The following is a 44485-nucleotide window of genomic DNA, read 5'->3' on the forward strand; positions in this document are numbered from 1 at the left end:
TGGCCCACGTGGAAGGGCCCGCGCCCGGCGCACGGCGGGAGCCCCGCCGCCGTGCGCCGCACAGCGCGTCCGGCCCGGGGCCGGGACGCGCCCCGCGGGAAGGCGCCGCGCCCGGCCGTCCGGGCGCGGCGTCAGGCGTTCGCCAGCGGCCCGCGGGCGAAACGTGCCCCGGGCGGCAGTTGGCGCAGGATCCTCCCGAGCGCCTGCTCGAAGTCGCCGGCGGTGACCCCCGACTCGTACGCCGCTCCGCCGAAGTGCAGCGTGAGTTGCAGGTCCACTCTCTCGGGTGAGCCGTCGGACAGTGCTTCACCGAGGCTCAACAGGCAGCTGAGCGTGGCGTGTTGGGCGTCGTCGTCGATGACGACGGGAAGCGGCAGGTCCCACTCCAGCACGCAGCCGGCCAGCGGGAGGCCGCCGTTGCCGTCCGATGCCCGCAGGGCGGCGAGGCTGCCGCCCGTGTACTCCGCACCCCTGATGCAGGTGGTGACGGTCCGTCCGTCCATCGCGAGGACGATCGCTTCCGCGCCCCGACGGTCCCGGTACCAACCGGTCCGGACTTCCGCCGAGTCAGAGACTTCCGATGACATGGCGCGGACTGTAGCGGTATGACTGGCTCCGTCGTACAGCCGGACACCCCCGCGGCCGGACTTCAGCCGATCTTGGTGCTGTTGCCCGGCTCGTTCCCGGATGCTCGTCCGTCGGCCCTGCCGCGCCGCTTCCGGCGGCGCTCGGCGCGCCTGACGTCCTCCGCTTCGCCCGGTGTCCTCCCGAAGAGGGCGCAGTCGGCGTGGGTGCAGGGGAGCGGCTCCCAGCGCGGCACCCACGCGCCGAGCACCTTGTGTCGTCTGATGACCGTACCGACGGGGCGGCGGCAGGCGGGGCAGGTGGGCTCCCGGCCGGCCTGCGGGCCACGGACGGTCCGGCGTCCTTCGTCGCCCATGCCTTCAGGGTAGGCCGGATCCCGCACCGCGACGACCGGTCGGCGCCCGGGGGCCGGCCGGACGCCCGCCCCGGCACCGACACGCCCGTCCACCGGTCCGGCCGGGACCACGGGCACCACGCCACCGCCGTCGCGGGCCGCGTCCCCCGGCGGCCCCGGGGACGAGGAGCGCGCACCGCCGGGGGTGGGGCGCCCCCGAGCCACCCGCCCCGCGGAGCCGCACCGCCGCCGGCCGGGGCAGCCGGCCTCGGGCTGTCCGAGGCGGCACCCTGGCCGGAAGGCGCACCCCGCGTCCGCGGCAGAGCCCGGCCGGCAGGCGTGCGCCCCGGCGGCCCGGCCGGGGGCACGCGGTGGGCTCTCAGCCCGTACGCCGGGTCACGAACTCCGCCAGCGACAGCAGGTCCCCCGCGGCCGCCAGGTCCGGCACGGCGAGGCTGAGCTGGTCCAGGGCACGCGCCATGCGGTCGCCCGCCTCCGTCTGCGCCCAGTCCCGGCCGCCCGCGCGCTCCACGGCGTCCGCCGCCCGCCGGACGTCCTTCTCCCCCGGCAGCGGCTCCCGGTAGAGGGCGGCGAGCTCCTCGCCGCCCGGCGTGCCGGAGGTCAGCGCCGCGACCACCGGCAGGGACTTCTTGTGCGCGGCGAGGTCAGCTCCCGCGGGCTTCCCGGTCAGCTCCGGGTCGCCCCAGATGCCGATCAGGTCGTCGATGAGCTGGAACGCGAGTCCCGCCTCGCGCCCGAAGGCGTCCATGGCCGCCACCTCCTCGGCGCCGGCCCCCGCGTACAGGGCGCCCACGGCGCAGGCGCAGCCGAGCAGGGCCCCCGTCTTGGCCTCCGCCATCCGCAGGCACTCGTCCAGGGACACGTCCGACGGGGCGCGGTCCTCGAAGGCGCAGTCGGCCTGCTGGCCCGCGCACAGCTCGATCACGCACGTGGCGAGCCGCGCCGAGGCGGCGCCGGCCTGGGCGTGCCCGTCGTCGGCGAGGACCCGTAGGGCGAGCGCGAGCAGGGCGTCACCGGTGACCAGGGCGTCGGGGACGCCGAACACGGACCAGGCCGTGGCCCGGTTCCTGCGGGTGGGGTCCTCGTCGACGATGTCGTCGTGGAGGAGCGTGAAGTTGTGCGCCAGTTCGACGGCGGCGGCCGCCCGCACCGCGTCGGCCGGGTCCCCGCCGAGAGCGCCGGTCGCCGCCAGCACGAGGGCGGGCCGGATCGCCTTGCCCGCCCGGCCGTCGGCCGGTGAGCCGTCCGCGCGCTCCCATCCGAAGTGGTAGGCGGCGACGCGCCGCAGCGGCCCCGGCAGCGAGTCGACTGCGGTGCGCAGCACGGGGTCGACGGCGGTGCGGGTGCGGTCGAGGAGCGCCGCCGCGTCCGGGCCGTCTTCGCCGTCCCGCCGTGCCCCGGTCCTGTCCGGACTGGTCATCGTCACGGTCTCCTCCTCCGGCTCGTGTCCTCCCCTCGGGCTTCCCCCCTGCCGTGGCTCATACGCACCGGTCGGGTACGCGGTCGGGCGCGGGCATGGGGCGGGCGGGGGCGCCGGTGCGGGTCGGTCCGCGGTCCGCGAGGTGGAGAACGTCGGCGCGGGTCGGCTCCGGCGTCGTTGCAGGAGGCCGCGGCCCGGTGCGTGGAGCCCCGGGCGCCGTCATCGCCGCCGTCATCGCCGCCGTCATCGCCGTCGCCGTCGCCGTCGCCGCCGTCGTCATCGTCATCGCCGTCGCCGCCGCCGTCGTCATCGTCATCGTCATCGTCATCGCCGTCGCCGCCGCCGCCGTCGTCATCGTCATCGTCATCGTCATCGAGGGCGGTGTCGGCGACGTACGCGCCGGCGGCGAGCACGTCGACGGCGGCCTCGTCGCCGTACGGTCCGGTGCCGGTCTTCCCGGCCTCGCCGTGGGCGGGCAGGTGGGCGCGGTCCTCGGGGTGCCGGCCCCGGCCCCGGTGCCGGTCCGGCCGGGCCGGAAGGTGCGCCGGGCGCAGCGGCCGGCGAACCCGGTGGGTGCCGTCTGGGCGTCGTGCCCGCGCGGGGTCGGTGCATGGGGGCAGCCGGCCTGCCGGAGGGATGATCTCAGCGGGTGCGTGAGGGCGCCGTCACCCGCACGAGTGGGACTACAGGACGAGGTGCCGGAGCAGCGGAGCCGCCTTCTCGAACGTCTGCGAGTGCCTCCGTGGTTCGCGGCGCGGGGCCGGACGCACGGCGCGAAGTGATCGCGATGTCCGGAATCTTTCGCACGGTCCGGGCGAACGGTTTTACGGAGGGCACCCTTCCGCCATGGCCACTCCCCTTTCCGCAGGCACCTTCCTGAAGGCACTTCGCACCGAGGGCCTGACGGTCGTCGAGATCGACGGCTGGCGGGCCCACAACCGGAACCACGTCGGCCCGTGGGGGCCGGTCCACGGCGTGATGATCCACCACACGGCGACCAGCGGCGCTGCGCGCACGGTGGAGGTCTGCCGCGACGGCCGACCGGACCTGCCGGGTCCGCTGTGCCACGGCGTCATCACCAAGGACGGCCGGATCCACGTGGTGGGCTACGGACGGGCCAACCACGCCGGACGCGGTGACGACGACGTCCTGCGGGCCGTGGTGGCGGAGCGGGGGCTGCCGCCGGTCAACGAGGCGAACACGGACGGCAACCCCCGCTTCTACGGGTTCGAGTGCGAGAACCTCGGGGACGGCGACGATCCGTGGCCGGCGGTCCAGCTGGACGCCGTCGCGCGGGCCGCCGCCGCCGTGTGCCGTCGGCACGGCTGGACGGCCCGCTCGGTCATCGGCCACCTGGAGTGGCAGCCGGGGAAGGTGGACCCGCGGGGCTTCACGATGGACGCGATGCGGGCGCGGGTGGCGGAACGCCTCAAGTGACCACGCGGTCCGTCCGGCCGCCGGTACGCGGGGGACAATGGGTGGATGGACGACGCCCGCAAGCCCCCGGCCCCCGGACCGCTCCGGGCGCTCGGGGCGCGGCTGCCCTCGCCCCTGCAGGAGGTGGAGGACGAGCGCTTCACCGCGCGCGGGCTACGGCTGCTGCTCAAGCGCGACGACCTGATCCACCCGGAGCTGGTGGGCAACAAGTGGCGCAAGCTGGCCCCGAACCTGGCGGCGCTGGCCGGACGGCCCCTGCTCACGTTCGGCGGCGCCTACTCCAACCACCTGCGGGCCGCGGCCGCCGCCGGACGCCTGCTCGGCGTGCCCACCGTCGGAGTCGTCCGGGGCGAGGAACTCGCGGACCGGCCGCTGAACCCGTCGCTGGCGCGGTGCGCGGCCGACGGGATGCGGCTGGTGTTCGTGGACCGGGCCACGTACCGGGCGAAGGACGACCCGGAGGTGCGGGAGCGGCTTCTGCGGGACGCGCCGGAGGGCACCGCGGTGGTGCCGGAGGGCGGCAGCAACGAGCTCGCGGTGCGCGGCTGCACGGAGCTCGGCCGGGAGCTGAGGGGCCGGGCGGACGTCGTCGCGGTGGCGTGCGGGACGGGCGGCACACTGGCGGGCCTGGCGGCCGGCCTCGGACCGCGTCGGCGGGCGCTGGGCTTCCCGGTGCTCAAGGGCGGTTTCCTGGGCGATGAGGTGCGGCGGCTCCAGGAGCGGGCCTTCGGGGGCCCGGCGGGCACGTGGAGCCTGGACGGCCGCTTCCATTTCGGCGGCTTCGGCCGTACGACGCCGGAGCTGGAGGCGTTCGCCGAGGACTTCGGAGCCCGGCATGGGCTCGCCATCGAGCGCATATATGTCGCCAAAATGCTGTACGGGCTGGTACGCCTCGCCCAGGAAGGCGCCTTCGCTCCCGGTACGGCACTGGCAGCGGTGGTGACGGGCAGCCCCGAGCCGGGCGCGGGGCCGGGCGGGCCGGAGCGTACGGGCGGGGAGGACGGTTCGACGGGGTGAGGTATGGGTACGTCAACCCTCCGTCGGATGCTCCGGATTGGACGCCGCAAACCCCTAGCCACGTTACGTATCCATATGCTTACCATGAGTGACAAGTGCTGGGCGCAGGGGCCCCGGCGACACGGCACCATGGATCGCGATAGCGTCACGGCGACTACGCACTCCTGCGTACCGCACGGTTCCGGGGAGATCTCGCTTCCCCCGGACCCCGAAAGAGTTTGTGCCACCTTGGAGGTGAGGGTGTCCCAGATCGCAGGCGAGCCCGGGACCCAGGACTTCGTGGAAGTCCGGCTGCCCGCTGCGGGTGCCTACCTGTCCGTGCTGCGTACGGCCACGGCCGGCCTCGCGGCGCGTTTGGACTTCACCCTCGACGAGATCGAGGACCTGCGCATCGCGGTCGACGAGGCCTGCGCGATCCTGTTGCAGCAGGCCGTGGCCGGCTCGGTGCTCAGCTGCGTGTTCCGGCTCATCGACGACTCGCTGGAGGTCACGGTGTCGGCGCCGACGACCGACGGGCGGGCGCCGGAACGGGACACGTTCGCGTGGACGGTCCTGTCGGCCCTGGCCGGCAAGGTGGACTCGTCGGTCGCCGAGGACAACACGGTATCGATCAGCCTGTACAAACAGCGCGGCGCGGGTCCCGGGCCGGCGTGAGGGACGGGGGCGGTCCGGTGCGGAACGAGGAGCGCGGCCCCAGGGCGCCCCGCGCGGCGGAGGGCGCCCCGGGCATCCCGGAGCAGCAGGCGCGGCCGCATCCGGAGGACGGTCTTGCGGAGGCGCCCCAGCGGGCGCGGGTGAAGCGGGCGGCGCAGATGAGTGAGAGCGGGAGCGGGCAGGGCCAGCGGCAGGGCGGCACCCGGGCGCAGCAGGCGGACGACCGCAGCAGTGCGCGGGCGATGTTCGTCGAGCTGCGGCAGTTGCCGGACGGCTCGCCGGAGCGGGCGGAGCTGCGCAACCAGCTGGTGCGCATGCACCTGCCGCTGGTCGAGCACCTCGCCCGCCGGTTCCGCAACCGGGGCGAGCCGCTGGACGACCTGACCCAGGTCGCCACGATCGGCCTGATCAAGTCGGTGGACCGGTTCGACCCGGAGCGCGGCGTGGAGTTCTCCACGTACGCGACGCCGACGGTGGTGGGCGAGATCAAGCGCCACTTCCGCGACAAGGGGTGGGCGGTGCGGGTGCCGCGCCGGCTGCAGGAACTGCGCCTGTCCCTGACGTCGGCGACGGCGGAGCTGTCGCAGCTGCACGGCCGCTCGCCCACCGTGCACGAGCTCGCGGAGAAGCTGGGGATCTCCGAGGAGGAGGTCCTGGAGGGTCTGGAGTCGGCGAACGCGTACTCGACGCTGTCCCTGGACGTCCCCGACACGGACGACGAGGCTCCGGCCGTCGCGGACACGCTCGGGGCGGAGGACGAGGCGCTGGAGGGCGTGGAGTACCGGGAGTCCCTCAAGCCGCTGCTGGAGGACCTGCCGCCGCGGGAGAAGCGCATCCTGCTGCTCCGCTTCTTCGGCAACATGACCCAGTCGCAGATCGCGCAGGAGGTCGGCATCTCCCAGATGCACGTCTCGCGGCTGCTGGCCCGCACGCTGGCCCAGCTCCGCGAGAGGCTGCTGGTGGAGGAGTGACGGGGGGCGGCAGCCGGCCCTCCCCGCCCGCCCCCGCCGCGCCGGGACCCCCGGCGGGGCGGGGCTCCTCAGGCGTCAGGCCCCGCCCGGCGGCGTGATGCCGAGGGCACGGCCGGTGGCCGGGTTCAGGAGGAGGGCGAGCGCCACGAGCGCCGCCGCTCCCAGCACCACCCCCGCCGGCACGGCGGCTCCCGTCGCCTGGATCAGCGTCCACGCCACCGGCAGCGCCATGATCTGCATGATGATCGCCGGTCCCCGGCTCCAGCGGCGCAGGAGCAGCAGTCCGCGCGCGGCGAGCAGCGGGATGAGGCCCAGCACGATCAGGGTGAGCCCGCCCGCCACGGACTGGGCGACCCCGTCGGGCCGCCCGGTCAGGGTGCTGACCAGGACGTACAGTCCGCCGGCGATGAAGGCGAGCGCCTCCAGGCCCGCCACGGCCGCGGCGGCCGTCACGGCGGTGGGACGCGACAGTGGCTGGGGGGCGGGGTTCGGCTCGGTGCTCACCCTTGCAGGGTAGCCCGGCGTCCGGGGGCCCCCTGGGCGCGGTACCCCGCGGTAGGTACCCTGGCGGGCATGCGTGCACTTCTCGTGGTCAACCCGGCAGCCACCACCACGAGTGCCCGCACCCGCGACGTGCTGATCCACGCGCTGGCCAGCGAGGTCAAACTGGAGGCGGTGACCACCGAGTACCGGGGGCACGCCCGGGACCTGGCCCGCCGGGCCGCCGAGTCCGAGGACGTCGACCTGGTCGTGGCCCTGGGCGGCGACGGCACCGTCAACGAGGTCGTGAACGGCCTGCTGCACGGGGGCCCCGACCCGGACCGGCTGCCGCGGCTGGCCGTCGTACCGGGCGGGTCGACGAACGTCTTCGCCCGCGCCCTCGGGCTGCCGAACGACGCGGTGGAGGCGACCGGCGCGATCCTCGACGCGCTGCGCGAGCGCCGCAGCCGCACCGTGGGGCTCGGCCTGGCGGGAGGCTCGCCCGGCAGCGAGGACGAAGGGGTGCCCGCCCGGTGGTTCACGTTCTGCGCCGGCCTCGGCTTCGACGCGGGTGTCGTGGGCCGGGTGGAGCGCCAGCGCGAACTGGGCAAGCGGTCGACGCACGCGCTGTACCTGCGCCAGGTGGCCCGCCAGCTCCTCGGCGACCCGCACCGCAGACGCGGCACGATCACTCTGGAGCGTCCGGGGCACGCCCCGGTCGACGACCTGGTCCTGTCGATTGTCTGCAACACCGCGCCCTGGACGTACCTCGGCAACCGCCCGGTGTACGCGGCGCCGGAGGCGTCGTTCGACACGGCGCTCGACGTGCTCGCGCTGAGCAGGCTGTCCGCGCCGGCGGTCGCCCGGTACGCGACGCAGCTGCTCACCTCGACGCCGGAGCGCGGGCCGCAGGGCAGGCACGCGGTGTCGCTGCATGACGAAACCGCGTTCACCTTGCATTCGAAGGTGCCACTGCCGTTCCAGATGGACGGAGACCACCTGGGGCTGCGCACGAGCGTGAAGTTCACAGGCGTTCGCCGTGCACTGGGTGTGATTGTGTGAGCGGAAGGGCCGTTGGCCCTTTATCTCGAACGTACGGACTGGGGTCCACCCCTAAGAAGTACGGCTGTGACGGAGCCGACACCGAGGAATCCAAAAAAACTTCTCGGAAGGGGTTGTATCCGCCGTCGAGGTTTGCGAGTCTCTACGTGGCGATCGGGACGGCCCGCAACACCGGCCTCCAGAGAGAGCCAGAACCCCTCCTCATCTCAGGACCCACTCCCAGACACTTCTGGTTGTCGGCCCTTCCCTTGCGGGGGGATTCGTGAAAGCGTTCACATTCACAAGCAACTTGCATGCAACACCAAGGAGAGGTAGCAGCCATGGACTGGCGTCACAACGCCGTTTGTCGTGAGGAAGACCCCGAGCTGTTCTTCCCCATCGGCAACACCGGTCCTGCGCTGCTGCAGATCGAGGAAGCCAAGGCCGTCTGCCGACGCTGCCCCGTGATGGAGCAGTGCCTGCAGTGGGCGCTTGAGACCGGTCAGGACTCCGGCGTCTGGGGTGGCCTCAGCGAGGACGAGCGCCGCGCGATGAAGCGCCGCGCCGCTCGCAACCGGGCCCGCAACGCGAGCGCCTGAGCACCGCCACCGCGCCTCCCGAACAGCAGCGCGCAGCAGTAACCCACAGCATTCGAGCCCCGGACCGCGACGAAACGGTCCGGGGCTCGCTGCTGTCACCGCCGGCTCCCGCACCTCACCTCTGGGGGCGCACGGGCACGTCGAGCACCACGCGCGTGCCGCCCTCGGCAGCCGGGCGCATGTCGAACGTGCCACCCAACTCCCCCTCCACCAGGGTGCGGACGATCTGCAGGCCGAGGTTGCCCGCGCGCTGCGGGTCGAAGCCCTCGGGCAGTCCGCGGCCGTTGTCCTGGACGGTGATGAGCAGCCGCGCGTCCGGGAGCCGGGTGTCCCCGCGCACCGCCGTGACGTCGACCGTGCCCTGCTCGCCGGGGGCGAAGGCGTGCTCCAGGGCGTTCTGCAGGATCTCGGTGAGGACCATCGACAGCGGCGTGGCGACCTCGGCGTCCAGGATGCCGAAGCGCCCGGTGCGCCGGCAGGCGACCTTGCCGGGTGAGATCTCCGCCACCATCGAGATGACGCGGTCCGCGATGTCGTCGAACTCCACGCGCTCGTCCAGGTTCTGGGACAGCGTCTCATGCACGATGGCGATGGAGCCGACGCGGCGCACGGCCTCGTTGAGGGCCTCCCGGCCGCGCTCGGAGTCCATGCGGCGGGCCTGGAGGCGCAGCAGGGCGGCCACCGTCTGGAGGTTGTTCTTCACCCGGTGGTGGATCTCCCGGATGGTGGCGTCCTTGGTGATCAACTCCCTTTCACGTCGGCGTAGTTCGGTGACGTCGCGGAGCAGGACGAGGGAGCCGATGCGGGTGCCCTTGGGGGCCAGCGGGATGACCCGCAGCTGGATGACGCCGCCGTTGCCCTCGACCTCCGTCTCGCGGGGGGCGTAGCCGCTGGCCAGTTTGACGAGGGCCTCGTCGACGGGGCCGCGGGAAGGCGCCAGCTCGGCGGTGGCCTGCCCGAGGTGCTGCCCCACGAGGTCGGCGGCGAGGCCGAGGCGGTGGTAGGCGGACAGGGCGTTCGGGGACGCGTACTGGACGACGCCGTCGGCGTCGAGCCTGATCAGGCCGTCGCCGGCACGCGGTGAGGCGTCCATGTCGACCTGCTCCTGGGGGAACGGGAAGGAGCCGACGGCGATCATCTGGGCGAGGTCGGAGGCCGACTGGAGGTAGGTGAGCTCCAGCCGGGAGGGGGTGCGGACGGTGAGCAGGTTCGTGTTGCGGGCGATCACGCCCAGGACGCGGCCCTCGCGGCGCACGGGGATCGACTCGACCCGTACGGGGACCTCCTCGCGCCACTCCGGGTCGCCTTCGCGTACGATGCGGCCTTCGTCCAGGGCGGCGTCCAGCAGTGGGCGGCGGCCGCGCGGCACCAGGTGGCCGACCATGTCGTCCTGGTAGGACGTGGGCCCGGTGTTGGGGCGCATCTGGGCGACGGAGACGTACCGCGTGCCGTCGCGGGTGGGTACCCACAGCACCAGGTCGGCGAAGGAGAGGTCGGAGAGCAGCTGCCACTCCGACACCAGCAGATGGAGCCATTCGAGGTCGGACTCGCTCAGGGCGGTGTGCTGGCGTACGAGATCGTTCATGGACGGCACGCTGCGAGCGTACCCGGGTGCGGGAACCTGGTGCTTTGCCGGTCCGTGGTGGAGGATGGACCAGGACGGGCACCGACGGATGGACAGCCCTCAGTGGTCTAGTCCACAATGTCGGGAGAACTGAAGACCTCCATCCTCCCCGCACAGGAGGGTGGACCGAGGGACCGGGCTCTCTGCCCTGACTGACCGGTTCCTCACCACGGCCGTGGGACCGCACACCCGACGGCCGGAGCAACTCCGGGCTGCGGTGCCGAATGCGGGTTGAGGGTCCCGCACCGGCGCCGCGGCCCGCGGGTCTTTCCGGGCCCCACGCCCCTGCGGGTCGCCGCACCCGTGGTCTTCTCGGCCGCCGCCCACCGCGGCGGGACCCCGCTGCCGCCGCGCCCCCTGTGGGCCGCGCCCCCGGGCGCCGCCCACCGCACCGCCGCCGCCCCCGCCCACCCCGTGACCGCCGCACTGCCCGCGGCACCCGGACAGTGCGGCCGGCACGACCGACCGGGCCCCCGCCCCGAGGCGGCCACCGAGCCGCCCGGCCCCCGCGCGGCCTCTGCCCGCCGGACCCTGCACCGGCACGTCCGCGGCCCCGCCCGGCCCCGGCCGCACCCGCCGCCACGGCCGCCCTCACCGCAGCGGTCCCCGTCGCAGCGGGCTTCGGCTCTGCGGGCCCCGCCCCCGCGGGCCGCCGTCTCAGCGGGTCTCCGTCACCTTCGCCAGGGCCCGGGGGGCGTCGGGGTCCTGGCCGCGGGCGACGGTGATCTCGTACGCGAGCATCTGGAGGGGCAGGATCTCCAGGACCGGCTGGAGTTCCTCGGGCAGTCCGTCCACCGGGAGCACGAAGCCCGCGGACGCCTCGCGCACCTGGGCCTGCGGGCCGACCACGAAGAGGTCGGCGCCCCGGGCCCGCAGCCGGTCCAGGACGGGCTGCAGGGCCTCCCCGCCGCGGCCCGCGGCCACCACCGCGATAACCGGGGAGACGTTGTCGACCATGGCCAGCGGGCCGTGCAGCAGGTCCGCGCCGGAGTACGACAGGGCCGGGATGTAGCTGGTCTCCATCAGCTTCAGCGCCGCCTCCTTCGCCGTCGGGTAGCCGTAGCCCCGCGAGGTCAGCACCATCCGCTGGGCGAAGCGGTAGCGCGCCGCGAGCGTGCGGACCTCGTCCCTGCGGGCCAGGATCTGGGCCGCCAGCTCCGGCAGGGCCTGCGCGTCCGCGCCGTCGCCGCCCCGCAGCCCCTCGACGAGGAGGTAGAGGGCGAGCAGCGAGGACGTGTAGGTCTTCGTCGCCGGAAGAGCCCGCTCGGGGCCGGCCAGGATGTCGATGTGGTGCTCCGTGACAGCCGCGAGAGGCGAGTCCGGGTTGTTGGTCACGGACAGGGTGATCGCCCCGGCCTCCCGCGCCGCCTGCGTGGAGGCGACCAGGTCCGGGGAGCCTCCCGACTGGCTGACCGTGATCACCAGGACGTCCGTGAGGTCCTGCTTCGCGCCGTAGGCCGTGGTCGTCGACATGGACGACAGCCCGCAGGGCAGCCCGGCCCGGATCTCCAGCAGGTACTTCGCGTACAGGGCGGCGTTGTCGGAGGTGCCCCGGGCGGTCAGCAGCACGAAGCGCGGCCGCCGCTCCGCGATGCGCCGCGCCGTCTCGCGGATCTCCGGTGCGGCCCGGTCCAGGATGCGGCGGAGCGCCGAGGGCTGCTCCGCGATCTCGGCGGCCATCAAGCGGCCCCGTTCCTCGTTCATGGGTCCCAGTCGACCAGTGATGACCGGGGTCCGCCAACCGCACGCTCTGCTAGATTGGACCCCAGATTGGTCTATACCACCAGAGCGACCGACCGACCACCACCACTCTCCAGATCGGCAGGCCCAGCGTGGAAGTTGTCATCGTCCCGGACGCCACGGCAGGCGGCGAGCTCATCGCGGGAGCCATCGCGGACCTCCTGCGCCGCAAGCCCGACGCGCTGCTCGGCGTGGCCACCGGCTCGACCCCGCTGCCCATCTACGACGCCCTCACCGCCCGGGTCCGCTCCGGCGCGGTCGACGTCTCCCGTGCCCGGATAGCCCAGCTGGACGAATACGTCGGGCTGCCGGCCGGGCACCCCGAGTCGTACCGCTCCACCGTGCTGCGGCAGGTCGTCGAGCCCCTGGGGCTCGCCCCCGACGCCTTCATGGGGCCCGACGGCTCCGCCGAGGACGTGCAGGCCGCGTGCGAGGCGTACGACAGGGCGCTGGCCGAGGCCGGCGGCGTGGACCTCCAGATCCTCGGGATCGGCACCGACGGGCACATCGGCTTCAACGAGCCCTGCTCGTCGCTCGCCTCCCGCACCCGCATCAAGACGCTGACCGAGCAGACCCGGATCGACAACGCCCGGTTCTTCGACGGGGACATCGGGCAGGTCCCCCACCACGTCATCACCCAGGGCATCGGCACCATCCTGGAGGCCCGGCACCTGGTGCTGCTGGCCACCGGGGAGGGCAAGGCGGAGGCCGTCGCGCAGACCGTGGAGGGCCCGGTGTCCGCGCTGGTCCCCGCCTCCGCGCTCCAACTGCACCCGCACGCCACGGTCGTCGTCGACGAGGCCGCCGCGTCGAAGCTGAAGCTCGCCGACTACTTCCGCCACACCTACGCGAACAAGCCCTCCTGGCAGGGCCTGTAGAGCAGGGCGGCACGACGCCGCGCAGCACGGGAGCCGGGCACCAGAAGGTGCCCGGCTCCCGTGCTTCGTGCGCGCTCAGCGGCCGGCGATGACCTCCGCCGCCGCCGTGCCGCACACCCGCGCCGCCCCGTGCGTCGCGATGTGCAGCGCCCCGCGCGGCGGAGCCTGGTTCAGGCCCATCTCCACCACGACCGTGCCGGGGCGGGCGGCGAGCAGCCCGTCCAGCGCCTCCCTCATCCAGGCGTGACGGTGCGCGTCGCGCACGACGGCCACGATCCGGCGCTCCCCCGCCGCCCGCAGCACGTCCTGAACAGCCGCCTCCGGGCCGTACGTCCCCGTCAGGGTGCCCGGCAGCAGCCGCTCCAGCTCGGCGCCGAGGCCCCACGGGGTCTCGTCGCCGACGGCGATGTTCGCGACCGGGGCGAAGGACGCCACGTAGGGCGCACCGGCTCCCGGCCCGGCCGGCTCGTACGGCTTCTCCCCCGGCGTGACCCGCAGGGCCCGCCGCGCCGCCACGAGGCCGATGTCGGTGCCGGGCGCGGTCCCCTCCTGCACCGCCGCGCCCGGCCCCGTCTGTGCCCCCCTCGCCCGGTGCGTCCTGGTCCAGGACGCCAGCTCGCGCACACGCGCGGCCGCGTCGGCCAGTCGCTCCTCGGGCAGGTCACCGCTCCGTACCGCGGCCACCAGCGCGTCGCGCAGGCGCAGTACGGTCTCCTCGTCGGCGAGGCCGCCGCCGACGCACAGGGCGTCGGCGCCCGCCGCGATCGCGAGGACGGAGCCGCGCTCGATCCCGTACGTGCCGGAGATGGCCTCCATCTCCATGCCGTCCGTGACGATGAGGCCGTCGAAGCCCAGCTCCCGGCGCAGCAGTCCGGTGAGGATCCGCGGGCTGAGGGTGGCGGGGCGGTCGGGGTCGAGCGCGGGCAGCAGGATATGCGCGCTCATCACCGATTTGGAACCCGCGGCGATGGCGGCGCGGAAAGGCACCAGCTCACGGGCGTGCAGTGTGTCCAGGTCCACATCGATGCGGGGGGTCGCGAGGTGCGAGTCCACGTTCGTGTCGCCGTGCCCGGGGAAGTGCTTGACGCAGGCGACGACGCCGGCGGCCTGGAGGCCCTCGACGTACGCCACGGTGTGCCGGGCGGCCAGCTCGGGGTCGGCGCCGAAGGACCGGACGCCGATGACCGGGTTGTCCGGGTCGGAGTTGACGTCGGCGGAGGGCGCCCAGTTGAAGTCGACGCCGCAGGCGGCGAGCCGGCGGCCCAGCTCGTGGGCCACGGCGCGGGTCAGCGCGGGGTCGTCGACGGTGCCGAGGGCGAGGTTGCCGGGGAACGAGGAACCCTCCCCGACCTCCAGGCGGGTGACGTCGCCGCCCTCCTCGTCGATGGCGACGAGGACGTCGTCGCGCTCGGCCCGCAGCCGGGCGGTGAGCGCGGCAAGCTGCTCGGGGGAGGTGATGTTGCGGCCGAAGAGGCCCACGGCGGCGAGGCCCTCGCCGACCCGGCGCAGCAGCCAGTCGGGCGGGGTGGTGCCGACGAATCCCGGCTGGAGGACGGTGAGGGCGTCCCGGGTGAGCGTGTCGGTGGCGCCGCGTGCGGGTGCAGTCATGGACGCGTTCATCCCTTCACTGCGCCGGCGGTCATGCCGCCGACGGCGCGTCGCTGGAGGAAGAGGAAGACGACGAGGACCGGCAGCGCGAAGAGCGTCGAGGCGGCCATGGTGGCGCCCCAGTCGTTGCCGAAGGCCGTCTGGAACTGGGTCAGCCACAGCGGAAGCGTCTGCGCCTCCTTGTCCTTGTTCAGGATCAGCACCATGGCGAACTCGTTCCAGGCGGTGATGAAGCCGAAGAGCGAGGTCGACATCAGGCCGGGCGCCAGCAGCGGGAAGATCACCTTGCGGAACGCCTGGCCACGGGTGCAGCCGTCGATCTGGGCGGCCTCCTCCAGCTCGACCGGGACGGCGGCGATGAAGCCGCGCAGGGTCCAGATGGTGAAGGGCAGGACCATGACGAAGTAGACGGCGGTCAGCAGCGGGATGCTGTTCAGCATGTCGCCGTCGCGGGCGATCATGTACATCACGATGACCATGACCTCCCAGGGGGCCATCTGCGCCATCATGACGGCGAGGACGAGCCCCTTGCGCCCGCGGAACTTCATGCGGGCGACGGCGAAGCTCGCGGCGAGCGCGACGACCAGCGCGAGGAGCACCGCACCGACGGTGACGGTGAGGCTGTTGGCCACGTACGTCCAGAACAGGTCCACGCCGGTCGCGGTGGGGTAGTTCTCGAACGTCGGGGTGAAGAAGAAGACCGGGTCCTTGGTGAGGATCTCCGACTGGGGCTTCAGCGAGGAGCTGAACATCCAGTACACGGGGAAGGCGAAGAGCGCGGCGAGGGCGAGGGCCGTCAGGTTCGCGAGGACGGTCCCAAGGCGCACCGGCTTGCGGCGCAGCTTCTGGGCGGGCGTGCCGGCGGCGGGGGTGCTGGTGGCGGTGCTCACTGCTCCTCCTCCTGCTTCAGGATCAGACGGAAGTAGAAGGACATGGCGGCGATCAGCATCACGATGGTGAGCACGGAGATGGCCGCGGCGAGGCCGTAGTGGGCCTGGCCCTGGCCCTCGATGTACGCGTACACGGGGAGGGTCTCGGAGCCGCGGTCGGGGCCGCCGAGGTTCATGGCGTACACCTGCGCGAACGCCTTGAAGACCCAGATGATCTCCAGGAACGTGGTGATCAGGAAGAACGGCTTCAGGTTCGGGAAGACCACGGACCAGAAGGTGCGCCAGCCGTTCGCGCCGTCCATCTTGGCGGCCTCGTACAGCTCAGTACCGACGGTGGTCAGGCCGGCGTACATGTTGAGCGCGACGAACGGGATGGAGCCCCACACCACCAGGGCGGTGACGATGGTGAGGGTGGAGAAGCCGGTCTCGAACCAGTTGTGCTGCTCGTAGCCGGCGAAGCCGAGCGTCCGCATCAGCCAGTTGACGACGCCGAACTGCTCGTCGAAGAGCCAGCGGAAGACGGTGACGGAGGCGACGATCGGCATGGCCCAGGCCAGCATCAGGGCGAGGGACAGCACCAGCCGCATCTTCTTGCCGAGCCGGTTCAGCAGCAGGCCGATCAGGGTGCCGATGCCCATGATCAGGACGACGTTGGCCGCGGTGAAGACGAGGCTGCGGACGACGACGGTCCAGAAGTCCGGGTCGCCGAGCAGCTCGGTGTAGTTCTCGAAGCCGATCCACTCCGGCTTCCGGGTGATCAGTTCCTTCCGGTTGACCTGCTGGAAGGAGAGGATCACGTTCCGGACGAGCGGATAGACCAGCAGGACGGCCATGGCCAGGACGGCCGGGGCGATCAGCAGGTACGGCAGCAGCCCGGAGGGCAGGGAGCGCCTGCCGCGGGAAGGCTGTCGGACGTCTTTCGCGTCCGTGGGCGGTGGCGGCGTCCCGCCCTGGGTCTGCGCCGCCCTCCCGGGCGCGTCCTGAGGAGCGGTGGTCGCCGCTCCCTGGGAGTCCACGGTCATGGTCTTCTTCCTCGCGGTTCTGGGGCTCCCGTGCCCGACGGGTACTGCCCTGGCCGGCGGCCGCCGTCGTCGTCGGGGCCGCCGGGGGCGGGCGGTCACTGCTGTGGCCCGGGGGCGCGGCCGGATCGGGGGCGGCCGCGCCCCCGGGGGCCGGGGTGGTGGTTACTGCTGGTTGATCCGCTCGGTGATCACCTTGTCGGCTTCCTCGCCGGCCTTCTTCGGGTCGGTGCCCTTCAGGACCTTGGTCATGTAGTCCTTGATCGGGTTGGGCGCGGTCTCGACGTTGGCCCAGCCGGGCGTGACCGGGGTGATCCTGCCGACGGGCGCGGCCTGGGCCATGGCCTCGGCGAAGGAGCCCGCCTCGGGCTTGAACTGCGCGGCGTCGTTGTTCGGGAGCAGGGCGCCGCCGGTGGCCTCGGCGTACTTGGCCATGTGCTCCTTGCCGGCGGCGAGGGCCAGCCACTCCTTGGCGAGGTCCTTGTTCGGGGAGCGCTCGGCGATGGCGAGGTTGGAGCCGCCGAAGAAGACGGAGCCGGGCTTGTCGGCGGTCTTGCCCGGGATCGGGAAGTAGCCGAAGTCAGCGGTCTTGCCGGCCTTCTTCAGGGCGTCGATGGCGCCGCCGGCCTCCCAGCCGAGGCCGATCCAGGACGCGACGCCGCCCTTGGGGACGATGTCGGTGGACTGCTGCGGGGTGGCCTCGTCCTTGTCCTGCGGAGCGGTCGAGTACGACTGGAGCTCCTTGTAGAAGTTCACGGCGGCGGCGGCCTCCGGGGTGGAGAGCGTGCCCTTCCACTTGTCGCCGTCCTTGACGGCGAGGTCGCCGCCCTCGTCCCACAGGAAGCCGGCGAAGACGTACCAGCTCTGGCCGGGCAGGTAGATCGGCTGGACGCCGGGGTCCGACTCCTTGATCTTCTTCAGGCCGGCGATCCACTCGTCACGCGTCTTCGGCGGGGTCACGCCGGCCTTGGCGAAGAGGGCCTTGTCGTAGATGACCACGCGGCTGGCGGCGTACCAGGGGGCGGAGTACAGCTTGCCGTCCAGCTCGCTGGAGGCCAGCATGCCCTTGTTCCAGCCGTCGTAGCCGAGCTTCGCCTTGTCCTCGGTGAGGTCGGCGAGGCCGCCCGTGACGGCGTAGCCGGCGGTCTGCGTGTTGCCGAGCTCCAGGACGTCCGGCGGGGTGTCCTCGGAGAGGGCCGTGGTGACCTTCTCCTGGATGCCGTTCCACTGCTGGACCTCGACCTTGACCTTGACGCCCTTGTGCTTGGCCTCGAAGTCCTTGTTGACTTCCTGGATCCAGGCGTCGGGAGCGGAGCCGTCCATGACCCAGACCGTGAGGGTCTTGTCGCCGCCGGCGTCGGTCGAGCCGCCCTTGCCGCTGTCGTCCTTGCCGCACGCCACGGCGCCGACCATCATGCCCGCGACGCCGATCGCCGCGATGAGCTTGCGCTTCACGTCAGACCCTCCTCAGGGATGCCTGCAACCCCCCACCCACCGCGGAGACACACGTACGACGCATGACGAGTAGTGCTGATGGGGCTGGGCCGGTCTTTATTGGTTTAGACCAGTAACCCGGAGCTTGGCCTAGACCTTTGGGGGTGTCAAGGGTGTATAAGAAGGGCTGTTGGGTCCGTTATCGGACCGACACCTGAGGAGGGGCGACGACCCGTGACCGGTCCGTGCCACCATGTGAGCCGCGACAGACGGAGGAGCCGGTGACGGCAGCAGTGCAGGAGTCGGGAAGGCAGGCCATGGCCACGCACAGTGGCGGTGCGGAGACCGAGAAGAGGACGGCCGAGGGGCCTGCTTCGTCTTCAGCGACCGCGCCGGAGAACGGCACGACGCCGCGCGCGGCGCGCGTGCCGAAGTACTACCGGCTCAAGCGCCACCTGCTGGAGATGACCGAGACGATGCCGCCGGGCACCCCCGTGCCGCCGGAGCGCACCCTCGCCGCCGAGTTCGACACCTCCCGGACCACCGTCCGGCAGGCCCTCCAGGAGCTGGTCGTCGAGGGCCGCCTCGAACGCATCCAGGGCAAGGGCACCTTCGTCGCCAAGCCCAAGGTGTCCCAGGCCCTCCAGCTCACCTCGTACACGGAGGACATGCGCGCCCAGGGCCTGGAGCCGACCTCGCAGCTGCTCGACATCGGCTACGTCACCGCCGACGACACCCTCGCCGGGCTGCTCGACATCCAGCCGGGCGGGCGGGTCCTGCGCATCGAGCGCCTGCGACTGGCCAGCGGCGAGCCGATGGCGATCGAGACCACCCACCTGTCGGCCAAGCGCTTCCCCGCCCTGCGGCGCTCCCTGGCGAAGTACACCTCCCTCTACACGGCGCTGGCCGAGGTCTACGACGTGCGGCTCGCGGAGGCGGAGGAGACCATCGAGACCTCCCTGGCGACCCCGCGGGAGGCGGGCCTGCTCGGCACGGACGTGGGCCTGCCGATGCTGATGCTCTCCCGGCACTCCGTGGACGCCCAGGGCAAGCCCGTCGAATGGGTGCGGTCCGTCTACCGCGGCGACCGCTACAAGTTCGTGGCGCGCCTCAAGCGCCCGGCGGACGACTGACCAGTCCGCGGGCGCGGAAGACCGACCGGCCCCGCTGGGGCGGGTGACCGGTCGGCGCATGCGGACGAGCGGCCGGTCGGGCACCGGCGACCTGAGGTGTCCGGCACCGGCGACCCGGCGGGTCCGGCACGGGCGACCAGCCCACCCGGCACACCCCGGCCACCGACCGTCCGGCACACGCGCACGAGCGGCCGGCCCGGCGCGCGGACGCCGTGCCCCGGGTGCCCCACCGGCGCCCGGGCCCGGCGGAACCACGCATGGTCACACCGTTATCACTCGACGGCTTCCCAGGAGCGGGCCGCCCCCGTACATTCGCCGCATCGCACGGCTGATCATGAGGGGACGGTGTGCAACCGTATGTCAGAAGTGAGACCGCGTCAGGACGAGCCACCCGTGGTCACCCCCGTCCGGGTGGTGATCGCCCTGTGCCTGGCGGCGCCGTTCGCGGCGATGCTGTGGGTGGGGTCGTACGCCCGCACGGAGCCGGTGCTCGCCGGCGTCCCGTTCTTCTACTGGTACCAGATGCTGTGGGTCGTGGTCTCCACCGCGCTCACGATGGTCGCCTACAAGCTGTGGCACCGGGACCAGCGGACGCGGGCCGCGCTCCGCGAGGGCGGTGACGGGCGGTGAAGGACGGTGTGAACGTCGTCGCCCTGGGCGTCTTCGTCTTCTTCTTCGTGCTGGTGACGGTCATGGGCTTCATGGCCGCGCGCTGGCGCAGGGCCGCCAACGAGAACACCCTCGACGAGTGGGGCCTCGGCGGGCGGTCGTTCGGGACCTGGGTCACCTGGTTCCTGCTCGGCGGCGACCTCTACACCGCTTACACCTTCGTCGCCGTGCCGGCCGCCGTCTACGCGGCAGGCGCGGCCGGCTTCTTCGCGGTGCCGTACACGATCCTCGTCTATCCGCTGATCTTCACGTTCCTGCCCCGCCTCTGGTCCGTGTCGCACAAGCACGGGTACGTGACCACCTCCGACTTCGTCCGGGGCCGCTGGGGATCCCGCGGCCTGTCCCTGGCGGTGGCCGTCACCGGCATCCTCGCCACGATGCCGTACATCGCCCTGCAACTCGTCGGCATCCAGGCGGTGCTGGACGTGATGGGCGTGGGTGGCGGCGAGTCGACGCACTGGTTCATCAAGGACCTGCCGCTGCTCATCGCCTTCGGGGTGCTCGCGGCCTACACGTACTCGTCCGGCCTGCGCGCCCCGGCGCTCATCGCCTTCGTGAAGGACGCCCTGATCTACCTCGTCATCGCGGTGGCGATCATCTACATCCCCATCAAGCTGGGCGGGTTCGACGAGGTCTTCGGCGCGGCGGCCGACAAGTACGCCGAGTCGGGCAAGGGCGGCCTGATCCCCGGTGAGGCGGGCCAGTGGACGTACGCCACGCTCGCGTTCGGCTCGGCGCTGGCGCTCTTCATGTACCCGCACTCGATCACGGCGACGCTGTCGTCCGGCAGCAGGGACGTGATCCGCCGCAACACCACGATCCTGCCGCTGTACTCGGTGATGCTGGGTCTGCTGGCGCTGCTGGGCTTCATGGCGATCGCCGCGGGGATCCAGGTGCAGAACGGCCAGCTGGCCATCCCGCAGCTGTTCGAGAACATGTTCCCCGACTGGTTCGCGGGCGTGGCGTTCGCCGCGATCGGCATCGGCGCGCTGGTGCCCGCCGCGATCATGTCGATCGCCGCCGCGAACCTCTTCACCCGCAACATCTACCGGGACTTCCTGAAGCCGGACGCCACACCGGAGCAGGAGACCAAGGTGTCCAAGCTGGTGTCGCTGCTGGTGAAGGTGGGCGCGCTGGCGTTCGTGCTGACGATGGACAAGACCGTCGCCATCAACTTCCAGCTGCTGGGCGGCATCTGGATCCTCCAGACCTTCCCCGCGCTGGTCGGCGGCCTGTTCACCCGCTGGTTCCACCGCTGGGCCCTGCTCGCGGGCTGGGCGGTCGGCATGGTGTACGGCACGTGGACCGCGTACAACGTGTCGAGTCCGACGCAGGCCCACTTCGCCGGCTCCTCGGCGGACATCCCCGGCATCGGGGAGATCGGCTACATCGGTCTGACGGCCTTCGTGCTGAACGTGGTGGTCACCGTGGCGATGACCTTCGTGTTCCGGGCGTTGAAGGCGCCGGAGGGCGTCGACGAGACGGCCGCGGCCGACTACACGGCCGACGCGGGCGACCCCGACGTGCGCCAGGACCTCGCGAAGGCGGGCGCCGGCCACTGAGCCCCGCACGGCACGACGGTCCGAGGGCCGCCGCACCCCCGGCGACGGGGCGGCGCGGCGGCCCTCCGCCGTGCGGGTCAGCGCACCCAGTTCTTGAGCTGCTCCGTCGGCAGCGTGATGCCCACCGGGTCCGGCAGCCGGACCTCCTTGCCGAACGGGACGGTGTGCGCGTTCTCGTAGCGGACTCCGTCCGGCTCGCTGAAGACGGTCACCTCGCACTTGTCCCGGTCGATCAGCAGGTAGAGGGGGATGCCGGTCTCTGCGTAGGCACGTGGCTTCTCCACACGGTCACGCTGGTCGGTGTCCGCGTCGTACGACGTCACTTCGACCGCCATGAGGACAGGGGTCGGGTCGGCCCACTCGCCCTGGCCGACGAAGGCACCGCTCGGGGCGAGCGAACCGTCCGGGCGGGCGCGGCCCAGCCGGTACTCCTGGATCCTGAGTCCCTGCTCGGCGTAGAGCCACAGTTCGGGGCGAGACTGCATGCAGAGGCGCGTCAGCCACTCGATGATCCGTCCGTGGTCCCCGTCGGGCACTGCCCTGCTCCTGATCCGGCCGTCGATGAGTTCGATGCGCATGTGCATGGGTCGGGACTTCCCGGCGAGTATGCGCGTGCTCTGGTCGAAGTCGTCGGGGCGGACATGGAAACGGTCCGTGATCTCCACCAGCTCGGCCTGCGTCATGGGGACCTCCTTCCCTTCTGAGACGACGATAGCGCCGAGCGGCGGCGCGGGCGGCGGTCGCTGCGGGCACACTGGCCCCATGGACTTCGCGATCAGGCCCGCCCGGCCGCACGAGTACGGGACCGTCGGTGAGATCAGCGCCCGCGCCTACCTCGACGGCGGGCTCCTCACGCATGGTGAGGAGGACGAGTACCTGGACGTGCTCCGGGACGTCGCGCGGCGCGCCCGCGAGGCCGAGGTGCTGGTCGCCGCCGACGCCGACGGCTCCGTGCTCGGCGGGGTGACGTTCACGACGGCCGGCGGGCCCTGGGCCGACATCGCGCGGCCCGGCGAGGGCGAGTTCCGGGTACTCGCCGTGGCGGCCGCCGCCCAGGGCCGCGGGGTCGGCGAGGCGCTCGTCCGGGCGTGCGCCGAGCGGGCCCGCGAGGAGGGGTGCGAGCGGCTGGTGCTGTCCGTGGTGCCGGAGGCGGCCGCGGCCCACCGGCTCTACCGGAGGCTGGGATTCACCCGGATGCCGCACCGGGACTGGGAGCCGGTCCCGGGGCTCCCGCTGCTCACCTACGAGCTGACTCTCTGACACGTAGCCACTACATGTGGGGGGTACCGCATCAGGCGCCCCCCACATGTATGCTCATCCTCGCTGTCGCTGCAGGGGAATCCGGTGCGAATCCGGAACTGTCCCGCAACGGTGTGAAGGGTGCCCATTCGTGCACCCGGCAGTCCGATGACCTGCCGACAGTGCGCCCGGACCGTCCGGCCCGGGTGCCCCAGACGTCCGGGCCTCGCGGAATGGGCCGGTGGACGCGGCGACGCACGCCCCGGGCCGGGGAGGTGCGGCCCGCTCCCCTGCTCCGCGGCGCCCCAGCCGAGCGAGGGAGAGCCCCACGTGACCATCGCGCCCGCGGATCCGGCCTCAGCGGCCCCTGCCGCCACCGACACCGACGCGCCCGGGACCGCGCTCCTGCGGACCCTGACCGACCTCACCGCGGACCTCCCCGACGCCGACCCCGGCCGGGTCGCCGCCGCCGCGCTGCGCGGCCGGCACGCCGGGTCGGACGAGGCGGAGCTGCGGGATCTCGCCACCGAGGCCGCCGCCGGCCTGATCTCCGAGGACCCGGTGTACTCCCGGCTCGCCGCCCGGCTGCTGGCGCGCACCATCGCCGAGGAGGCCGCGGGCCAGGGCGCGGTGTCCTTCACCGCGTCCGTCGCCGTCGGCCACCGCGAGGGGCTCGTCGCCGACCGCACCGCCGGCTTCGTGCGGCTCCACGGCGAGCGGCTGGACGCGGCGATCGACCCGGAAGGCGACGACCGCTTCGGCTACTTCGGTCTGCGCACCCTGTACTCCCGCTACCTGCTGCGCCACCCGATCACCCGCAGGGTCGTCGAGACCCCGCAGCAGTTCATGCTCCGCGGGGCCTGCGGGCTCGCCGAGGACGAGTCCGCCCGCGCCCTGGAGGAGGTGCGCGCGCTGTACGGGCTGATGAGCCGGCTCGACTACCTGCCGTCCTCCCCCACGCTGTTCAACTCCGGCACCCGCCACCCTCAGATGTCCTCCTGCTATCTGCTGGACTCCCCGCAGGACGAGCTGGACTCGATCTACGACCGCTACCACCAGGTGGCGCGGCTGTCGAAGCACGCCGGCGGCATCGGCCTGTCGTACTCCCGCATCCGCGCCCGCGGTTCGCTGATCCGCGGCACCAACGGGCACTCCAACGGGATCGTGCCGTTCCTGAAGACCCTCGACGCCTCCGTCGCCGCCGTCAACCAGGGCGGCCGCCGCAAGGGCGCCGCCGCCGTCTACCTGGAGACCTGGCACGCGGACATCGAGGAGTTCCTGGAGCTGCGCGACAACACCGGCGAGGACGCCCGGCGCACCCACAACCTGAACCTGGCGCACTGGATCCCCGACGAGTTCATGCGCCGCGTCAACGACGACGCCGAGTGGTCGCTGTTCTCCCCGTCGGACGTGCCGGAGCTGGTCGACCTGTGGGGCGAGGAGTTCGACGCCGCGTACCGGGCGGCCGAGGCGAAGGGCCTGGCCCGCAGGACGATCCCGGCCCGCGACCTGTACGGCCGCATGATGCGCACCCTCGCGCAGACCGGCAACGGCTGGATGACGTTCAAGGACGCCGCCAACCGCACCGCCAACCAGACCGCCGAGCCCGGTCACACCGTCCACTCCTCGAACCTGTGCACGGAGATCCTGGAGGTCACCGACGACGGCGAGACCGCCGTGTGCAACCTCGGTTCCGTCAACCTGGGCGCCTTCGTGGCCGACGGGGACATGGACTGGAAGCGGCTGGACGAGACCGTCCGCACCGCCGTCACCTTCCTGGACCGGGTCGTCGACATCAACTTCTACCCGACCGAGCAGGCCGGCCGCTCCAACGCCCGGTGGCGCCCGGTGGGCCTCGGCGCCATGGGCCTCCAGGACGTCTTCTTCAAGCTGCGGCTGCCCTTCGACTCGGCCGAGGCCCGCGCCCTGTCGACCCGGATCGCCGAACGGATCATGCTCGCCGCGTACGAGGCGTCCGCCGACCTCGCCGAGCGGCACGGCCCGCTGCCCGCCTGGGACAGGACCCGCACCGCCCGCGGTGTGCTGCACCCCGACCACTACGGCGTCGAGTTCACCTGGCCGGAGCGGTGGGCCGCGCTGCGCGAGCGCGTCGCCTCGACCGGCATGCGCAACTCGCTGCTGCTGGCCATCGCGCCGACCGCGACGATCGCCTCCATCGCCGGCGTGTACGAGTGCATCGAGCCGCAGGTGTCCAACCTGTTCAAGCGCGAGACGCTGTCCGGCGAGTTCCTCCAGGTGAACTCGTACCTGGTGGACGACCTGAAGAAGCTCGGCGTGTGGGACGCGCAGACCCGCGAGGCGCTGCGCGAGGCCAACGGCTCCGTACAGGGCTTCACCTGGGTGCCCGCCGACGTCCGGGCGCTGTACCGCACGGCGTGGGAGATCCCGCAGCGCGGCCTCATCGACATGGCGGCCGCCCGCACGCCGTTCCTGGACCAGTCGCAGTCGCTGAACCTGTTCCTGGAGACGCCGACCATCGGCAAGCTGTCGTCGATGTACGCGTACGCCTGGAAGCAGGGGCTGAAGACGACGTACTACCTGCGTTCGCGCCCGGCGACCCGCATCGCCCGCGCCGCGTCCGCCACCCCGATCCCCGTGCAGCAGGCCCCGGCCGACCCCGAGGCCGTCGCCTGCTCCCTTGAGAACCCCGAGTCCTGCGAGGCATGCCAGTGACCACAGAACGCACCCGGAACCTGCTCGACCCGGGCTTCGAGCTGACCCTGCGCCCCATGCGCTACCCGGACTTCTACGAGCGGTACCGGGACGCCATCAAGAACACCTGGACCGTCGAGGAGGTCGACCTCCACTCCGACGTCGCCGACCTGGCGAAGCTGACGCCGGGCGAGCAGCACCTCATCGGCCGCCTCGTCGCGTTCTTCGCGACGGGCGACTCGATCGTGGCGAACAACCTGGTGCTGACGCTCTACAAGCACATCAACTCGCCCGAGGCGCGCCTCTACCTCTCCCGGCAGCTGTTCGAGGAGGCCGTCCACGTCCAGTTCTACCTGACGCTCCTGGACACCTACCTGCCCGACCCGGACGAGCGTGCGGCGGCGTTCGCCGCGGTGGAGAGCATCCCGTCGATCCGCGAGAAGGCGCAGTTCTGCTTCCGGTGGATGGACTCGGTGGAGAAGCTGGACCGGCTGGAGACCAAGGCCGACCGCCGCCGCTTCCTGCTGAACCTGATCTGCTTCGCCGCGTGCATCGAGGGGCTGTTCTTCTACGGCGCCTTCGCCTACGTGTACTGGTTCCGCAGCCGCGGTCTGCTGCACGGCCTGGCGACCGGCACGAACTGGGTGTTCCGTGACGAGACCATGCACATGAGCTTCGCGTTCGAGGTGGTCGACACGGTCCGCAAGGAGGAGCCGGAGCTCTTCGACGACGCGCTCGGCCAGCAGGTCACGGACATGCTGAAGGAGGCCGTCGAGGCGGAGCTGCAGTTCGCCCGCGACCTGTGCGGCGACGGCCTGCCCGGCATGAACACCGCTTCGATGCGCCAGTACCTGGAGTGCGTCGCCGACCAGCGCCTCCAGCGCCTCGGCTTCGCCCCGGTGTACGGCTCGGAGAACCCGTTCGCGTTCATGGAGCTCCAGGGCGTGCAGGAGCTGACCAACTTCTTCGAGCGCCGCCCGTCCGCCTACCAGGTGGCCGTGGAGGGCTCGGTGGACCTGGACGAGGACTTCTGACCTTCGGTCGGCCGACCGGTGGACGGCCCGCGCTCCGGAGGGAGCGCGGGCCGTGCCGATGCCGGTGCCGGTGCCGGGGTGGTCAGATGCCGCAGGTCGGCGCGGACCAGAAGCGGCTGCTGCGGTGGTCGAGGTGGGTGTGGTCGTCGTGGCCGGGGTAGCCGGGGCCGAGGATGCCCGGGAAGCCGTGGTACCGGGCCCGCTTGGCGAGGGTGCACAGCGAGTGCGGGCCGGCGCCGAGATCGGCGGCGTCACCGTAGAGGTGGCGGCTGTTCGACGAGCCGCCCACGGCGCTGTTGCAGGCGTGGGAGCGGAAGCCGCTGGTGACCCGGATCGACTGGTCGCCGAGGGCGTGCCGGAGGGCCTCCAGCTTCCACATCGTGCGCAGGGCGTTGGCCTTGGCGGTCGCGGCGCTCACGGCGCCCCCGGACCAGGTGGAGTTGCACTGGTTCAGCTCGGCGTAGCTGAAGTGGGCCGGGGTGCAGTCGGCGTCCTGGAGGGCGTAGATCTTGCTGAAGGTCGCGGGGCCGGCGACGCCGTCGGCGGTGAGGCCGTAGGCGGCCTGGAAGCGCTTGACGGCGGCTGCGGTCGCGGGGCCGTACTGCCCGTCGATCGCCAGGACCCCGCCGTAGCCGGGATAGCCGGCGACGCGGATCTGGAGCTGGCTGACGTCCGAGCCGGACGAGCCCTCCCGCAGCGTGCGGGGCCAGGTGTAGCAGGTGTCCGCCTGGGCGGTGCCGGCGGTCGCGATGCTCCCGGCCAACCCGACAGTCGCGAGCATGACAAGCGAGAGCAGCAGTCGTGCGGTACGTCGCAGCATGGAGCCTCCCGATCGTGGAAGCGGTCCACCGCAGCGTGGCGGGTGGGTCGACGCGCGTCAACCGCGCCTCAGCCGACGCCGTTCGTCGGGCGGATGACCACCGGATGACGTCCCGGCCCCGGGCAGCCTGCGGGAAGGGCCCCGCTCGGCACGAGCGGGGCCCTTCTCCTGACGACGGGACGCCGTCCGGTCAGTCGTTGGACACCACCGGGTAGCGGGGCGTGCCCTCCGCCATCTGCTTCAGCGCGTCCTTGCGCTCCCGCTTCGACAGCCGGTCGATGTAGAGGTAGCCGTAGAGGTGGTCCGTCTCGTGCTGGAGGCAGCGGGCGAAGTAGCCCGTGCCGCGCACCTTGATCGGGTTGCCCTTGACGTCCTGGCCGGTGACCTCGGCGTAGTCGGGGCGGGCCAGCGAGGCGTACGCCGTCGGGACGGACAGGCAGCCCTCGTTGGAGTCGTCGAGGACCCGCTGCTCCGGAGCCAGCTCGACCAGCCGGGGGTTGCAGACGACGCCCACGTGCCGCACGCCCTCGTCGTCCGGGCAGTCGTAGACGAACACTTTCAGGTCGACGCCGATCTGGTTGGCGGCCAGACCCACGCCCTCCGCGGTGCGCTGGCTGGCGAACATGTCGTCGACGAGCTGCGCCAGGTCGTCGTCGAACTCGGTGACGTCCTTGCACTCCTTGTGGAGCACGGGGTTGCCGACCACGGTGATGGGCCGGGACGTGCCGCGCTCGCGGTGCGCCCGCTCACGCTCCTCGCAGTCCTCGGTGTCGACGACGTACCCCTCGTCGTCCACGGGCAGGGTGCTGGTGCCGCCCTGCTGATCGGTCTCCTGCTGCGCCATGTCGGTCGTCCGAGCCTTCCGTCGTCAGTCACCGGGTTTTCTGCCCGTACAGAGTACGGGGCGGCGGCGAGCTGCGGCGGCCGGAGCTCAGCAGACCTCTTCCAGATCCCGCCACTCGCGGCTGTCCGGACTGTCCGCGACCCAGCCGTCGAGCAGCCCCCGCACCAGACCGGCGGGCGCCGCGATGCCGCACTCGCGCCCGGCACCCACAGGTCGCCCGACGTGCGGTGCCCCAGCGGGCCGGGATGCCCTGGCTCGCTGTGGTCGTGCGGGTCGAGGTGCTCGCCCTCGCCCTCGGCGCTGGGCATCCGCGACTCGGAGCAGGAGCGGCACAGCAGCCGCACCGACGAGGACCAGTCCTCGGCCGCGAAGCCGGCGTCGGCGGCGAGCCTCTCCAGTGCGTCCCGGTCGGCCTCGGTGGCCGCCTCCAGCAGGACCACCCAGGTCGGCACGGGTGAGGGCGCCCACAGCTCGATCTCGTCGAACACCGGGTAGCTGTGGCCCGTGGACGTCGTGCGCTCACCGTTCGGGACGCCGTCGTGCAGGACGACCTCGCCCCAGCGCCGCCCGGACGACGGCAACGGGATCGACAGCACCTCCATGCGCGCCGGGTCGAGCCTGCGGCCCCAGACCACCTCGGCCTCGCCCTCGGGCGACAGCCGCACGGCGGCGCTGCCGAGCTCCATGCCGACGGGCTCGCCGCCCGGGGCGGTCCTGTCGGGCACCTTCAGCCCGTACGCCTGCCAGGCGCGGCGGGCGAGCGGCCAGTCCTGGAGGGCGGTGGCGGCGATGCCGACGTTCCACCAGTCGGGGGCGCCGGTCTCCCGGTCCAGCAGGGCGACGGCGCGCAGCCCCGCGGCCCTGGCCTGCTCCCAGTCGTGCCGGAACTTGTGCAGCAGGGCGAGGTTGAACCAGGACTCGGAGAGCCAGGGCTCAAGGTCCGCCGCACGGGTCAGCAGCGCGCCCGCGTCCTCGTACCGCCCGTCCCCGATCAGCGTGAACGCGCGGTCGGTGGCCTGCCGCCACGAGGCGGAGGGCCGATGCCGTACCTTCCCGAAGATCCTCACGATTCCCGCCTACCGGTCACTGAAGGTCTCTGCCCCCGGACACCCTCTTGCTGGCATCCAACCATGCCCGGTCGCACGCCCGCTCATTACCCATGGGTTACCCCGCAATCCGCCCGGTGACGCCGTCCGCGGAACCACTGCGGGCGCCTCCTCCCCTGCCGTCGCCGCCGGTGCCGCCCGCCGCACCGCCCCGGGCGAGGACCCGGGCGAGCGCCTCCACGACCGCGGGGTGGTGGTCCCGGGCCGTGTCCAGCCGGAGGCGTTCCAGGGCGCGGAAGGCTCCCTGGGCGCTTTCCCCGGAAAGGTCGTCGTACGCGTTGGCCGTGCGGACGATCCGCGCGGCGAGGGGCTGCTCGGCGTACGGGGTGGCCTGGCGCTCCACGACCACGGCGACGGCGGGGGGCACTCCCGTCCGGCGTACGACGGCCCCGCCGAGGAGCGCGATGCGGTGCTGCTCGGCCTCCGGCAGGAGGGCGGTGGCGCCCTGCGGCACGGGGTCGACGAGGGACAGCTGCCCGATGTCGTGCATGAGCGCCGCATACTCCAGCACGGTCAGGTCCTCACCGGACAGGCCCAGCTCGCGGCCGATGGCCCGGCTGAGCACGGCGACGCGGTGGGCGTGGCCCGGCCGTGTGTACCCGGCGACCTCGGTGGCCCGGGCCAGGGACGCGATGGTCTCGCGGTAGGTCCGGCGCACGGCGGCGTAGCGCCCGAAGGCGAGCTGCGTGACGAGCAGCGGCACGCACAGCAGGGGCAGCGCCCACAGCCCGGCGACGGCCACGGCGAGGGCCGCCACCGCGCCGGTGGCGCACACGGCCGACCCGATGCCGAGGAGCCCGCGCAGCTCGTCGCGGAGCAGCGACGGATACGGGTGGCCGGTGCGGGCACCCGCCAGGAAGGCGGCGAGGACGGCGTCGCACAGGGCGGTGAGCAGCAGCAGGAGCACCAGGAAGAGCACGTGCCCGGTGGGTCCGGGCAGTGCGCCGGAGGAAGCGGTCGGCTGGAAGCAGACGGCGGCGAACACGGTGGTCAGCACCCGCCGCGCGGCCTGGTCGGCGTAGCGCTGCCCGCGTCCGCACGCGACCTGCGGTACGGCCCCGGCCAGGACCCCCGCGGCGACCACGGTCACGGACTGGGCGACGCCGTGCCCGGGCAGCAGGGCGTACGCGAGCGCCCCTGCGGCGGCCAGGGGCGCCTGCTCGCGCCGGTGCGGCCCGTTCCGCGGCCGGGCCAGCTCGCCGATCGCCACCAGCATCCCGAACGCCAGCGCGGTTCCCGGCCGGGTCACGCCGTGCCACAACGTCCATCCGAGGCATCCCCCGCCGGCGAGCGCGGCTGCCCCGTGCACGGCGAACACCGGTCCCGCGGCGGTGCGCCTGTTCACTGCCGCTGTCCCGGTGCGGTCCGACCGGCCGCCGGCGCCGACGGCGGTGCGGCCGGTGAGGGAGCGGCCGGCGGAGGCGGGGGCGCGGGGCCGGAGGGGGGCGCGGCGCCGGACGGGGGCCGCGGCGGCGGGACGCTTCCGCGTGCGGGTTCGAAGGGGGAGCCGGGTTCGTCGGAGGTGACGGCGGTCTGCCAGCCGTGCCGGGCCAGCGCGTCCGCGAGGGCCCGCACCACGGCGGGGTCGAACTGGCTGCCCGCGCACCGCGCCAGCTCCTGCAGGGCCGCGGCGACGGGCCGGGACCTGCGGTACGAGCGCGTGGACGTCATGGCGTCGAAGGCGTCGGCGACGGCGACGACCCGTGCCAGCTCGGGGATCTCCGCGCCGCGCAGTCCGTAGGGGTAGCCGGTGCCGTCGAGCCGCTCGTGGTGGTGGAGGATCGCGGCGCGGGCCTCGCCGAGGAACCCGATGCCGCGCACCATCTCGTGCCCGTACTCGGGGTGCAGCTCGATGATCCTTCGCTCCTCCGGGGTCAGCGGCCCGTCCTTGCGCAGAATCCGTGTGGGGACGCCGAGCTTCCCCACGTCGTGCAGGGTGCCGGCGAAGCGGACCGTCTCCAGTCGGGCCTCGTCCATGCCGAGTTCACGCCCGATCAGCTCCGAGGCCCGGCCGACGCGTTCACTGTGCCCGCGCGTGTAGGTGTCCTTCAGGTCGACGGCCTGCACGAGGGCGCGGATGGTCGCCTGGTGGGCGGCGCGTTCCCGGTGGTACAGGGCGAACACCCAGCAGGAGACGGACATCGGCAGCAGCGCGAAGAGCGCGGCGGGCCAGCCGTACGGGCTGCGCCACAGCACCGCCGTCATGAGCCCGACGAGCCCATGTACGGCGTGCGGGGCGAGGGAGCGGACGAGCAGCCCGCGCCAGGCGTTCCGCACCGGCACGCGCTCGGCGGTGGCGAGGACGCCACCGTCCAGGGCGGCGAGTACCAGGCAGAAGCCGAGCACGGCACCGCCGGCGGGTACCAGCGCGTACGGCAGGTCGGGGGCGGGCCCGCCGCCGCCCAGGGCGGCGGGCCCGCCGAGCAGCGCGGCGGCCCGGGCGGCCGTCCAGGTGGCGAGCGCGAGCCGGGCGGCCCGCCACAGGCGCCGGGGCCGCGGGGCGTGGAGCTGCCCGACGGGCGAGACCAGTGCCCCCGGGACGGCGGTGAGCGCCGCGGCGGCCGGCGGCAGCAGCAGCGCGGCGGCCAGCAGGACGGCGAAGAACGTCCCCGCCCAGTGGGCGGACCTCTCGCACAGCGCGTACAGCGCGGCCAGCAGCGCCACGGCACCCCACGGGGTCCCGGAGCCCGCAGCGAACGCGGGCGCGGCGCAGGCGGCGGCACACGTCGCGGCCCCCGCGATGTACCAGCGCGCCGCCAGGGGAATGCCCGCCACCGCTCCTCCGCCTCCCGTCGGCCGGCCCGAGTGCCACCAGGCTGGCCAGGCTAACGAGCGGGTACTCCCCCGACGGCCGTACGGTGCCGATTAGCACCTTCGGGTGACGCGCGCCGGGCGGCCCGCCTCTCGGCCGTGCACACGGCGGGCCCGGGCCGGCACCCGGCGCGCCGCGTCGGGGACGTCTGCACCCGGCCGTCCGTGTCCCGGTGCCCGTCGGCGCGGACCACCGCCCTCCGCCGTGCCGGGAGGCTCCCGCGGGCCCCGGCCGTCCGTGTCCCGGTGCCCGTCGGCGCGGACCACCGCGCTCGCCGTGCCGGGAGGCTCCCACCGCGGGGACGGTGACACCGTCGGCACGCGGCGCCTGCCGGGGGCGGGCCGCCTGCGGGGCGCCGGCCGGGCCGGTGGGCGAAGCGGTCAGGCGCCCACCGCCGGGGCGGGCGCGGGACGCGCCCCGGGGCTCGCGGCCGGCGGGGCGGTGGGCGGCCGTGGGGCGGGCCGCGGCACGTACGCCTCCGGCCCCGCGCCGCTTCCCGTGTCCGCGGACGACAGCGGGGCGCCTCCGCGCCGTGTGCGCGGGAGGCGCCCCGTGGGCTGCCGGGTCGTGCGCGGGACTACTCCGGGGCCGCAGCCGGTACATCCTTCGGCGGGGCGGCGACGTCGTGGTCCGGTACGGTCTCGCCCGCGCGGATCAGCTCGATCCGGCCCATCACCTTGGCGCGCAGGTCGGTCGGCACGTCGTCGTGGCCGCAGCACCGCTTGACCAGCTTCTTCACGGCCTGCTCCAGCCCGTACTTCTCCAGGCAGGGGGAGCACTCCTCGAAGTGCGTCTCGAACTTCGTGCAGTCGCTGTCGGGCATCTCACGGTCGAGGAACTCGTAGAGATGGTCCAGGACCTCAGAGCAGTCCGTCTCGTGCGGCTCTCCGCAGCTCATGAGCCCGAGCCTTTCCGGTCGTTCATGGACTCTCCTGCGCCCGCGGGCACCAGCCCGCGGTCCCGGGCGTAGTCCTCGAGCATGCCGCGCAGCTGGCGGCGCCCGCGGTGGAGCCGGGACATCACGGTGCCGATGGGCGTACCCATGATGTCCGCGATCTCCTTGTACGCAAAGCCCTCGACGTCCGCGAGATAGACCGCTATGCGGAACTCCTCCGGGATCGCCTGGAGGGCTTCCTTCACGTCGGAGTCGGGAAGGTGGTCGAGCGCCTGGGACTCCGCGGACCGCAGACCGGTCGACATGTGCGACTCGGCGCGGGCCAGCTGCCAGTCCTCGATCTCCTCGGCCGCGCTGCGCTGCGGTTCGCGCTGCTTCTTGCGGTACGAGTTGATGAACGTGTTCGTGAGGATCCGGTACAGCCACGCCTTGAGGTTGGTGCCCTCGCGGAACTGGTGGAACGACCCGTACGCCTTCGCGAACGTCTCCTGCACCAGGTCCTCGGCGTCGGCCGGGTTCCGCGTCATCCGCAGGGCCGCCGAGTACATCTGGTCGAGGTAGCCGAGGGCGTCCCGCTCGAAGCGCGCGTTGCGCTCGCCGTCCGTCTCCTCGGGGCCGTTGGTCCCCGTGTCGGTCCCAGTGACCGGACCCACCTCCTCCAGCGCCGCGGCGAGACCGAGTCCGGACCCGCTCGAATCGGAGAATAGTCGACCATCGGTCGACCGTCCCTTCCGATGCGCCGCGTCCGCCGCGGGCGTCGCGGCGGCTCCCAGGGGTGCGCCGCCGACCGGGGCCGTGGAAGCCGCGGGCGCCGGCAGCACCGTCCAGTCGAGCTCCACGGCGCGTGACCGGTTCGGGCAGATGGTCGAACCCATGCGGCGGACTCCCTCTCCTGACTCTGATGTGACCGACGCTGGGTGCAACAGCGCCGCACCCCTGGTCATTCCCGGCCCACGGGGACGGCGTGTCAGGCGCCGGCCAGGTCTTCGTCAGACCTCGTCAGGCCCCGTACACGCGGTCGTCAGGGCTCGGCGGGCTTCGGCTTCATCCAGCAGGACGGCGGCGGCCCGCCCTGCGCCGCGCGCGCTCCCCGCCGGGCTCCACCGGCCGTCCACCGGCTCCCACCCGGTCGCCGCACCCCGTCCGGCCCGACCGCCGTACGTCCTCGACCCCCGGTCGCCGCCCCGCGTGCGCCCGGTCTTCGGTCCGCCTTCGCCGGGTGTTCCTCAGCTCTTCGCCGGGTCTTCGCTCCCTCGGGCGCGTCGGCCTGCGGGCGGTGCGTCGCGGAGCCCTCCCCGGACCCCGCCGCCGGCCTCCTGGTCAGAGTCGCAGGAGCCAGTCGGCGACAGCGCCCGTGAGGACCTCCAGGGCTTCCTCCTGGGTGATCGCGGCCCGCTTCGGTACGGCGAAGCCGTGGTCGGCCGACGGGACCGCCACCAGCTCGTGGTCACCGGCCGGGAACTCTTCCGGCTTGCCGAAGGGATCGTTGCCGCCCTGCACGACGAGCGCCGGCACGCCTGCGCCGAGCAGTTCGGCGGCGCGGGAGTTCTCGGGCCTGCCCGGCGGGTGCAGGGGGAACGACAGGGCCAGTACCGCGTGCGCGTCCAGGGCGTGCGCCGTGCGGCAGGCGACCCGCGCTCCTGCGCTGCGGCCTCCCGCGACGACGGGCAGGCCGGGGGCGCGCAGCGCGGGCCACAGCTCGCGCCAGGCGGTGTCCAGGGTGCGGGGCGCGGGTGCCAGCTTCCGGCCCGCCACCCGCCAGGGTTGCTCGACCAGGGCGACGGTCGCCCCGGCCTGCGGCAGGCGGGCGGCGAGGGCCTGCAGGTCGCGGGCCTCGACGCCGCCGCCGGCGCCGTGGCCGAGCGCGACGGTGAACCGGGCGCCGGCCCCGGCCTCGTACCAGGTGACGCGGGCGTCCCCGGCGCCGGTGGGAATGGTCTCGGTCGTGGTCACGGGCCCCATCCTCCACCCCCGGCCGCTCAGAACAGGGTGCCCACCTCCGGAGCGTCGAGCTCCGTCAGCAGCTCGGGCCCGTTGTTGCGGACGTTGCTGACCGCCGTGCTGACCGGGTAGGCCCGCATGAGGCCCTCCGGTGGCGGGACGAGCAGGGCGCGCAGTTCGCCGGTGTCCGTGCGGGCCGGGTCGAGCCAGGCGTCCCACCGGTCGGGCGGCAGCATCAGCGGCATCCGCGGGTGGATGTCGGCCAGCGAACGGGGGCCCTCGGCGGGGGCCACGCCGAGCGGGCCCCGCTCCGCCTCCGTGGTGATCACCGAGCACGTGGCCCGCCACGCCAACGGGTGGTCGGGCGGCAGGCCGGGATCACGCCAGAACTCGTACACCCCGGCCATCGCGAAGACCGACCCGTCGGCGGGCAGCACGAAGTACGGCTGCTTGCGGGGCCGCTTCTTCTTCCCCTCGACCTCAAGCTGCCGCTCGCCCTCGCCGGTCACCCACTCGTAGTAGCCGTCGGCGGGGATGATGCAGCGGCGTGCGGCGAAGGCGCGGCGGAAGGCGGGCTTCTCGTGGACGGTCTCGGCCCGGGCGTTGATCATCCGGGCGGCGCCCTCCGGGCTCTTGGCCCAGGAGGGGACCAGGCCCCACCGGAGAATGCGCAGCTGACGAACCGGACGCGGCGACTCCGCGTCTTTGAGGGGACGGTCGAGGACCGCGTACACCTCTTTGGTGGGGGCGACGTTCCAGTCGGGCTCCAGGGCCTCCTCGGGCTCCCACCTCCGTATCCCGAAGATGTCCACGAGGTCCTCGGGCTTTCGACTCGCCGCGTAACGTCCGCACATACTTGCCAACCCTGCCACGATCACCGCCGCACCGAGGAGCAGATCCGCACATGGCCGTCCCCGCAGACCCGTCGTCCGACGCCCTGTCGGCCGACGTCCTGTCCGAACTCCTCGGCACCCAGCCCTCCCCCGACCTGTGGCTGGTCGTCGTGACCGCGGTGGCCGCGCTCGTGGCGACGGCGCCACGGCCCCTGTGGCGACTGTCGCGGAACGCCGTGACCATCGCGCACGAGGGCGGCCACGGCCTGGTGGCGCTGTTGACGGGGCGGCGCCTGGAGGGCATACGGCTCCACTCGGACACCAGCGGCCTCACCGTGAGCCGGGGCAAGCCGACGGGCCTGGGCATGATCCTCACGGCGGCGGCCGGCTACACCGCGCCGCCCCTGCTGGGCCTGGGCGGGGCGGCGCTGCTGGCGACCGGCCGGATCACGCTGCTGCTGTGGGTGGCGACGGCCCTGCTGCTGGCGATGCTGCTGATGATCAGGAACGTGTACGGGGCGCTGACCGTGGTCCTCACGGGCGGGGCGTTCCTGCTGGTGTCGTGGCTGACGGGGCCGCAGGTGCAGGCGGGTTTCGCGTACACGGCGGTGTGGTTCCTGCTGCTGGGCGGGGTGCGCCCGGTGTTCGAGCTCCAGTCGCGCCGGCGGCACGGGGAGGCCGCGGACTCGGACGCCGACCAGCTCGCCCGGCTCACGAACGTGCCGGCGGCGCTCTGGCTGTTCCTCTTCCACGCCGTGTCCCTGTGCTCGCTGATCGGCGGGGGCCGCTGGCTGCTCGGTCTGTGACCTGGCGGGCCCACTAAAGTGAGGGGCATGACCGAAACCCCCGCGCACCCTGATCTCTGGCCCGCCCCGCACGCGAGCGGACCCGTCGACGCGACCGTCGCCGTGCCCGGTTCCAAGTCGGTCACCAACCGCGCTCTGGTGCTGGCCGCGCTCGCCTCCGAGCCGGGGTGGCTGCGCCGCCCGCTGCGCTCCCGGGACACCCTGCTGATGGCGGAGGCGCTGCGCGCCCTGGGCGTGGGCATCGAGGAGACGGTGTCCTCCAGCTCCTCCGCCGCGGGGGACCCCGACGGCACGGGCGAGGCGTGGCGGGTGATCCCCGCGGGGCTGCACGGCCCGGCGCAGGTGGACGTGGGCAACGCGGGGACCGTGATGCGGTTCCTGCCGCCGGTGGCGGCGCTGGCGGACGGGCCGGTCCGCTTCGACGGCGACCCGCGGTCGCACGAGCGGCCGCTGCACGGAGTGATCGACGCGCTGCGGGTACTGGGCGCCCGCATCGACGACGGCGGGCGCGGCTCCCTGCCGATGACCGTGCAGGGTGGCGGGGCGCTGGACGGCGGCAAGGTCGACATCGACGCCTCCTCGTCGTCGCAGTTCGTCAGCGCCCTGCTGCTGTCGGCGCCGCGCTTCAACCAGGGCGTCGAGGTGCGGCACACCGGTCCGCGGCTGCCGTCGATGCCGCACATCCGGATGACCGTCGACATGCTGCGCGCGGTGGGCGCGCAGGTCGACGAGCCGGAGACGGGCGGCGAGCCGAACGTGTGGCGGGTTTCGCCGTCGGCGCTGCTGGGCCGCGACCTGGTGATCGAGCCCGACCTGTCGAACGCCCAGCCGTTCCTGGCGGCGGCGCTGGTCACCGGCGGGCGGGTGACCGTCCCGGACTGGCCGTCGCGGACCACCCAGCCGGGGGACGCGCTGCGGGAGATCTTCACCGGGATGGGTGGCTCCTGCGAGCTGTCGGAGGCCGGTCTGACGTTCACCGGTTCGGGTCGTATCCGGGGTATCGACGTGGACCTCGGCGAGGTCGGCGAGCTGACGCCCGGCATCGCGGCGGTGGCCGCACTGGCGGACTCGCCGTCGACCCTGCGCGGGGTGGCGCACCTGAGGCTGCACGAGACGGACCGGCTGGCCGCGCTGACCAAGGAGATCAACGGGCTCGGCGGCGACGTCACCGAGACGGAGGACGGGCTGCACATCCGGCCGCGTCCGCTGCACGGCGGCGTCTTCCACACGTACCACGACCACCGCATGGCGACGGCGGGCGCGATCATCGGCCTCGCCGTGCCGGGGGTGGAGATCGAGGACGTGGCGACGACCGCCAAGACCCTGCCCGACTTCCCGCAGATGTGGACCGAGATGCTCGCGATCGAGGCCTGACCGACATGCGCCGCTACGGCAGGAACGCCGACGAGGACGACATCCGCGTCCGCCCCAACCGCAAGGGCAACCGCCCCCGTACCAGCATCCGCCCCAAGCACGAGGACGCCGCGGAGGGCATGGTGCTCACCGTGGACCGCGGCCGGCTGACGTGCCTGGTCGACGGCCGGGTGGTCATGGCGATGAAGGCGCGGGAGCTGGGCCGCAAGGCGGCGGTCGTGGGTGACCGGGTGGCGCTCGTCGGCGACCTGTCGGGGGAGAAGGACACGCTGGCCCGCATCGTGCGGATCGGGGAGCGGGCCTCGGTGCTGCGGCGCACGGCCGACGACGACGACCCGTACGAGCGGGTGGTCGTCGCCAACGCCGACCAGCTGGCCATCGTGACGGCCCTCGCGGACCCGGAGCCGCGGCCGCGGCTGATCGACCGCTGCCTGGTGGCGGCGTTCGACGGCGGCCTGGAGCCGCTGCTGGTCCTCACCAAGTCGGACCTGGCGCCCCCGTCGGCCCTGCTGGAACTGTACGGCGCACTGGACATCCCGTACGTGGTGACGAACCGCGAGGACCTGTACGACGGGCATGCGGCGGAGGTGGTGCGGGAGCACCTGGCGGGGCGGACGACGGCGTTCGTCGGGCACTCGGGCGTCGGCAAGACGACCCTGGTGAACGCCCTGGTGCCGGAGGACCGGCGGCGGGTGACCGGAGTCGTGAACGCCGTGACGGGCCGCGGCCGCCACACCACGACGTCGGCGCTGGCGCTTCCGCTGGCCGGCGACGGGGAGGGCTGGGTGATCGACACGCCCGGCGTCCGGTCCTTCGGCCTGAATCACGTGGACCCCGGCCGGGTCATCCACGCGTTCCCGGACCTGGAGCCGGGCACGGAGCGCTGCCCGCGCGCGTGCAGCCACGACGAGCAGGACTGCGCGCTGGACGCGTGGGTGGCGGAGGGGCACGCCGATCCGGCGCGGCTGTTCTCCCTGCGGCGGCTGCTGGCGACGCGGGAACGGCACGAGGGCGACTGATCCACCCGACGCGTCCGTCCTGGCGTCGTACAGGTGGGTGAGCGCACGGAGCGGGCGCGGCGCCCGTCGGCGACGCGCCACGGGCGATGGCGTGGCGGGTGGTGGCCGCGCGGCGCCTGGAGACCGATTCTCCCTTTCCCGTGTGCTGCGAGCTCTCGCACGGGTTCACCCGGCTGTGGCCGACGCTCGCCTCCGTGGCGTTCGCCCCCGGAAAGCTCCGGTCTGCTGACGCCGGCGCTGCGGCCGGGGGATGTGGGCCCGGCGTACCCGGTGTGGACGGGCGTCGGGGCCCCGGGCAGGGCGGTGCACGCGGTGGTGCTGTTCCCAGGTGACCTGGTGTCGGCGCGGAAGGTCCTGTCGATCAGCCTCGTGGTCGTCGGCGTCGTCGGCCTCCGGCTGCCGGGGCACTCCCGCTGACCCGCTGGTACCGCATGCCGACGCACCCGACGGCGACCCACGCCGCGAAGAGCGCGCCGGCGGTGGCGAGTCCGGCGGTGGTGCCGGTGACGCCCAGCACCAGCAGCACCGGGCAGAGGACCATGAGGAAGCGGGGCGCCGAAGTGACGGCGTCGACGCGCAGGAGCAGGCGCAGCAGTCCGGAGGACGGGGTCGGCGCCGGGGCCGGGGAGGGGTCCGCGGGGTCCACGCCGGCATTCTCCTCCCGGCCGCGGGGCCGCCCGCGGCCGGGGCTGCGTTTCCGTCAGGAACGCGGGGGCGGGGGCGTGTCGGGCCGGTGCGGTCCGTGGCGGGGCCCCCGATAGAGTCGGGCGCATGGCCGACTACCACGATGACCTGCGTTTCGCCCACGTTCTCGCGGACGCCGCGGACGCCGCCACGATGGACCGGTTCAAGGCGCTGGACCTCAAGGTCGAGACGAAGCCCGACATGACGCCGGTGAGCGAGGCGGACCGGGCCGCGGAGGAGGTGATCCGCAGTCACCTCCAGCGGGCGCGCCCCAGGGACGCGATCCTCGGCGAGGAGTACGGCGTGGAGGGCACGGGCCCGCGCCGCTGGGTGATCGACCCCATCGACGGCACGAAGAACTACGTGCGCGGGGTGCCCGTGTGGGCGACGCTGATCGCGCTGATGGAGGCCGGCGAGGACGGTACGTACGAACCCGTGGTCGGTGTCGTGTCGGCGCCCGCGCTGAACCGCCGCTGGTGGGCGGCCAAGGACCTCGGCGCGTACACCGGCCGGAACCTGACCTCCGCCTCGCGCATCCGGGTGTCGCAGGTGTCCCGGCTCGCGGACGCGTCGTTCGCGTACTCCTCGCTGAGCGGCTGGGAGGAGCGCGACCGGCTCGACGGCTTCCTCGACTTGACGCGGGCCTGCTGGCGCACCCGCGCGTACGGCGACTTCTGGCCGTACATGATGGTCGCGGAGGGAGCCGTGGACATCTGCGCCGAGCCGGAGCTGTCGCTGTGGGACATGGCCGCCAACGTCATCGTGGTGCAGGAGGCCGGCGGCACGTTCACCGGCCTGGACGGCAGGCCCGGCCCGCACAGCGGTGACGCGGCCGCGTCGAACGGACTCCTGCACGAGGACCTGCTGGGGTACCTGGCACCGAAGAAGGACTGACCGGCAACGGGGGGACGGCCTGGACGGCGGGCGACCGGCCCGCCCCGGGGAGACGGCCCGCCCATGAGGGGAGGCGGCCCCGGGGCCCACTGCTACCGGGAAGCGCGCCCGACCGCGCCGGGCGCCCGCGGCTCGGGGGAACGCGCCCGACCGCGCCCCGCGCCCGCCGCGGGGCCCGCGACGCGGGGCGCGCCCTCTTGTCGGGTTCCCTTCACCCTGTCACTCTGAGGATCCCCCCACTTGTGCACTTGTGAATCCCTTCCCTTGCGAGGGGTTCACCAGAGGAGGTGGTCCCCCTTCATGTACGTCCGCGACGCCATGAGCACCCTGATCCTCACCATCGGCCCCGCCCACACGCTCCGCCAGGCCGCCGCGCTGATGGCGGCCCGCCGGGTGGGCGCGGCCGTCGTCCTCGACCACGACAGCAGCCAGCTCGGCATCCTCACCGAACGCGACATCCTGGTCTCCGTCGGCGCCGGGCAGAACCCGGACCTGGAGATGGCGGGCGCCCACACCACCACCGACGTCGTGTTCGCGGCGCCGGGCTGGACCCTGGAGGAGGCGGCCGACGCGATGGCGCACGGCGGCTTCCGGCACCTGATCGTCCTCGACGGGGACGGCCCGACCGGGATCGTGTCCGTCCGCGACATCATCCGCTGCTGGGTGCCCGCCGGGCGTCGGGCGGCCGCGGCCGTACCGGCGGTGAGCTGATCCGGCGGTCGCGCGAAGGGTTTCCGCCGCACGCCGGAGGGCCGGTCCCCGCGAACGGGGTCCGGCCCTCCTCCTACGACAAGCGATCCAGTGCTGGCGTCAGCCGCGCAGGGCCTGGACCGCGGCCTCCAGCCGCTTGCCGAAGTCACCGTCGGCCCGACGGAAGTTGTTGATCGCGCGCTCCGCGATGTCGTCGCGCGAGACCTTGGAGATGAAGCCCGCCAGGTTCTCGATCAGGCGCTCCTTCTCGTCCTCCGCCATCAGGCGGTAGAGGGCGCCCGCCTGGACGAAGTCGTCGTCCTCGGCGTGGAAGGGGGTGGCCGTCTCACCCGTGCTGCCCGTGACCTCCACCGGCTGCCACAGCGGGCGGTCCGTCTGGGCCGGGCCGCCGAAGCTGTTCGGCTCGTAGTTCTTCGCGCCCTTGTGGCGGCCGTCGTACAGGTAGCCGTCACGGCTGTTGGTGCGCGCCTCGGTGGCGTGCGGACGGTTCACCGGCAGGTGGTCGGCGTTGATGCCGACGCGGTAGCGGTGGGCGTCGCCGTACGCGAAGAGGCGGCCCTGGAGCATCTTGTCGGGCGACGGGCCGATGCCCGGCACGAAGTGGGCGGGCGAGAAGATCGACTGCTCGACCTCGGCGAAGATGTTCTCCGGGTTGCGGTTCAGCTCCAGCTTGCCGATCTCGATCGGCGGGTAGTCCGCGTGCGGCCACACCTTGGTGAGGTCGAACGGGTTGAAGCGGTACGTCGCCGCGTCCGCCGCCGGCATGATCTGCACCTGGACGGTCCAGGACGGGAAGTCGCCGCGCTCGATGGCCTCGCGCAGGTCGCGCTGGTGCGAGTCGGGGTCCTCACCGGCCAGCTTGTTGGCCTCGTCCTGGGTGAGGTTCTTGATGCCCTGGTCGGTCTTGAAGTGGTACTTGACCCAGAAGACCTCGCCGGCCTCGTTGTTCCACTGGTACGTGTGGGAGCCGTAGCCGTTCATGTGGCGGTACGAGGCGGGGATGCCGCGGTCGCCGAAGAGCCAGGTCACCTGGTGCGTCGACTCCGGGGAGAGGCCCCAGAAGTCCCAGACGTTGTCCGCCTCGGTCGACCCGGTGTAGGGGTCGCGCTTCTGGGTGTGGATGAAGTCCGGGAACTTGATGGCGTCCCGGATGAAGAACACCGGGGTGTTGTTGCCGACGAGGTCGTAGTTGCCCTCCTCGGTGTAGAACTTCAGCGCGAACCCGCGGGGGTCGCGCACCGCGTCCGGCGCGCCCAGGTTGCCGGCGACCGTCGAGAACCGCAGGAAGGTCTCGGTCTGCTTGCCGACCTCGGAGAGGAACTTGGCACGGGTGTAACGGGTGACGTCGGCCGTCACGGTGAAGGTGCCGTACGCGCCGGCGCCCCGGGCGTGCACGACGCGCTCCGGGATGCGCTCCCGGTTGAAGTGCGCGAGCTTCTCCAGCAGGAGCTGGTCCTGGACCAGAACCGGACCGCCGACACCCGCCGTCTCGCTGTTCTGGTTGTCGGAGACCGGCGCTCCGGCCTCCGTGGTGAGGGGTCCCTGCGTCACAGTGCGCCTCCTGCGATCTCTGCGTGAAGTCCTGTCCCTTGGCCAAAGCCGTAGCCGATCCTACAATGGACTTTGTCTAAGTCAAGCGCGCTTCCAAACCCACACCCGTTCGGGACTGAGTTCCCCCGCCTGTTAGGCTGAATTTCATGAGTGACCTGTTGGAACGCCTGCGCGGCCGCGGCTGGCGGATGACCGCGCAGCGCCGCGTCGTGGCTGAGGTCCTCGATGGAGATCACGTCCACCTGACCGCCGACGAGGTCCACGCCCGTGCGGCGGAGCGGCTTCCGGAAATCTCCCGCGCGACCGTGTACAACACGCTCGGCGAGCTGGTCAGCCTGGGCGAGGTCCTCGAGGTCTCGACGGACCGCCGCGCCAAGCGGTACGACCCGAACGCCCACCGCCCCCACCACCACCTGGTGTGTGCCCGCTGCGGCGCGATACGGGACGTCCACCCGACCGGCGATCCGCTGGCGGACCTCCCCGAGGCGGAGCGTTTCGGCTTCGCCGTATCGGACGTGGAGGTCACCTACCGCGGGATCTGCCCGGGCTGCTCGGGCGCCTGACAGGACACCCCCGACGACGAGCCCCCGGTGCGCCGCCACGGCGCACCGGGGGCTCCGTCCGTATGGCACGACACCCCCGCAGGGCATCTGGCCTACGGACGGTCGGGGCGTCACGCAAGACGGCTTCCGGCCATTCCGTGCGACGGGCCACGCGAGCAGCGCCGAAGACGGGGGCGTCGCCATATCGAGCACCACACACACCGAAGGCCCGGATCCTGGAGGATCCGGGCCTTCGGCTTTCAGTAGCGGGGACAGGATTTGAACCTGCGACCTCTGGGTTATGAGCCCAGCGAGCTACCGAGCTGCTCCACCCCGCGTCGGTGAACACCACCTTACGGGACCGGAGCGTGCGCGTGCAAATCAGCCCTACGCGGTGAGCTCCTGGTGCAGTGCCTCGCTGAGCCGCGCCGCCCTCTCGGCCACCTCCGCCGGCCCGAGCTCCACGGCCCGGGCGCACCAGTGGCGGCCCTCCGCGAGCTCGCCCCGCCGGGCGGCCAGCAGGGCGAGGCGCAGCGCGGCCCGCCCGTGGCCGGCGCGGGCGGCGCGGGCCCACCACAGGGCGGCCTCCCGCTCGTTGCCGTCCCTGGCGAGCAGCAGCCCGAGGTTGAAGGCGCCGTTGCGGCTGCCCGCCTCGGCGGCCTCGCGGTACCAGCGGGCGGCGCGGGCGACGTCGCCGCGGGCGGCCGCGAGCATGCCGACGCGCACCTGGGCGCGCCGGTGCCCCTGGACGGCGGCCCGCTCGTACCACTCCTCGCACTCGGTCGTCGGCGCCTGCGGCTCGCCCAGGGCGGGCGGGCCCTGCACGGGCTGCCGGGCGTCGAGGACGGTGGCGAGCCGGAACGCCGCCTCGGCGCTGCCGCCGCCCGCGGCGGTGCGCAGGTGCCGCTCGGCCTCCCGCTCGTCGCCCTCGCGGAGCTTGGCGATGCCCACCTGCAGGGCCGCCTCGGTGTGGCCGGCGGCCGCGGCCCGCTCGTACCAGCGCAGGGCGGTGCGGTCGTCGTCGCGCCCGGCGTGGAGGATGCCGAGGTTGAAGGCGGCGTCGACGCTGCCGGCCTCGGCCGCCTTGGAGAACCACGGTTCCGCGCCGTGGGTGTCGCCGGCCTGGAGGAGCAGGATGGCGAGGGCGTTGGCGGCCTCCCGGTGGCCGGCGTACGCGGCACGGCGGTACCACTGTTCGGCCTTGGGCGTCTTCCCCTGGGCGGCGAAGAGGAGGCCGAGGTTGTAGGCGCCGTTGACGTCGCCGGCGTCGGTGGCCTGGCGGTACCAGCGCTCGGCGGTCTGGTACTCGCCGCGGGCCGCGTGCAGGGCGCCGAGCGCGTTGGCGGCGTTCCCGTCGCCTTCCTGTGCGGCGCGCAGCCACCACACGGCGGCGCTCTCCTCGTCGCCCGCGTCGCGCAGCAGGAACCCGAGGGCGCAGGCCGCACGGGGCTCGCCGTCCTTGGCGGAGGTCAGGTACCAGCGGCCGGCCTCCTTCAGCTCGCCGCGCTTCTCCAGGATCGCCCCGAGGTGCAGGGCGGCGCGGCGGTGCCCGCGCGCGGCGGCCCGCCGGTACCACTGCTCGGCGCTGTCG

42 protein-coding genes, 1 tRNA gene, 2 pseudogenes and 1 riboswitch are annotated in these 44485 nt (G+C 73.2%); of the genes and pseudogenes, 21 read left to right on the forward strand and 24 right to left on the reverse strand.

Features of this window, described 5'->3' with window-relative positions; translation table 11 throughout:
• Nucleotides 1-131 precede the first annotated feature (131 nt).
• The 3 genes from BJP40_RS19625 to BJP40_RS19635 all read right to left on the reverse strand — a co-directional run bounded on the left by BJP40_RS19625 (nucleotide 132) and on the right by BJP40_RS19635 (nucleotide 2360).
• Nucleotides 132-587 carry a DUF6304 family protein gene (locus tag BJP40_RS19625; RefSeq protein ID WP_071281489.1) on the reverse strand — a complete coding sequence of 152 codons (456 nt, stop codon included), beginning with the start codon at nucleotides 585-587 and terminating at the stop codon, nucleotides 132-134.
• A 62-nt stretch (nucleotides 588-649) separates the two neighbouring features.
• Nucleotides 650-940, reverse strand: a complete 291-nt coding sequence (locus BJP40_RS19630) for a hypothetical protein (RefSeq protein ID WP_071270623.1) — start codon at nucleotides 938-940, stop codon at nucleotides 650-652.
• A 358-nt stretch (nucleotides 941-1298) separates the two neighbouring features.
• The gene (locus BJP40_RS19635) at nucleotides 1299-2360 is read right to left on the reverse strand and encodes a family 2 encapsulin nanocompartment cargo protein polyprenyl transferase (RefSeq protein ID WP_071281490.1); all 1062 of its coding nucleotides are present in this window, start codon (nucleotides 2358-2360) and stop codon (nucleotides 1299-1301) included.
• A gap of 197 nt (nucleotides 2361-2557) precedes the next feature.
• Between BJP40_RS19635 and BJP40_RS34425 the strand changes: the two genes are divergently transcribed.
• The 5 genes from BJP40_RS34425 (at nucleotide 2558) to BJP40_RS19660 (ending at nucleotide 6439) form a co-directional block, all read left to right on the forward strand.
• Nucleotides 2558-3142, forward strand: a complete 585-nt coding sequence (locus BJP40_RS34425; RefSeq protein ID WP_071281491.1) for a hypothetical protein — start codon at nucleotides 2558-2560, stop codon at nucleotides 3140-3142.
• Nucleotides 3143-3206: 64 nt separating this feature from the next.
• Nucleotides 3207-3797, forward strand: a complete 591-nt coding sequence (locus BJP40_RS19645) for an N-acetylmuramoyl-L-alanine amidase (protein WP_071281492.1) — start codon at nucleotides 3207-3209, stop codon at nucleotides 3795-3797.
• A gap of 45 nt (nucleotides 3798-3842) precedes the next feature.
• Nucleotides 3843-4814 carry a 1-aminocyclopropane-1-carboxylate deaminase/D-cysteine desulfhydrase gene (locus tag BJP40_RS19650; RefSeq protein ID WP_071281493.1) on the forward strand — a complete coding sequence of 324 codons (972 nt, stop codon included), beginning with the start codon at nucleotides 3843-3845 and terminating at the stop codon, nucleotides 4812-4814.
• Nucleotides 4815-5054: 240 nt separating this feature from the next.
• Nucleotides 5055-5468 (forward strand): anti-sigma regulatory factor, encoded by a 414-nt coding sequence (locus BJP40_RS19655; RefSeq protein ID WP_071270557.1) that lies wholly within the window; start codon nucleotides 5055-5057, stop codon nucleotides 5466-5468.
• Nucleotides 5465-6439 (forward strand): RNA polymerase sigma factor SigF, encoded by a 975-nt coding sequence (locus BJP40_RS19660; RefSeq protein ID WP_079169422.1) that lies wholly within the window; start codon nucleotides 5465-5467, stop codon nucleotides 6437-6439. Before BJP40_RS19655 ends, BJP40_RS19660 begins: the two co-directional genes overlap by 4 nt.
• 75 nt (nucleotides 6440-6514) lie before the next feature.
• On the opposite strand, the gene BJP40_RS19665 is transcribed toward BJP40_RS19660, so the two are convergent.
• Entirely contained in the window at nucleotides 6515-6943 is a 429-nt protein-coding gene (locus BJP40_RS19665; protein ID WP_071269598.1) for a hypothetical protein, read from the reverse strand.
• A 69-nt stretch (nucleotides 6944-7012) separates the two neighbouring features.
• On the opposite strand from BJP40_RS19665, the gene BJP40_RS19670 reads away from it, so the two are divergent.
• A complete protein-coding gene (locus BJP40_RS19670) occupies nucleotides 7013-7981 on the forward strand; it encodes a diacylglycerol kinase family protein (RefSeq protein ID WP_071281494.1) in 969 nt (322 codons plus the stop codon).
• A 320-nt stretch (nucleotides 7982-8301) separates the two neighbouring features.
• On the forward strand, nucleotides 8302-8559 hold the full coding sequence (locus BJP40_RS19675) for a WhiB family transcriptional regulator (protein ID WP_071269594.1): 258 nt from the start codon (nucleotides 8302-8304) through the stop codon (nucleotides 8557-8559).
• A gap of 115 nt (nucleotides 8560-8674) precedes the next feature.
• Here BJP40_RS19675 and BJP40_RS19680 read toward each other — a convergent pair whose 3' ends face one another.
• On the reverse strand, nucleotides 8675-10144 hold the full coding sequence (locus BJP40_RS19680) for a sensor histidine kinase (protein WP_071281495.1): 1470 nt from the start codon (nucleotides 10142-10144) through the stop codon (nucleotides 8675-8677).
• 696 nt (nucleotides 10145-10840) lie between these two features.
• On the reverse strand, nucleotides 10841-11887 hold the full coding sequence (locus BJP40_RS19685; protein ID WP_071281496.1) for an SIS domain-containing protein: 1047 nt from the start codon (nucleotides 11885-11887) through the stop codon (nucleotides 10841-10843).
• Nucleotides 11888-12015: 128 nt separating this feature from the next.
• Between BJP40_RS19685 and nagB the strand changes: the two genes are divergently transcribed.
• On the forward strand, nucleotides 12016-12801 hold the full coding sequence (gene nagB, locus BJP40_RS19690) for a glucosamine-6-phosphate deaminase (protein WP_071281497.1): 786 nt from the start codon (nucleotides 12016-12018) through the stop codon (nucleotides 12799-12801).
• 75 nt (nucleotides 12802-12876) lie between these two features.
• On the opposite strand, the gene BJP40_RS19695 is transcribed toward nagB, so the two are convergent.
• From BJP40_RS19695 to BJP40_RS19710, 4 genes are all read right to left on the reverse strand, one after another.
• Nucleotides 12877-14409: a glycoside hydrolase family 3 protein gene (locus BJP40_RS19695; protein WP_071281498.1), complete on the reverse strand. Its 1533-nt coding sequence runs from the start codon at nucleotides 14407-14409 to the stop codon at nucleotides 12877-12879.
• An 8-nt stretch (nucleotides 14410-14417) separates the two neighbouring features.
• Nucleotides 14418-15251 (reverse strand): carbohydrate ABC transporter permease, encoded by an 834-nt coding sequence (locus tag BJP40_RS19700; RefSeq protein ID WP_371258666.1) that lies wholly within the window; start codon nucleotides 15249-15251, stop codon nucleotides 14418-14420.
• 44 nt (nucleotides 15252-15295) lie between these two features.
• A complete protein-coding gene (locus BJP40_RS19705; protein WP_071269586.1) occupies nucleotides 15296-16321 on the reverse strand; it encodes a carbohydrate ABC transporter permease in 1026 nt (341 codons plus the stop codon).
• 162 nt (nucleotides 16322-16483) lie between these two features.
• Nucleotides 16484-17773 (reverse strand): extracellular solute-binding protein, encoded by a 1290-nt coding sequence (locus tag BJP40_RS19710; RefSeq protein ID WP_071281499.1) that lies wholly within the window; start codon nucleotides 17771-17773, stop codon nucleotides 16484-16486.
• A gap of 296 nt (nucleotides 17774-18069) precedes the next feature.
• Between BJP40_RS19710 and BJP40_RS19715 the strand changes: the two genes are divergently transcribed.
• The 3 genes from BJP40_RS19715 (at nucleotide 18070) to mctP (ending at nucleotide 21116) form a co-directional block, all read left to right on the forward strand.
• On the forward strand, nucleotides 18070-18885 hold the full coding sequence (locus BJP40_RS19715) for a GntR family transcriptional regulator (RefSeq protein ID WP_226962463.1): 816 nt from the start codon (nucleotides 18070-18072) through the stop codon (nucleotides 18883-18885).
• Nucleotides 18886-19242: 357 nt separating this feature from the next.
• Complete coding sequence (locus BJP40_RS19720; RefSeq protein WP_079171307.1) at nucleotides 19243-19515, forward strand: DUF3311 domain-containing protein; 273 nt, start codon at nucleotides 19243-19245, stop codon at nucleotides 19513-19515.
• Nucleotides 19512-21116 (forward strand): monocarboxylate uptake permease MctP, encoded by a 1605-nt coding sequence (gene mctP, locus BJP40_RS19725; RefSeq protein WP_071281501.1) that lies wholly within the window; start codon nucleotides 19512-19514, stop codon nucleotides 21114-21116. The genes BJP40_RS19720 and mctP overlap by 4 nt, the downstream gene beginning before the upstream one ends.
• A 77-nt stretch (nucleotides 21117-21193) precedes the next feature.
• Here mctP and BJP40_RS19730 read toward each other — a convergent pair whose 3' ends face one another.
• Nucleotides 21194-21799 carry a Uma2 family endonuclease gene (locus BJP40_RS19730; protein ID WP_071269574.1) on the reverse strand — a complete coding sequence of 202 codons (606 nt, stop codon included), beginning with the start codon at nucleotides 21797-21799 and terminating at the stop codon, nucleotides 21194-21196.
• 79 nt (nucleotides 21800-21878) lie between these two features.
• On the opposite strand from BJP40_RS19730, the gene BJP40_RS19735 reads away from it, so the two are divergent.
• The 3 genes from BJP40_RS19735 (at nucleotide 21879) to BJP40_RS19745 (ending at nucleotide 26062) form a co-directional block, all read left to right on the forward strand.
• Nucleotides 21879-22376, forward strand: coding sequence for a GNAT family N-acetyltransferase (locus BJP40_RS19735; protein ID WP_071281502.1), 498 nt, complete (start codon nucleotides 21879-21881; stop codon nucleotides 22374-22376).
• A 75-nt stretch (nucleotides 22377-22451) separates the two neighbouring features.
• Nucleotides 22452-22529, forward strand: a riboswitch (cobalamin riboswitch).
• Between the two features lie 156 nt (nucleotides 22530-22685).
• Nucleotides 22686-25049 carry a ribonucleoside-diphosphate reductase subunit alpha gene (locus BJP40_RS19740; RefSeq protein WP_071281503.1) on the forward strand — a complete coding sequence of 788 codons (2364 nt, stop codon included), beginning with the start codon at nucleotides 22686-22688 and terminating at the stop codon, nucleotides 25047-25049.
• Complete coding sequence (locus BJP40_RS19745) at nucleotides 25040-26062, forward strand: ribonucleotide-diphosphate reductase subunit beta (RefSeq protein WP_071281504.1); 1023 nt, start codon at nucleotides 25040-25042, stop codon at nucleotides 26060-26062. The genes BJP40_RS19740 and BJP40_RS19745 overlap by 10 nt, the downstream gene beginning before the upstream one ends.
• A gap of 82 nt (nucleotides 26063-26144) precedes the next feature.
• Here the strand turns inward: BJP40_RS19745 and BJP40_RS19750 are convergent, their stop codons facing one another.
• The 9 genes and pseudogenes from BJP40_RS19750 to BJP40_RS19790 form a co-directional block, all read right to left on the reverse strand.
• Entirely contained in the window at nucleotides 26145-26882 is a 738-nt protein-coding gene (locus BJP40_RS19750; protein ID WP_071269566.1) for a D-Ala-D-Ala carboxypeptidase family metallohydrolase, read from the reverse strand.
• Between the two features lie 190 nt (nucleotides 26883-27072).
• The gene (gene def, locus BJP40_RS19755) at nucleotides 27073-27726 is read right to left on the reverse strand and encodes a peptide deformylase (protein ID WP_071281505.1); all 654 of its coding nucleotides are present in this window, start codon (nucleotides 27724-27726) and stop codon (nucleotides 27073-27075) included.
• Between the two features lie 87 nt (nucleotides 27727-27813).
• Nucleotides 27814-28793: pseudogene (locus tag BJP40_RS19760) on the reverse strand (tetratricopeptide repeat protein).
• Nucleotides 28794-28890: 97 nt separating this feature from the next.
• Nucleotides 28891-30177, reverse strand: a complete 1287-nt coding sequence (locus tag BJP40_RS19765) for an HD-GYP domain-containing protein (RefSeq protein ID WP_071281506.1) — start codon at nucleotides 30175-30177, stop codon at nucleotides 28891-28893.
• Nucleotides 30174-31607, reverse strand: coding sequence for an HD-GYP domain-containing protein (locus tag BJP40_RS19770; RefSeq protein WP_079171308.1), 1434 nt, complete (start codon nucleotides 31605-31607; stop codon nucleotides 30174-30176). Before BJP40_RS19770 ends, BJP40_RS19765 begins: the two co-directional genes overlap by 4 nt.
• Nucleotides 31608-32221: 614 nt before the next feature.
• Complete coding sequence (gene rsrA / locus BJP40_RS19775) at nucleotides 32222-32542, reverse strand: mycothiol system anti-sigma-R factor (RefSeq protein WP_071271457.1); 321 nt, start codon at nucleotides 32540-32542, stop codon at nucleotides 32222-32224.
• Entirely contained in the window at nucleotides 32539-33192 is a 654-nt protein-coding gene (locus BJP40_RS19780) for a sigma-70 family RNA polymerase sigma factor (RefSeq protein WP_071281519.1), read from the reverse strand. Before BJP40_RS19780 ends, rsrA begins: the two co-directional genes overlap by 4 nt.
• A gap of 667 nt (nucleotides 33193-33859) precedes the next feature.
• Nucleotides 33860-34501 (reverse strand): alpha/beta family hydrolase, encoded by a 642-nt coding sequence (locus BJP40_RS19785; RefSeq protein WP_071281507.1) that lies wholly within the window; start codon nucleotides 34499-34501, stop codon nucleotides 33860-33862.
• 17 nt (nucleotides 34502-34518) lie between these two features.
• Nucleotides 34519-35334, reverse strand: a complete 816-nt coding sequence (locus BJP40_RS19790) for an SOS response-associated peptidase (RefSeq protein ID WP_071281508.1) — start codon at nucleotides 35332-35334, stop codon at nucleotides 34519-34521.
• A gap of 50 nt (nucleotides 35335-35384) precedes the next feature.
• On the opposite strand from BJP40_RS19790, the gene BJP40_RS19795 reads away from it, so the two are divergent.
• From BJP40_RS19795 to BJP40_RS31985, 4 genes and pseudogenes are all read left to right on the forward strand, one after another.
• The gene (locus tag BJP40_RS19795; RefSeq protein ID WP_071281509.1) at nucleotides 35385-36119 is read left to right on the forward strand and encodes a M50 family metallopeptidase; all 735 of its coding nucleotides are present in this window, start codon (nucleotides 35385-35387) and stop codon (nucleotides 36117-36119) included.
• A 27-nt stretch (nucleotides 36120-36146) separates the two neighbouring features.
• Nucleotides 36147-37493, forward strand: a complete 1347-nt coding sequence (aroA, locus tag BJP40_RS19800) for a 3-phosphoshikimate 1-carboxyvinyltransferase (protein ID WP_071281510.1) — start codon at nucleotides 36147-36149, stop codon at nucleotides 37491-37493.
• A 5-nt stretch (nucleotides 37494-37498) separates the two neighbouring features.
• On the forward strand, nucleotides 37499-38512 hold the full coding sequence (rsgA, locus tag BJP40_RS19805) for a ribosome small subunit-dependent GTPase A (RefSeq protein WP_071281511.1): 1014 nt from the start codon (nucleotides 37499-37501) through the stop codon (nucleotides 38510-38512).
• Between the two features lie 86 nt (nucleotides 38513-38598).
• Nucleotides 38599-38929: pseudogene (locus BJP40_RS31985) on the forward strand (multidrug efflux SMR transporter).
• Here the strand turns inward: BJP40_RS31985 and BJP40_RS19810 are convergent.
• Nucleotides 38874-39158, reverse strand: coding sequence for a hypothetical protein (locus BJP40_RS19810; protein ID WP_071281512.1), 285 nt, complete (start codon nucleotides 39156-39158; stop codon nucleotides 38874-38876). The pseudogene BJP40_RS31985 and the gene BJP40_RS19810 overlap by 56 nt on opposite strands.
• Nucleotides 39159-39283: 125 nt before the next feature.
• Here BJP40_RS19810 and hisN point away from each other — a divergent pair, with 125 nt between their 5' ends.
• Nucleotides 39284-40090, forward strand: coding sequence for a histidinol-phosphatase (gene hisN, locus BJP40_RS19815; protein WP_071281513.1), 807 nt, complete (start codon nucleotides 39284-39286; stop codon nucleotides 40088-40090).
• A gap of 300 nt (nucleotides 40091-40390) precedes the next feature.
• Complete coding sequence (locus BJP40_RS19820) at nucleotides 40391-40801, forward strand: cyclic nucleotide-binding/CBS domain-containing protein (RefSeq protein WP_071281514.1); 411 nt, start codon at nucleotides 40391-40393, stop codon at nucleotides 40799-40801.
• A 99-nt stretch (nucleotides 40802-40900) separates the two neighbouring features.
• Here BJP40_RS19820 and BJP40_RS19825 read toward each other — a convergent pair whose 3' ends face one another.
• Nucleotides 40901-42352, reverse strand: a complete 1452-nt coding sequence (locus tag BJP40_RS19825; RefSeq protein ID WP_071281515.1) for a catalase — start codon at nucleotides 42350-42352, stop codon at nucleotides 40901-40903.
• A 146-nt stretch (nucleotides 42353-42498) separates the two neighbouring features.
• Here BJP40_RS19825 and BJP40_RS19830 point away from each other — a divergent pair, with 146 nt between their 5' ends.
• Nucleotides 42499-42915, forward strand: a complete 417-nt coding sequence (locus BJP40_RS19830) for a Fur family transcriptional regulator (protein ID WP_071281516.1) — start codon at nucleotides 42499-42501, stop codon at nucleotides 42913-42915.
• 243 nt (nucleotides 42916-43158) lie between these two features.
• Here the strand turns inward: BJP40_RS19830 and BJP40_RS19835 are convergent.
• Nucleotides 43159-43232 (reverse strand) — tRNA-Met (locus tag BJP40_RS19835).
• A 49-nt stretch (nucleotides 43233-43281) separates the two neighbouring features.
• Nucleotides 43282-44485 (reverse strand): tetratricopeptide repeat protein (locus BJP40_RS19840; protein WP_143065974.1); only part of this gene is annotated, 1204 nt, incomplete at its 5' end.

It is taken from the genome of Streptomyces sp. CC53, from assembly GCF_001865245.1.
GTDB lineage: Bacteria > Actinomycetota > Actinomycetes > Streptomycetales > Streptomycetaceae > Streptomyces.

What these genes read in the sequence shown, in the direction of transcription:
- BJP40_RS19785 (WP_071281507.1), bottom strand. Translation starts at nt 34,501, where the DNA reads ATGGGGCCCGTGACCACGACCGAGACCATTCCCACCGGCGCCGGGGAC.
- BJP40_RS19695 (WP_071281498.1), bottom strand. Translation starts at nt 14,409, where the DNA reads ATGACTGCACCCGCACGCGGCGCCACCGACACGCTCACCCGGGACGCC.
- BJP40_RS19625 (WP_071281489.1), bottom strand. Translation starts at nt 587, where the DNA reads ATGTCATCGGAAGTCTCTGACTCGGCGGAAGTCCGGACCGGTTGGTAC.
- BJP40_RS19650 (WP_071281493.1), top strand. Translation starts at nt 3,843, where the DNA reads ATGGACGACGCCCGCAAGCCCCCGGCCCCCGGACCGCTCCGGGCGCTC.
- BJP40_RS19735 (WP_071281502.1), top strand. Translation starts at nt 21,879, where the DNA reads ATGGACTTCGCGATCAGGCCCGCCCGGCCGCACGAGTACGGGACCGTC.
- BJP40_RS19720 (WP_079171307.1), top strand. Translation starts at nt 19,243, where the DNA reads ATGTCAGAAGTGAGACCGCGTCAGGACGAGCCACCCGTGGTCACCCCC.
- BJP40_RS19790 (WP_071281508.1), bottom strand. Translation starts at nt 35,334, where the DNA reads ATGTGCGGACGTTACGCGGCGAGTCGAAAGCCCGAGGACCTCGTGGAC.
- BJP40_RS19670 (WP_071281494.1), top strand. Translation starts at nt 7,013, where the DNA reads ATGCGTGCACTTCTCGTGGTCAACCCGGCAGCCACCACCACGAGTGCC.
- hisN (WP_071281513.1), top strand. Translation starts at nt 39,284, where the DNA reads ATGGCCGACTACCACGATGACCTGCGTTTCGCCCACGTTCTCGCGGAC.
- BJP40_RS19730 (WP_071269574.1), bottom strand. Translation starts at nt 21,799, where the DNA reads ATGACGCAGGCCGAGCTGGTGGAGATCACGGACCGTTTCCATGTCCGC.
- BJP40_RS19820 (WP_071281514.1), top strand. Translation starts at nt 40,391, where the DNA reads ATGTACGTCCGCGACGCCATGAGCACCCTGATCCTCACCATCGGCCCC.
- BJP40_RS19745 (WP_071281504.1), top strand. Translation starts at nt 25,040, where the DNA reads ATGCCAGTGACCACAGAACGCACCCGGAACCTGCTCGACCCGGGCTTC.
- BJP40_RS19830 (WP_071281516.1), top strand. Translation starts at nt 42,499, where the DNA reads ATGAGTGACCTGTTGGAACGCCTGCGCGGCCGCGGCTGGCGGATGACC.
- BJP40_RS19680 (WP_071281495.1), bottom strand. Translation starts at nt 10,144, where the DNA reads ATGAACGATCTCGTACGCCAGCACACCGCCCTGAGCGAGTCCGACCTC.
- BJP40_RS19635 (WP_071281490.1), bottom strand. Translation starts at nt 2,360, where the DNA reads ATGACCAGTCCGGACAGGACCGGGGCACGGCGGGACGGCGAAGACGGC.
- rsgA (WP_071281511.1), top strand. Translation starts at nt 37,499, where the DNA reads ATGCGCCGCTACGGCAGGAACGCCGACGAGGACGACATCCGCGTCCGC.
- BJP40_RS19630 (WP_071270623.1), bottom strand. Translation starts at nt 940, where the DNA reads ATGGGCGACGAAGGACGCCGGACCGTCCGTGGCCCGCAGGCCGGCCGG.
- BJP40_RS19715 (WP_226962463.1), top strand. Translation starts at nt 18,070, where the DNA reads ATGGCCACGCACAGTGGCGGTGCGGAGACCGAGAAGAGGACGGCCGAG.
- aroA (WP_071281510.1), top strand. Translation starts at nt 36,147, where the DNA reads ATGACCGAAACCCCCGCGCACCCTGATCTCTGGCCCGCCCCGCACGCG.
- BJP40_RS19795 (WP_071281509.1), top strand. Translation starts at nt 35,385, where the DNA reads ATGGCCGTCCCCGCAGACCCGTCGTCCGACGCCCTGTCGGCCGACGTC.
- BJP40_RS19645 (WP_071281492.1), top strand. Translation starts at nt 3,207, where the DNA reads ATGGCCACTCCCCTTTCCGCAGGCACCTTCCTGAAGGCACTTCGCACC.
- BJP40_RS19705 (WP_071269586.1), bottom strand. Translation starts at nt 16,321, where the DNA reads ATGACCGTGGACTCCCAGGGAGCGGCGACCACCGCTCCTCAGGACGCG.
- def (WP_071281505.1), bottom strand. Translation starts at nt 27,726, where the DNA reads ATGGCGCAGCAGGAGACCGATCAGCAGGGCGGCACCAGCACCCTGCCC.
- rsrA (WP_071271457.1), bottom strand. Translation starts at nt 32,542, where the DNA reads ATGAGCTGCGGAGAGCCGCACGAGACGGACTGCTCTGAGGTCCTGGAC.
- BJP40_RS19675 (WP_071269594.1), top strand. Translation starts at nt 8,302, where the DNA reads ATGGACTGGCGTCACAACGCCGTTTGTCGTGAGGAAGACCCCGAGCTG.
- BJP40_RS19685 (WP_071281496.1), bottom strand. Translation starts at nt 11,887, where the DNA reads ATGAACGAGGAACGGGGCCGCTTGATGGCCGCCGAGATCGCGGAGCAG.
- BJP40_RS19750 (WP_071269566.1), bottom strand. Translation starts at nt 26,882, where the DNA reads ATGCTGCGACGTACCGCACGACTGCTGCTCTCGCTTGTCATGCTCGCG.